General features: G+C 66.4%; 50 protein-coding genes and 2 pseudogenes (1 of these 52 running past the window's edge). 14 read left to right on the forward strand and 38 right to left on the reverse strand.

All coding sequences use genetic code 11. From position 1 onward, the window contains the following. Window positions 1-135: 135 nt before the first annotated feature. The gene (locus KBX50_RS26065) at window positions 136-699 is read left to right on the forward strand and encodes a hypothetical protein (RefSeq protein ID WP_247674454.1); all 564 of its coding nucleotides are present in this window, start codon (window positions 136-138) and stop codon (window positions 697-699) included. A gap of 86 nt (window positions 700-785) precedes the next feature. Here KBX50_RS26065 and KBX50_RS26070 read toward each other — a convergent pair whose 3' ends face one another. After that, window positions 786-1,553, reverse strand: a complete 768-nt coding sequence (locus KBX50_RS26070) for an SDR family NAD(P)-dependent oxidoreductase (protein WP_210940320.1) — start codon at window positions 1,551-1,553, stop codon at window positions 786-788. Window positions 1,554-1,684: 131 nt separating this feature from the next. Between KBX50_RS26070 and KBX50_RS26075 the strand changes: the two genes are divergently transcribed. Then, window positions 1,685-2,035: a helix-turn-helix domain-containing protein gene (locus KBX50_RS26075; protein WP_247674455.1), complete on the forward strand. Its 351-nt coding sequence runs from the start codon at window positions 1,685-1,687 to the stop codon at window positions 2,033-2,035. 63 nt (window positions 2,036-2,098) lie between these two features. On the opposite strand, the gene KBX50_RS26080 is transcribed toward KBX50_RS26075, so the two are convergent. The 4 genes from KBX50_RS26080 to KBX50_RS26095 form a co-directional block, all read right to left on the reverse strand. Beyond that, complete coding sequence (locus KBX50_RS26080; protein ID WP_210940322.1) at window positions 2,099-2,533, reverse strand: hypothetical protein; 435 nt, start codon at window positions 2,531-2,533, stop codon at window positions 2,099-2,101. Between the two features lie 227 nt (window positions 2,534-2,760). Continuing rightward, window positions 2,761-3,555, reverse strand: coding sequence for an MBL fold metallo-hydrolase (locus KBX50_RS26085; protein ID WP_247674456.1), 795 nt, complete (start codon window positions 3,553-3,555; stop codon window positions 2,761-2,763). 185 nt (window positions 3,556-3,740) lie between these two features. Beyond that, window positions 3,741-4,400 (reverse strand): hypothetical protein, encoded by a 660-nt coding sequence (locus KBX50_RS26090; RefSeq protein WP_210940324.1) that lies wholly within the window; start codon window positions 4,398-4,400, stop codon window positions 3,741-3,743. Continuing rightward, the gene (locus KBX50_RS26095; protein ID WP_210940325.1) at window positions 4,375-4,773 is read right to left on the reverse strand and encodes a PadR family transcriptional regulator; all 399 of its coding nucleotides are present in this window, start codon (window positions 4,771-4,773) and stop codon (window positions 4,375-4,377) included. Before KBX50_RS26095 ends, KBX50_RS26090 begins: the two co-directional genes overlap by 26 nt. Window positions 4,774-6,029: 1,256 nt before the next feature. On the opposite strand from KBX50_RS26095, the gene KBX50_RS26100 reads away from it, so the two are divergent. Then, window positions 6,030-6,881 (forward strand): phosphotransferase, encoded by an 852-nt coding sequence (locus KBX50_RS26100; RefSeq protein WP_210940326.1) that lies wholly within the window; start codon window positions 6,030-6,032, stop codon window positions 6,879-6,881. A gap of 93 nt (window positions 6,882-6,974) precedes the next feature. On the opposite strand, the gene KBX50_RS26105 is transcribed toward KBX50_RS26100, so the two are convergent. After that, window positions 6,975-7,229 (reverse strand): hypothetical protein, encoded by a 255-nt coding sequence (locus KBX50_RS26105; RefSeq protein ID WP_210940327.1) that lies wholly within the window; start codon window positions 7,227-7,229, stop codon window positions 6,975-6,977. Window positions 7,230-7,425: 196 nt separating this feature from the next. On the opposite strand from KBX50_RS26105, the gene KBX50_RS26110 reads away from it, so the two are divergent. Beyond that, window positions 7,426-8,310: an alpha/beta hydrolase gene (locus tag KBX50_RS26110; RefSeq protein ID WP_210940328.1), complete on the forward strand. Its 885-nt coding sequence runs from the start codon at window positions 7,426-7,428 to the stop codon at window positions 8,308-8,310. Between the two features lie 292 nt (window positions 8,311-8,602). Further along, entirely contained in the window at window positions 8,603-9,265 is a 663-nt protein-coding gene (locus KBX50_RS26115) for a uridine kinase (RefSeq protein WP_210940329.1), read from the forward strand. A 304-nt stretch (window positions 9,266-9,569) separates the two neighbouring features. On the opposite strand, the gene KBX50_RS26120 is transcribed toward KBX50_RS26115, so the two are convergent. From KBX50_RS26120 to KBX50_RS26145, 6 genes are all read right to left on the reverse strand, one after another. After that, complete coding sequence (locus tag KBX50_RS26120; protein WP_210940330.1) at window positions 9,570-10,394, reverse strand: MarR family transcriptional regulator; 825 nt, start codon at window positions 10,392-10,394, stop codon at window positions 9,570-9,572. Window positions 10,395-10,747: 353 nt separating this feature from the next. Further along, window positions 10,748-11,215 (reverse strand): S26 family signal peptidase, encoded by a 468-nt coding sequence (locus KBX50_RS26125; RefSeq protein WP_210940331.1) that lies wholly within the window; start codon window positions 11,213-11,215, stop codon window positions 10,748-10,750. Next, the gene (locus KBX50_RS26130; RefSeq protein WP_210940332.1) at window positions 11,212-12,954 is read right to left on the reverse strand and encodes an ABC transporter ATP-binding protein; all 1,743 of its coding nucleotides are present in this window, start codon (window positions 12,952-12,954) and stop codon (window positions 11,212-11,214) included. Before KBX50_RS26130 ends, KBX50_RS26125 begins: the two co-directional genes overlap by 4 nt. 119 nt (window positions 12,955-13,073) lie before the next feature. Further along, the gene (locus tag KBX50_RS26135) at window positions 13,074-13,634 is read right to left on the reverse strand and encodes a TlpA disulfide reductase family protein (RefSeq protein ID WP_210940333.1); all 561 of its coding nucleotides are present in this window, start codon (window positions 13,632-13,634) and stop codon (window positions 13,074-13,076) included. A gap of 2 nt (window positions 13,635-13,636) precedes the next feature. After that, window positions 13,637-14,191, reverse strand: a complete 555-nt coding sequence (locus KBX50_RS26140; RefSeq protein WP_210940334.1) for a MauE/DoxX family redox-associated membrane protein — start codon at window positions 14,189-14,191, stop codon at window positions 13,637-13,639. 699 nt (window positions 14,192-14,890) lie between these two features. Next, complete coding sequence (locus KBX50_RS26145) at window positions 14,891-15,238, reverse strand: VOC family protein (RefSeq protein ID WP_210940335.1); 348 nt, start codon at window positions 15,236-15,238, stop codon at window positions 14,891-14,893. A gap of 412 nt (window positions 15,239-15,650) precedes the next feature. On the opposite strand from KBX50_RS26145, the gene KBX50_RS26150 reads away from it, so the two are divergent. Then, window positions 15,651-16,229 carry a DinB family protein gene (locus KBX50_RS26150; RefSeq protein ID WP_210940336.1) on the forward strand — a complete coding sequence of 193 codons (579 nt, stop codon included), beginning with the start codon at window positions 15,651-15,653 and terminating at the stop codon, window positions 16,227-16,229. Window positions 16,230-16,468: 239 nt separating this feature from the next. Here the strand turns inward: KBX50_RS26150 and KBX50_RS26155 are convergent, their stop codons facing one another. From KBX50_RS26155 to KBX50_RS26165, 3 genes are all read right to left on the reverse strand, one after another. Then, window positions 16,469-17,515 (reverse strand): LacI family DNA-binding transcriptional regulator, encoded by a 1,047-nt coding sequence (locus KBX50_RS26155; RefSeq protein WP_210940337.1) that lies wholly within the window; start codon window positions 17,513-17,515, stop codon window positions 16,469-16,471. A 117-nt stretch (window positions 17,516-17,632) separates the two neighbouring features. Next, window positions 17,633-20,119, reverse strand: coding sequence for an alpha/beta hydrolase-fold protein (locus KBX50_RS26160; RefSeq protein WP_210940338.1), 2,487 nt, complete (start codon window positions 20,117-20,119; stop codon window positions 17,633-17,635). Window positions 20,120-21,439: 1,320 nt separating this feature from the next. After that, window positions 21,440-22,156 carry an SDR family oxidoreductase gene (locus KBX50_RS26165; RefSeq protein WP_307871074.1) on the reverse strand — a complete coding sequence of 239 codons (717 nt, stop codon included), beginning with the start codon at window positions 22,154-22,156 and terminating at the stop codon, window positions 21,440-21,442. Between the two features lie 124 nt (window positions 22,157-22,280). Here KBX50_RS26165 and KBX50_RS26170 point away from each other — a divergent pair, with 124 nt between their 5' ends. Further along, window positions 22,281-22,880 (forward strand): TetR/AcrR family transcriptional regulator, encoded by a 600-nt coding sequence (locus KBX50_RS26170; RefSeq protein ID WP_210940340.1) that lies wholly within the window; start codon window positions 22,281-22,283, stop codon window positions 22,878-22,880. Between the two features lie 547 nt (window positions 22,881-23,427). On the opposite strand, the gene KBX50_RS26175 is transcribed toward KBX50_RS26170, so the two are convergent. From KBX50_RS26175 to KBX50_RS26210, 8 genes are all read right to left on the reverse strand, one after another. Beyond that, window positions 23,428-23,892, reverse strand: coding sequence for a hypothetical protein (locus tag KBX50_RS26175; protein WP_210940341.1), 465 nt, complete (start codon window positions 23,890-23,892; stop codon window positions 23,428-23,430). Between the two features lie 876 nt (window positions 23,893-24,768). Beyond that, on the reverse strand, window positions 24,769-25,140 hold the full coding sequence (locus tag KBX50_RS26180) for a hypothetical protein (protein WP_210940342.1): 372 nt from the start codon (window positions 25,138-25,140) through the stop codon (window positions 24,769-24,771). 123 nt (window positions 25,141-25,263) lie between these two features. Beyond that, on the reverse strand, window positions 25,264-25,602 hold the full coding sequence (locus KBX50_RS26185) for a hypothetical protein (RefSeq protein WP_210940343.1): 339 nt from the start codon (window positions 25,600-25,602) through the stop codon (window positions 25,264-25,266). A gap of 1,325 nt (window positions 25,603-26,927) precedes the next feature. Continuing rightward, complete coding sequence (locus KBX50_RS26190; protein ID WP_210940344.1) at window positions 26,928-27,224, reverse strand: hypothetical protein; 297 nt, start codon at window positions 27,222-27,224, stop codon at window positions 26,928-26,930. Next, window positions 27,221-27,586: a hypothetical protein gene (locus tag KBX50_RS26195; RefSeq protein ID WP_210940345.1), complete on the reverse strand. Its 366-nt coding sequence runs from the start codon at window positions 27,584-27,586 to the stop codon at window positions 27,221-27,223. The genes KBX50_RS26190 and KBX50_RS26195 overlap by 4 nt, the downstream gene beginning before the upstream one ends. 149 nt (window positions 27,587-27,735) lie before the next feature. After that, window positions 27,736-28,947, reverse strand: a complete 1,212-nt coding sequence (locus tag KBX50_RS26200; protein ID WP_210940346.1) for a helix-turn-helix transcriptional regulator — start codon at window positions 28,945-28,947, stop codon at window positions 27,736-27,738. 275 nt (window positions 28,948-29,222) lie between these two features. Beyond that, on the reverse strand, window positions 29,223-29,786 hold the full coding sequence (locus tag KBX50_RS26205) for a GNAT family N-acetyltransferase (protein WP_307871075.1): 564 nt from the start codon (window positions 29,784-29,786) through the stop codon (window positions 29,223-29,225). Between the two features lie 109 nt (window positions 29,787-29,895). Further along, window positions 29,896-30,498, reverse strand: a complete 603-nt coding sequence (locus tag KBX50_RS26210) for a hypothetical protein (protein WP_210940348.1) — start codon at window positions 30,496-30,498, stop codon at window positions 29,896-29,898. Window positions 30,499-30,616: 118 nt separating this feature from the next. Between KBX50_RS26210 and KBX50_RS26215 the strand changes: the two are divergent. After that, window positions 30,617-31,212: pseudogene (locus KBX50_RS26215) on the forward strand (site-specific integrase); the annotation flags it as partial. Between the two features lie 241 nt (window positions 31,213-31,453). On the opposite strand, the gene KBX50_RS26220 reads toward KBX50_RS26215, so the two are convergent. Further along, the gene (locus KBX50_RS26220; RefSeq protein ID WP_210940349.1) at window positions 31,454-32,221 is read right to left on the reverse strand and encodes a hypothetical protein; all 768 of its coding nucleotides are present in this window, start codon (window positions 32,219-32,221) and stop codon (window positions 31,454-31,456) included. Window positions 32,222-32,257: 36 nt separating this feature from the next. Between KBX50_RS26220 and KBX50_RS26225 the strand changes: the two are divergent. Next, window positions 32,258-33,049: pseudogene (locus KBX50_RS26225) on the forward strand (tyrosine-type recombinase/integrase); the annotation flags it as partial. Window positions 33,050-33,085: 36 nt separating this feature from the next. Here KBX50_RS26225 and KBX50_RS26230 read toward each other — a convergent pair. Together KBX50_RS26230 and KBX50_RS26235 are read right to left on the reverse strand one after the other, a co-directional pair. Beyond that, complete coding sequence (locus tag KBX50_RS26230; RefSeq protein WP_170863369.1) at window positions 33,086-33,427, reverse strand: hypothetical protein; 342 nt, start codon at window positions 33,425-33,427, stop codon at window positions 33,086-33,088. Between the two features lie 414 nt (window positions 33,428-33,841). Continuing rightward, entirely contained in the window at window positions 33,842-34,294 is a 453-nt protein-coding gene (locus tag KBX50_RS26235) for an SMI1/KNR4 family protein (protein ID WP_210940350.1), read from the reverse strand. Between the two features lie 31 nt (window positions 34,295-34,325). Between KBX50_RS26235 and KBX50_RS26240 the strand changes: the two genes are divergently transcribed. Then, window positions 34,326-34,889, forward strand: coding sequence for a hypothetical protein (locus tag KBX50_RS26240; protein WP_247674459.1), 564 nt, complete (start codon window positions 34,326-34,328; stop codon window positions 34,887-34,889). Window positions 34,890-34,998: 109 nt separating this feature from the next. Here KBX50_RS26240 and KBX50_RS26245 read toward each other — a convergent pair whose 3' ends face one another. The 9 genes from KBX50_RS26245 to KBX50_RS26285 all read right to left on the reverse strand — a co-directional run bounded on the left by KBX50_RS26245 (window position 34,999) and on the right by KBX50_RS26285 (window position 42,876). Beyond that, window positions 34,999-35,322, reverse strand: coding sequence for a hypothetical protein (locus KBX50_RS26245; protein ID WP_210940351.1), 324 nt, complete (start codon window positions 35,320-35,322; stop codon window positions 34,999-35,001). A 116-nt stretch (window positions 35,323-35,438) separates the two neighbouring features. Further along, window positions 35,439-36,356: a DUF2199 domain-containing protein gene (locus tag KBX50_RS33000; RefSeq protein WP_307871076.1), complete on the reverse strand. Its 918-nt coding sequence runs from the start codon at window positions 36,354-36,356 to the stop codon at window positions 35,439-35,441. Between the two features lie 205 nt (window positions 36,357-36,561). Further along, entirely contained in the window at window positions 36,562-37,353 is a 792-nt protein-coding gene (locus tag KBX50_RS26255) for a hypothetical protein (RefSeq protein ID WP_210940352.1), read from the reverse strand. Window positions 37,354-37,636: 283 nt separating this feature from the next. Then, window positions 37,637-38,422, reverse strand: a complete 786-nt coding sequence (locus tag KBX50_RS26260) for an ATP-grasp domain-containing protein (RefSeq protein WP_307871077.1) — start codon at window positions 38,420-38,422, stop codon at window positions 37,637-37,639. A 218-nt stretch (window positions 38,423-38,640) separates the two neighbouring features. Continuing rightward, window positions 38,641-39,420 (reverse strand): MerR family transcriptional regulator, encoded by a 780-nt coding sequence (locus KBX50_RS26265; protein ID WP_210940353.1) that lies wholly within the window; start codon window positions 39,418-39,420, stop codon window positions 38,641-38,643. A 4-nt stretch (window positions 39,421-39,424) separates the two neighbouring features. Next, a complete protein-coding gene (locus KBX50_RS26270; RefSeq protein ID WP_210940354.1) occupies window positions 39,425-40,213 on the reverse strand; it encodes an alpha/beta fold hydrolase in 789 nt (262 codons plus the stop codon). A 664-nt stretch (window positions 40,214-40,877) separates the two neighbouring features. Next, complete coding sequence (locus KBX50_RS26275) at window positions 40,878-41,312, reverse strand: WYL domain-containing protein (protein WP_282101632.1); 435 nt, start codon at window positions 41,310-41,312, stop codon at window positions 40,878-40,880. Window positions 41,313-41,321: 9 nt separating this feature from the next. After that, on the reverse strand, window positions 41,322-42,320 hold the full coding sequence (locus KBX50_RS26280) for a hypothetical protein (protein WP_210940356.1): 999 nt from the start codon (window positions 42,318-42,320) through the stop codon (window positions 41,322-41,324). 91 nt (window positions 42,321-42,411) lie between these two features. Continuing rightward, entirely contained in the window at window positions 42,412-42,876 is a 465-nt protein-coding gene (locus tag KBX50_RS26285) for an SRPBCC family protein (protein ID WP_210940357.1), read from the reverse strand. Between the two features lie 175 nt (window positions 42,877-43,051). Here KBX50_RS26285 and KBX50_RS26290 point away from each other — a divergent pair, with 175 nt between their 5' ends. Together KBX50_RS26290 and KBX50_RS26295 are read left to right on the forward strand one after the other, a co-directional pair. Then, window positions 43,052-43,411, forward strand: a complete 360-nt coding sequence (locus KBX50_RS26290) for a hypothetical protein (protein ID WP_210940358.1) — start codon at window positions 43,052-43,054, stop codon at window positions 43,409-43,411. A gap of 175 nt (window positions 43,412-43,586) precedes the next feature. Further along, complete coding sequence (locus KBX50_RS26295; protein ID WP_210940359.1) at window positions 43,587-44,135, forward strand: SMI1/KNR4 family protein; 549 nt, start codon at window positions 43,587-43,589, stop codon at window positions 44,133-44,135. 3 nt (window positions 44,136-44,138) lie between these two features. Here KBX50_RS26295 and KBX50_RS26300 read toward each other — a convergent pair whose 3' ends face one another. Beyond that, the gene (locus KBX50_RS26300) at window positions 44,139-44,396 is read right to left on the reverse strand and encodes a hypothetical protein (protein ID WP_210940360.1); all 258 of its coding nucleotides are present in this window, start codon (window positions 44,394-44,396) and stop codon (window positions 44,139-44,141) included. A 66-nt stretch (window positions 44,397-44,462) separates the two neighbouring features. On the opposite strand from KBX50_RS26300, the gene KBX50_RS33430 reads away from it, so the two are divergent. Beyond that, window positions 44,463-44,813, forward strand: a complete 351-nt coding sequence (locus tag KBX50_RS33430) for a PadR family transcriptional regulator (RefSeq protein ID WP_307871078.1) — start codon at window positions 44,463-44,465, stop codon at window positions 44,811-44,813. 442 nt (window positions 44,814-45,255) lie between these two features. Here the strand turns inward: KBX50_RS33430 and KBX50_RS26310 are convergent, their stop codons facing one another. After that, window positions 45,256-56,616 (reverse strand): LamG-like jellyroll fold domain-containing protein, encoded by an 11,361-nt coding sequence (locus KBX50_RS26310; protein WP_210940362.1) that lies wholly within the window; start codon window positions 56,614-56,616, stop codon window positions 45,256-45,258. Between the two features lie 252 nt (window positions 56,617-56,868). Then, window positions 56,869-57,228, reverse strand: a complete 360-nt coding sequence (locus tag KBX50_RS26315; RefSeq protein ID WP_210940363.1) for a hypothetical protein — start codon at window positions 57,226-57,228, stop codon at window positions 56,869-56,871. A gap of 369 nt (window positions 57,229-57,597) precedes the next feature. Here KBX50_RS26315 and KBX50_RS26320 point away from each other — a divergent pair, with 369 nt between their 5' ends. Beyond that, window positions 57,598-57,671: the beginning of a questin oxidase family protein gene (locus KBX50_RS26320; RefSeq protein ID WP_210940364.1), read on the forward strand. It continues 967 nt past the right edge of the window; the window shows 74 of its 1,041 coding nt (coding positions 1-74); the start codon lies at window positions 57,598-57,600; the stop codon falls past the right edge of the window.

Here is a 57,671-nt window from a genome sequence, read left to right on the forward strand (position 1 = left end):
CCGACGTCCTGGCCGCCCAACGCCGCGAACGCGCCCGCATCCGCAGCGAACGACAACAACGCTGGGGCCAACCCGCCACCCGCGCAGCCTGACCCAACACCCCAAACGTTCGTGGTCACGGCACTAGCCCGTCCAATGACCGCTGACAGCTTCGCCGCCGCCACCACCTACTCCGGATCCGATATGACCGGCGAGCTCGAACAGGGCATAGCAGAGGTCGACACCGACGGCACGTGGCGGCTGACCGAACGAGGCCGCGAGGTGGCGCTGGCCGTACAGCGTGCCTTGGGAGATTGGGCCGAGGAGTTTTGGGATCGGAAGGCGATCGCGACGATGCCCGGCCTGGCTATCGTTCCTCGACTGGCGGATCTCGTCGGTCGCCTGTTGGCGGCAGGCCAAGCCACCGGCGGCCCGGCTTTTCGAGCGATGACCCCGGTGTATGAGCCATCTGACGCCACTCCGACCGTTCGCCTGACCTCTCGGCTGGGGGCGCTGCGTCATCACCGGGCTGACGCACACCGTGCGGCCTGGGCCGCTGCGGGACTCACCCTGGCACAGCTAAGGGCGCTGACACCTCAGGATCCGCAACGGCAAACCATCGAGGAAGCGACCAACCGGCTGGACGAGCCCATTTACCAGGCACTGTCAGCATCCGAAAGAGACGAGTTACTCGCTGGTCTGGGAGCACTGCCCGGGTAAGTGGCAGACGGCGGACGCGACTGGCTTCACCAGCTGGCAGCAAACAAGAACGCTCCATCAACTCAGGAGCTTTTCCGTGAGGTCCATCAACCGCTCGGCGTCATGGGGGTCGAGGGTCGGAAAACTGGGCGGAAGTCGCTTTTCCCGATCGAAGGGGTCACCGGCGCGGTTGGCGGTACGTCCAAGATCCGGTGAATCGGAGCTACTGCGTCTGCGACGGGTCGGGCCGCCACCGCGGCCGCGACCGCGAGCAGCCCTTGGGCCAGTAGGGGGAGCGCGCTACGGTCGCCGCTCTTGGTGAACCCGGGATGGTAGAGCACATATCGAGCGTGGCTGCCGGACCGTTGGCTGAAGCCCACGCCAAGCAGATCGTTGGCGCGACCGGCCTGCAACTGTGCGGCGATAGCCGAGTAGCCCAACGTCATCTGCGGGTCGGCCCAGTGCACCTTGCCTTTGGTGACCCCGACGCCAGCGACGTTCACGATCACCGGGGCGGTGGCCCGGTCCAGGGCCGGACGCAGGCCGAAGCTGAGCAGATATCGGCTGAGGTAGTACAGGGCGAACGTGCGCTCCAGGCCATCGACTGTCACGATGCGGCGGGGCGCCACAGCATTGGCGAACAGCGCCAGCGCGTCCACGACCTCGTACTCGGCAAGGATGTGGTCGATGACCTGGCGCGTCTCGGCCACGCTGGACAGGTCGACGGGAAGGAAGGCAATCGAACCCCCGGCCAGCGCCTCGCCGCGTTCGCGGCTGCGGCCGAGCACCAGGACGCGGTCACCGCGTTCGGCCCGCCCCAGCGCCAACGCACGTCCCATCCCGTTCGTGCCGCCACTGACAACCACGACGCCCATGCCGTCCCCCACTATTGTTGCTCACTGACGTGCTCATTCTCGGCAGCCGGTCGGTGGAGGCGAAAGAAGGCATCTTTATGTCCACAAGTAACATCGGTGTGAGTGCCTCACTACACGACCATCGGCTGCCGATGCCCGTTCCGGTCGGCGAGTACGAGCGCTGTCCCGTCACCGACGTGCTGCGGCGGGTGAGCGACAAGTGGACGCTGTTGCTGGTCACCCTGCTCGGCCGGCATCCGTACCGGTTCAACGAGTTGCATCGGGCCGTGGAAGGCATCAGCCCCCGCATGCTCACCCGGACGTTACGCACACTGGAAAGCGACGGCCTGGTCGAACGTGAAGTCTTTCCGACGTTGCCGCCGAGCGTCGAGTATCGACTGACACCACTCGGTGTCAGCCTTCTAGAACCGCTCTCCGCACTGGCCGGCTGGGCGGTCGACCACCATGCCGAGATCGCTGCCGCTCGTCAGCGACCCACCTGAGACATCACGCGACGTACTCATCTGCCGCCAGCCGCGCGGTCGTGCCGATGAGCGGGTAGGAGATCATGCGCGATGATCCGGTGCGGCATAGGAGGCGTCACTGTTCGGTGCTGAGCTGAACTTTCGTGTATCGCTACGTGCCAGTACTTCTTTGATCATCGGGCGGGTGTAGGCCTTCTCCGGATCCTCCGAAGGATCGCCGCCGTGGTAATACTCGCCTTCGTCGAACGCCTCGAACACGTCAAGAAACACCTGGGGTAGCGCTGTGTCGAAGGTGGCCGTGTGGTGAGCATGGAACCAGTTGACAATCTCGTCGCACGTCCCAAACGGCAATCGGCCCTGGTCATAGAGGGTGGCCAGTTCCATGGCCAGACCATCCAGGAAGGCGTCGTAGTCGAGCCGGGTCCACGCCGTCCATCGTTCGATCTCCTCTGTTCCCGTGATAATTTCCTCGCCGCGCGCGTCTCGGCTGACGAGCTCTGTCAGCACCTCGCTCATCCGCATACGGAATTCCACCACGTACGCGGCCGCCCGACGACTCTCTTGTCGATCATCCAGTAGTGCCGGTGAGCCGGCAGAGGTCATGCACGCTTCTGCCGCCATCCGCGCGTTGGCCACTGCCCGGCGCAGTGCACTCGATCATGCGACGAAAGTGCGTAGCGAACTATGCCGGAATGAAGGTATGTCCGGCGTGGACGCCTCTGAAGCTGAGAGAACGCCGAGGTCTAGGTCAGGTCCCGGACCAGGTCAGCAGTGGCGACGCCGATCTCACCGTCGTACCTGTGACCGGCTGCGGTTCGCGCAGCCGCCGGATCCGTGCCTGGCCACAGGTGGGTCAGTAGTAGGTGTCTGACGCCGGCATCGGCGGCCTGCCGACCTACCTGGCGCGCACTCGACAGGTAGCGCCGGGAGTCCTCCGGCACTTCATCGAGGTAGGTGGCCTCGGCCAGCAGCAGGTCGGCGTCGCGCGCCAGTTCCACCACGTCGGGGCTCGGGCCGGTGTCACCGGTGTACGCGAGAACCCGATCGCCCGCCGTCAGCCGTACGCCGGCATTTGGCACCCAGTGCGGCAGCAATCGGGTCTGGGCCCGGAACGGGCCGATGTCGAGGCGGCTGCCGACGGTGATCTCACGCAGAACGTAGGCGGCATCCAGCATCCCGGGGCGGTCCAGCGCTAACACCGCATCCAGCGCGCCAGGCAGCGCGTACACCGGTAGCGGCGCCGGTGGATCATCACGCAGCGCTCGCGCCCGCAGCAGCGGATTCAGGTCGGCGCAATGATCGGGATGTCCGTGGCTGATGAACACCGCGTCGACCTGGTCCGCGGTGATGTGTTCCAGCAGCCGCGGCACGGTCGCATAGCCGAGATCGACGAGCAGCCGGAACCCATCGTGCTCCACGAGGTAGCCGCTGCATGCCTGGCCCGCCTCTGGCCATGCGCCGCACCCGCCGAGAACCCTTAGCCGCACCCGAAAGACCCTATCGACCGGTTCGCCAACTGTTCCAATCGACTGGCGCATATCGCTGCCCGAACATCCTCAACTGCCGCGGGTCGCTCGCGACGCACCGTGACGGCATCTGACCGGCTGCCTCGCCGGTGCAGGTTCTGGCCGATAGCGCAGGTGCTTGGAAAATCGGGGCACGCTCCGGGGTTGAGCCGACGCGTGGCTGCCTCGCCCTTTGCTGATGCGTCACATCGGCTGGCTTAGCCCGCCGATGTGACCGACTTGCGGCGGGCCAGCGCCGTTGCGGCGAGGAAGGCGGCGAGGACGATCGCGGCTTCGGTTCCGATCGCCAGTGGGGTGAGCGGGAAGTCGAGCGCCCAGCCGAATGCGGCTGCGGCAGCGATCGCGGCGGCGATCGTGGGTGGCAGCAGCAGTGTCATTCGCGTAGCGGTGTGTCGGATGCGGGGTACGTCGCGCAGGGCGATGCGCACGGCGAGGACGGCGCCGGCGACGACGACCGCTGCGACGGCGCCGTAGAAGATCCCAGCGGCAAGCCACACCGGTACGCGCACATCGCGCGGCAGGTCGAATACCGCCACGAATGCCTGGTGTAGGCCGATGACCAGGATGTACCCCGAGATGAGGGAGAGCACTGCGCCCGCGCTGGCCACGCCGAGTACCTGGCCGTAGCGCGGTGGGATCCGCTGCACGCCGGCTTCCTCGGCGATCCTCAGGGCGAAGCCGGTGGGGTCGGTGCCGAGAAGTGTCGCAGGATCGATCCCGTCGGCAGTTGCGGCGTCGAGTTCGATTCGCAGGTCGGCAGCAAGTGTCGCCCGGTCGCGGCGGTGAATGCCGAGAGCGCGCCACTGGCGGTCTGCGGCGGCGAGGAGGTTGTCAACGGCCGGCGTCGACGTGCTCATGGTCATCTCCCGGATTCAGTGGACGGACGGCGAGGGTTTCGTTCACGACGCTTGCGAAATGCGTCCACTGCTCGCGCCAGACGTTCAGTCGGTCATGGCCGGTGTCCGTCAGTCGATAGACCTTGCGGGGCGGGCCGTTGGGGCTGGGTTGCATCGCGTTGGCCACGAGTCCCAAGCGGTGCAGTCGGGTGATCAACGGGTAGACGGTGCCGTAGCTCACCGTTCCGAATCCAGCGGTGTCGAGTCGGCGGACGAGTTGGTAGCCGTGCGCAGGCTCGGCGGCAAGTAGCGCAAGCAGGCACATGTCCAAGCAGCCGCGCAGGAGCTGGGCCTGCCGCTCGGCCGACTCGCCCGACTCGCCGTTCACTACCATGTGCCACATAATACGGCCGGTACTATGTGGCGTCTAATAGGTGTCCCGGAAGAGGGTGGCAGCGGCTCAGCTCCGCCACCCGGGCGCTCCACGACGTCGCGGCACCTCACCAACCACGTTTGCTCGCGGAGCCCTCGTCCCTCGGGTTCTGCGACAGGTCCGACCCGGAACGCTACCGAGGTCTGACCGCGCAGCACCAAGATCGAGCGCAATGATCTGCCGCGGTTAGGTCGGCACCGAGCGCGGCCGGAGAATCCCGCCGGTGGCGGCATGCGGGCGTACCGAGGGCTAGAGGGTGTCCCGTGTCGTTGAAGCAGATCAGGGTTGATGGTCGCTCTGAGTGCCATTGCACGATGGTGAGTGCGCAGTTGGCCTGGTTGAGGCCGATCCACCGCCAGGTCGGTTCGGCCGGTCGTGCGGCGAGTGCCGTCGCGCCTCCGCCAGCTCCGCGCCCTCCGGGCCGTCTTGGTCGGGGCGCAGCGTCGACCACAGACCGAAGGCGCTGAGTACGAGAAGGACTAGACCTCCGCTGGCTGGCAGCAGCAACCAGGGGTCCGGCTCCCATGCGGAGGTCGCGCTTGGCCCCGCCACCTTGGCACCGATCGCGCCGTTGGGCCGGTCGTAGAGCAAGGGGCGGATGTGTACCCGGTCGATGCGGACGCTACCGTCGTCTGCGGTGAACTGACCCGAACACGCCCAGCCGTCCCGCTTACTGCCAGACTCGAAGTGGCATTCACTGACCGTGACGTGTCCTGGCACCCCAGCGACGAACGCGTAGCTTCGCTCGGCCCCCATCACCATGAGGACCGCCCCGAAGACCAATACGAAGCCGCAGTAGGCGGCGGGTGGTAAACCCCGCACCGTGTGGCTTCTGACTCGGCTGCGGGCGAACCGATCCATGCCGGCAGGGTACTGACATCGACCAACACTGGACCCGCCTGTGTCGTATCGAGTTTCGCGATGGATGTCAATCAGGCTTGTCGGCATAAGGATCCTCGATTGCCGCGAACTACTCGCTACGGGCATTCTTGTCTCCCGGCAGTCGCCAGTCGTTGCCTGCCTGGGGTGTTGATGAGGCCGACGCTGAACGGGTTGGTTTCTACCCGGTCGCTGGCCAGCAGTTCGTCTCCGCCGTCGATGAGATCCTGCGTCAACAGCTGAGGAGTACGGCCTTGTTCGCGAGTAGGAAACGACCCCGCTGGGCCGAACTGCCGGCGTCGGTTCGAGGGTGTATCGAAGGTCTGCTGGGTGGCGCTGTGGCCTCCACCGAGAGTTGTGCCGGCGGCTTCTCGCCCGGCTTCGCCTCCCGGCTCACCCTGCGCGGTGGCCACCGGGCCTTCGTCAAGGCGGTGGACGCGCATCTGTGGCCGACCGAGGCGTCGCATTACCGCGCCGAGGCCGAAGTTGCGAGGCGGCTACCGCAGAGCCTGCCCGTGCCCCGACTACTGAATACACACGACGACGGTCGATGGGTGATGCTCGTCTTCGAGCACGTGGACGGCGTCACGCCGGGGCGCCTCTGGACGGCACGGCAGATCCAGCGCGTTGTCGCGCAGGCAGTCGCCTTCGCTCAGGCGACCACACCGTCACCGATCGCGCTACCGCGCGACCACCCGCGACTCGGCGGCTGGGCTGACCTCGCCCTCGATCCGTCCAGCATCGCCCGGCTGCACACCGTCTCGACCTGGGCATCGCACCACCTCGATCGACTGACCGCGATCGAGCAGCAAGGGCTGCACGCGGCACAGGGCGACTCACTCGTGCACTGCGACCTGTACCCACACAACATCCTGCTCAGCGGCGACCGCGTGATGTTCGTCGACTGGCCGCACGCCCGACTCGGTGCCCCCGTCATCGACCTCATCGCGCTGCTGACCGGCATGGCAGCCGACGGCATCGATCCCCAACCGCACCTTGACGCAGCATTGCCGGCTCTGAGGTGCCCGCCATATTCCTTCGACGCGATCCTCGCCGCGCATACCGGCTTCCTGATGGCGGGCGCACTGACACCGATGCCCACCGGGCTGCAAGCCATCGCCGAGGAGAAGCTCCGCCTCGCAACCGCCGCAACCCAATGGCTACAACACCGCCACAGCCACACGCGATAGCAACACGTGAAACACCGCCAGTTCGTGACGGCGTCGGCGCGTTCACATGCCACCGATTGGCGCGCGGTGCTCGTCGATCGAAGGCGTCAGATCTCAGGCGCGGTCGAAGGTGAGGTCGAAGTCTGTCCGCCAGGACGTGCCGGCGTCCTCGGACGCCTCCCAGCGGCCGAGGATCCGGTCCTTGTCGACGTTGGCGATGAACCGCTGGTGGAAGTCCGGGTCTTCACGGGTCACCGTCCAGTGCTCGCCGTCGAAAGTCATGGCGAACTCTCGGCAGACGCCGCGGTCGTCCTGGTAGAGCGCGACGAACCGATCGTTCGCGTCGCTGCGTCCGAGGACGAGACTCATCTCGGAGCGCGTCTGCTGGCCAGCGCCGAACTCCGACCGCACGACCAGTGCGGAAGCGAAACACCACCGCGCCGAACCGTTCAAGACCGGCGACCAGCACGCTCCGCCGACGGCGGCGCAGCTCCTGACCGTTGGTCGCATGCATAACACCCGTGCTGGAAAGGACGTCGTTGCCGGTGCCTGTTTGACTCGCCGGATGGAGTTGTTCATCGATGCTGGCGACGTGTCCCTACCAGCCACGCTGGCCGTACCGCCGGACAGGCCAGCGCGTGGCGCGGTCGTCGTCCTGCACGGCTCTGGTATGCCGCGGCGCTCGTACTTCCTGTACGAACACGTGGCGCGCGCGTTTCCTGCGGCCGGCGTGGCGGTGCTGCGCTTCGACCGTCGCCCGCGTGAGCAGGGCGACGTGCCGTACGCCGTTCAGGCCGACGACGCCGTGGCGGCTATCGCGGAGGTGCGCCATCGCGTCGGCGACGTCCCGGTGGGACTGTGGGGCTGGAGCCAGGGCGCCTGGCCCGCGTCCGCAGTCGCGGCCCGTCGGCCCGAGCTGGTCTCCTTCCTCATCCTGGTCGCCAGCAGCGGTGTCAGCCCGGCAGCCCAGATGCGGTACGGAACGGCGCAGCAGTTGCTCCTACACGGCTACGGAAGCGCGGACCTGGCCGACCTGAGCCGCCTGCGAGAAGCACTCGAGAATGTCGTACGCGGGCACATCGACCGGGACACCGCTCAGGCGGTCATCGACCGGTACGCCGACCGGCCGTGGTTTCCACTCGTGTACGTGCCGCGCGACCTGCACGGCTATCCCGGCGCATGGGACGATATGGACTACGATCCGGAGCCGGTCATCGCCCAGGTGCGCTGCCCGACCTTGCTGTTCTACGGCGAGGCCGACGAATGGACTCCCGCCGAGGACAGCATCGCCGTATGGCGGCGCGCCGCCGCTACCAGCGACCTGACCATCCACTGCCTTGCCGGCTGCACTCACCTGCCGACCGTCGGCGGGGTCGACGCCCTCGAATCCATCAGCTCCGACTACAGCAGCACGATGCTCGCCTGGATCCAGGAACGAATCAACCGCTGAGCAACGTACGCAACCACCTGACTGCTCCGCAGACTGTGACAAATCAAGCATGGTCAGCCTACTGGGGGTCGTCGGTTTCCCACGGGTAGCCGAACTGGGCCGGCGCTGTCGCGCAGGTCGTCGCCGCTCCGAGCTTCATCCAAGTGCGTCAAGATCGGCGAGTACATCTGCCGGCGGTCGGGCGTCACGGTAGGCGACCGAGGACGCGAGAACCCGGCGCACGGTCATGCCGAGAGGCCGTGGGTCGTTGCCCCGGGCGGCTGTTCGGTTCGCTGGTTGGGAGACTTGCCGGATGATTGCCTCTGCGCAGCGGCGTGACGTCATTGGGCAGGTCGCACAGCGCATTCCCGCACCCGACGGCCCTGGATGTCTCCGCGTTGCTGTCGACGGCCCGGACGGATCCGGCAAGAGCACGTTCGCCGACGAACTAGCCGCAGCCGTGCGCGCTCTCGGCCGCCGCGTCGTGCGGATATCACTCGACGACTTCCACAACGTCCGAGCGGTCCGGTACCGACAGGGACGCGAGTCTCCGGAAGGTTTCTGGCAGGACTCGTACAACTACCTGCGATTCCAGACCGACGTCCTGGAGCCATTCGGCCCGGCCGGCTCCCGGCGATACCGGCCAGCCGCGCATGACCTCGCGACCGACATCACCCTCGACCCGGAGCCCCTTACCGCCCTTCCTGGAACGGTGCTCGTCGTCGACGGGCTGTTTCTGCATCGGGACGAGATCGTCACGGCCTGGGACTTGTCGGTGTTCCTGAATGTCCCCTTCGATGAAACGGCCAGGCGTATGGCCGATCGTGACGGCACGAACCCCGATCCAGAGCACCCGAGCATGCGGCGCTACGTGGAGGCCCAACGCATCTACGTCAGAGCATGCTCCCCGCAACAGCGAGCCGACATCGTCATTGACAACCGCGATTTCGATGCTCCGCGGATCATCGGCAAATGACGTACCCATCGGGCCGCTGCCCGGTCGGTCGGGCTGGCCTGGGAGGCCCCTCAGGCAGGCGGGATGTCGGTCAGATGTGTGTCAGGCGCTTGACGTGGTCGGCCTCTTCGGCGGTCACCTCGCCGGGTCCGCTGGACCGAAGCCGCCAATGGGTGACCGCCCCGTGCGGTGTAGGCAGCCACCCCACCCGTCCCGCATCCCGGGTGCGCGCTCATGGCCGCGGTGCGTTCGCTGCGGGACAGCCCACGCGAGTGCCTGCGCGCAGCAACCGTCTGATCTCGTGGCCGTCGCCTGACGCGCCCGCTCAGTCGTCGAGTCCCTGTGCCGCGGCGGCGATCGGCTCGAGCGCCACGATCAGCTCGTCGAGCTCGTCGGCGGCGAGCACGTCATACGCCGGGGCCGCCAGTTCGTCGGTGAGGGCCTCGATCCGCGTCTTGGTCTCCCGGCCGGCGTCGGTGAACCCGCCGGCGGCGTTCACGAGGCCGCGGCGGCGCAACCCGTCGACGACACCGGCCAGCTGCGCCTTGGGCAGGTGGTGGATCCGACCGAACTCCTCCGTCCTCATGCCGAGCGAAAGGGCGAGCAGAACATGGGCCTCGGTGCCGCCGATGCCGTGGGCGAGGAGTGCGGCGTTGTGGCCGTCCCCGCGATGCTCCCGCAGCAGCGTCGCCGCGTGCCAGAGCCTGGCCACCGGCTCCTCGGGCACGACGAGCGCCCGCAGCCCGGCGTACAGCGCGCGGCCCTCGGTCGGCGCGCTGACCGCTGCCCGGGTGGCCAGGCCGGCGGCCCGCACCAGACCGGGAGATTCAGCGAGCTGGCCGATCCTCTGCCGCAGCGCTGCAGCGCTGCCCCGCTCGCGCACGGCGATCGCCTCCTGCGGGGTGGTCTTCCCCCAGACCCACGGGATGTGGCGCGCCACCTCGCCGGCGGCGAAGTTGTAGAAGACCGCGTGCACCACCTCGGCCGGCGCCAAGCCCAGCGGCGCGGCCCGGCCCGCGAAGTACCCGTCCCAGTAGTTGCGCATACCCAAGGCCAGGAACGCCTCGTTCGGCACCTCGGAGAAGGTGACGGTGGCGATCGGCTCGACGAGCTCGAACATGCGGCGGATCTTGGCCAGTGGGTGCTGCATCGACCAGCATCTCCTTTGATCGCGACCGCGCCCTCGTGGGCGGCCTCTCACACTAGCTACGAACCACGCGGCCCGAATACGACAACTCCAACCGACATCAATCCAGCCAGGATCATCCGCACTCCACCTGCCGATGCTGGAGGGGGCCGATCGTCCAGCTCTGCGGCGACACCCGTCGTGTCGACGGCGGCATCATCGAGCAGGTACGCGGGGCCGCTAGGGACGACCCCCGCGTCCGCGTCCTTCGGCCCGTTGAGCGGAACGGCGATCAACGACTTCGATACATCCATCGACATGGGTCACTGGTGCCGGTCGGCGACATCGACGGTCACCGCTCAGACGGCCTGGCAGGCTCAGCTGTGCTGGTTGGGCCGCATAGCGCGGACCACGACGCCGATCAGCGTGTCCGCGGCGTAGTAGCCGGCATTTCTCGAGTCGTAGCTGGCGTCGGCGTTGTCACCGAGGACGATCAGATAGCCGGGCGGTACGACCTGGTCGGGTACGGGTACCCCGGCGGGTACGGGATCGCCTGGTACGGCCACGGCGCGTTTGACGATGAGCTCGCCTGGTGGATCGCGTCGCGTGCTGGCCGACCGGGTGGGAGGCGCTGGCAGGTCGCCGTCGGCGAGGACGACGACATCGCCAGAGCGGACCCTGGCCAGTGGCACCCGCCGCACCAGCATCCGGTCACCGCTGGTGTACGTGGGCAGCATGCTTCGCCCGGCCACGGTGGTGACGAGGAAGGTGTGCCGCAGCCAGCACGCCACACAACCGGTTACGACGCCGACGACCAGGGCGCTGGCCACCGCCTGAGCAATCATCGGATCTCCTCGACCGCTGTTGCGCCGTAGCCGCTGGCCTGGGTCTGGAACAGTTGCGCGTACCGGCCGCCGAGGGCTATCAGTTCGTCGTGGCTGCCCTGCTCGGCAACCAGGCCACCATCGAGCACGACTATCACGTCAGCATCCCGAACCGTGCCCAGCCGGTGCGAGATGAGCAGGCTGGTGCGGCCGGCACGATGCATCTGAAGGCGCTGGTGGATCTCGTGTTCGGCCTTCGCGTCCAGGCCCGCGCTCGGTTCGTCGAGGATTAGCAGGTCCCGGGTGTCACGCATGAACGTCCGGCCCAGGGCCAGCCGCTGCCACTGGCCGCCGGACAGCACTACACCGGTGTCCGGGTCGTCCTTCTCCTCCTCCAGGTAGAAGAGGCGGCTGAGCAGCGTGTCGTAGCCCCGCGGCAGCGCGGCCAGATTGGTGTGGATGCCAGCTGCGCCGGCCGCATCCTCAATCCGGCGCCGGTCGGCTATCGCATCGACGTCACCGACCCCGATATTCTCGGCGGCGCTCAGGTCGTACGACACGAAGTCCTGGAACAACACGCCCATCCGGCGCCGCAACTGCGCTGGATCCAGGTCGCGGATGTCGACACCGTCCCAGCGGATCACGCCGCGGCTCGGGTCGTAGAACCGGCACAACAGTTTGACCAGGGTGCTCTTGCCCGCGCCGTTGAGCCCGACCAGTGCGACCGACTGGCCCTGGGAGATGGTCAGGTTGACGCCCCGCAGGATCCATGGATGGTCGTCGTGGTAACGGAACCACACGTCCCGTACCTCAATGCCGTGCCGCAGCGGCAGGAGCTGTGCCGGTCGGCGGGCGGGTGGCAGGTCGTCACCGAGGCGGCGTACGGCGGAGTGGTGGCCGACCATCAGCAGCGCTTCGTGCCCGCTGGCAATGCCGTTGACCAGGCCCATGAGCGACCCCTGGATACCGGCGACAGCCACCACGAACGCCGTCACGTCGCCCAGCGTCAGCCGTCCGGTGGTGGCGCTGTGTATCGCCCACACCAGGCCGAGCCCGGAGACCACCGCACTCAGCAGCGCCAGCAGTGACTGGCTACGTAGCACCTTCCGGTCGAGGCGCCGTTCCCCGTCCTGCACCTCGCGCAGTCCGCGCAGCAGCCGACCCTTGAAGAAGTCACCAAGGCCGAACAGGCGGACCTCCTGGGCGGCTCCGACGTCGGTAATCAGCTGGCCGTAGAAGGCCTGCCGCCGCATCGCCGCCGACAGGCCCAGGTACATCCCGACCCGCTGCCTGGCCAGCGAGATCTCCGCCAGCAGCGCCGGCACCGCCGCGATCACTACAACCGCGGTCATCACCGGGCTGAGGAAGTACAGCGTGCCGAGCAGACTGAGCAGCGTGATCACGTCCCGGCCGAGGCCGAGCAGGCCGGACGTGAGCGGGCTGAGTGCCGGACCGGTCGCCTCGGTCGCCATCCGCAGCCGGTCGAGAAACCGAGGGTTCTCGAACCTGGACAACCCCTGGAAGGAGTTCACCGCGGTGTACAGCTGGTCCTGCATCAGGCGGTCCATCCGCCGTTGCTGCTCACCCTGCAGGTAGCTGGCCAGGTGTGGCAGTACCGCGGCCATCAGACCGGCGCCGGCCAGGCCCACTCCGGCGCCGACGGCAGCCTCGACCCGACCGGCCGCCAGGCCATCCACCACAAGCTTGGTCAGCCACACGGTGGTCGCTGGCAGCAGACCACTGGCAACGGTCGTCACCATCTGCGTCACGGTCAACCACGGACCCGCCTGCCACGCGGTCCGCCACACCCTGGCCAGTTCGTGGAGCGGGCGCTGCGGGCTGGCCGGCTCCGTCACCGGCATCTCGGAAGCTGGCATCGTCAGGACGTGGCCGCCACGTGCCCCACCACGCCGCGCACCGTGGCGTCCGCACCCGCGATGACGCCGTCGGCATCGACCCGCAGAAACGTCGGGAAGCCTCGTACCCCGAACGCCTGGGACACCGCGAAAGCGTCCGGTTCGACGACCACGGTCGCCATGTCGGTCAACGACGTGGCCAGCTCAACGGCTTCCGGACCGGAGTCGGTGATGACCGCGACCGCCGTGCTGGCCTCGCCGCCCTGCTCAGCCAACCACTTGGCGAACAGGGGCGCCTGTTCGTGGCACGGCGCGCATCCGGCGGAGAAGAATCCCACCAACTGCGCTCGGCCGACCAGGCTGTCCCGGGTGACCGGTGTGCCATCGATCGCGGTCGCCGCAAATGCCGGCACAGGCGTGCCCACCAGCTCTTCGGGTGCGGGCATTGCGGGCGGTAGGGCGCCCGAGAGTCGGTTCAGCTCATTGGTCTGCTCCCGCAGCCGGCGCAGTACCCCGAACGTCAACAGCAGGTTCACCATGCACAACGCCCCAAGCAGGGCGACTGCGGCGACGACGAAGGGCATCGTCACTTCCTCCGAAGGTTTCCGGGATGATAGGTGGGACGGAACAGCGCCACCAGGTCATCGAGCCGCAATACGAAAGGCAACACCGCCGCGGCCACGGCAAGCGCCACGGCGACGCCGGCGGGATGTCGGCCGACACCAGTCGCTGCGGTCGTCGCCACCAGGCCACCCAGGCACGCGACAGCCAGCAGCATGTTACGCGCCACGTGCGGCACGCCTAGTGGAGTCTCCGATGCGCCGAAACACCGGCACGGTGCCCGCCGCCCGCCCCGCATTGACCGCACGATGGCGACCGAGAACGCCACCAGGAGCGCTGCCGCCAGCGTCAACCCGGTCGGCGCCGTCGCTGGAATCACCACCAGCACCGTCACCACAGCCTCGGCCATCACCGTACCGGCCGCGGCCACGCCCACGGCCACACCGTGGCGCGGCCGGCCCAACAAGTCACCGGTCGAAGCGACAAAGCTCGAATACGCCGCCGGACCGCGAAGCTTGCTGACCAGTGAGCACAGGAAGACGCCGAAGAGCAGAGCGCGGCAGGCCACCGCCAGATACATCACCAGCCGCCTCCCGCCATGCTCTGCTCCTTACTCCGGATGGCGCCGGTGCTAACAGCCCTCAGTGGAGAAGATGGTCCATGCGTTGCAGCTCATGGGTCGACTCGGCCCGTAGTAGCAGCACCGCCGGGTCCAGCGGTACCGCACATTGTTGAGGGTCATGCACCGGTACTCGCTCCAGCAGTCGATGGCCTGAACGTCGGCACGAGGCACAACAACCTCAAGCATCCGGTCAGCTACCGCTTGCACTCGCCGGGTGATGCTACCCATGTTTCCTCCCATTCATCTGCAATGGTGACCTTGTCAGCTGACCTGTGATCTTCGGAGTCGCGGCGGTGTGCCCAAGGACATCGGGCGGGGTTCAGCGCCATGTCACAGCGAGGCCAACGGGATCTCTCCCATGGGCCGATCTGACGGTAGGACGATACGGTGGGGTCCATACAAGCTCCGCACAATTGGCGTACAGGCCAAGGCACCGCCCCGGTCAGTTGATCATCCTGTCGGCCTACGATGGGCGCGCGAGCTCACCGAACATGCTCACATCGCGGACAGCCTGACCGGCGACATGCCGCGAATGCTCGGCGGCCACAAGACGCTCGTGGCGAGTTACTTGCCGTCCCCTTGTCCGCCCACTTCGGACGTATCAGCCCAGACTCGAGGGGGCCTGTTGGGACGGTACGCCGTTGGCCCTCTTGCCGGTCAGCGGTGGCTGACGACGTTGACCACATTGCCGTCCGGGTCGCGGACGAAGAAGCGCCGGACGCCCCACTGCTCGTCGGTGATCGGGTGCACGATCTCTGCGCCCGTCGCGCGTACCGCCTCGTAGACAGCATCGACGTCAGCGACCTCCACGCTGAGGTCCGGGTTCACGGAGGCCCCTGCATCTTTGGTGATGAGGATGACCTGCGCGGTGGGGTCCGACGGTGAGACCAAGTTGACCACCCAGCCCAGGTTCATCTCCTTACGGAAGCCCAGAAGCTGGTAGAAGCCGCTGCTCGCGACCGGATCGGCGGTGCTGATGTCGGGCACGGCACGGCGAATTGTCATGCCGGATTCTGGCACGCGAGGTACTTGCTCGTGTGGGTGTTGGCTCCGCTGACGAGGTGCCAGTGCGGACGCTGCTGAGCACTCGGACCGTGACGTGCCGCGGAATCCTGATCTGCCGCCGTCCGGGCCTCACGGTGCGTGCCGGCGTGCAGCTCCAGTCCGGCCGACTGAGGGCGACGGTTGACCGGTTGGCAGTAATCAAGCCGGAGAGTGTCGGATGGGGACGGCGGGATTCTCCACAAGATTCGGGGCAGCCCAGTCTTGCCGTAGGCGGTCGACGGAAGAGCCGACTCTCATCGGTCGGACGTGACAATAGCGATGACCAGCGTTCACGCGGCTGCCACCGCGCCGCGGCTCGAAACGCGGGCGTACCGGGCCTCGCGGCGGGCGGGGCGGTGACATCCTGGACGGCATGACAGACCTCGGCGCCAAGGCAGATCTTCATCGGTACCTGCGGGAGGCGCGCGAGGCGTTGCTCGGCAAGCTCGACGAGCTGTCGGAATACGACGTGCGGCGCCCGCTCGTGCCGACCGGGACGAACCTCCTCGGGCTGGTCAAGCACGTGGCCTCGGTGACCGCCGGGTTTTTCGGCGAGGTGTTCGGCCGCCCCTTTCCCGAACCCATCCCTGGCCTGAACGAGGACGCCGAACCCAACGTTGACATGTGGGCCACAGCCGACGAGTCCCGCGACGACATCATCGGCCTGTGGCACCGAGCCTGGGCACACGCCGACGTCACGATCGAGACGCTCCCGATCGACGCGCCCGGCTCGGTGCGGTGGTGGCAACACACGCCGGTGACGCTTCACCACATCCTCGTGCACATGCTCGCCGAGGTGAACCGGCACGCCGGGCACGCCGATATCGTGCGCGAGCTGACTGACGGCCGGGTCGGCTGGCGGCGGCCGAGCGACAACGTGGTCCAGGGCGACGACGCGTGGTGGGCGGACTACCGCGAGAGGCTGGAATCCACCGCACGAGAGTTTGCCTGAGGACGCGCCATCGCGCAGCGAGATCTAAAGCGGACCGAGTAGTGGGAGACGGCCGACGCACCGGCTTTGAACACGCGACCGATACGCGGACCTGCACCGCGGAAATGCGTTCCCCAGCCCACCGCGCATCTGGCCGAGGTGGTTCGCATTGTCCGGTTCACGGCCCAGATGTGCCAGTCACAGCGGTACGCCGACGGGCGCCACCGTGCAATTTTGGGCAACCGGTGTGGCAGGACGCCTCAGCGCAGCGTCGACTGCCTCTGGATCAGTTCGAAGTCGACGACTATCCTCCGGGGCGCCGGCTGTTCCTCTCGCGGCACACCCTCGAGCTGGAGCTGGATCCGCTCTTCCAACAGGGCGACTGCCTGGTGTGCGATCACGTCGCGTCCGGGGTCGATGGTGCTCAGCGGGGGTCGGGAGTAGTTCGCTTCGTCGATGTTGTCGAAGCCGATCAGCAGGACGTCCTCGGGAACCCGTAGGCCGCGGTCCTGAAAGGCGGCGAGCGCACCCAGCGCAAGTGTGTCGGCGAACGCCACAACCGCGTCGGGCTTGACGCCGCTGTCAAGGATGCGAGCGATCGTCGTGGCGCCGGTGGAGTGGAAATAGTCGGGTACACCGATGATTGCGCGTGGGTCGACGTCGAACCCTCGTGACTGGAGGGCGTCCCGGAAGCCCTGGAACCGCAGCGTTCCACTGCTCGGCGATGGGTCGTCCTTGACGCCCAGGGGAACTACCGTGGTCGCACCCTGGCCCAGGACGTGCTCGGTCGCCGCCCGTGCTCCGTCGACGTTGCTCATCGTGACGTGGTCGAGGCCGCCATCGAACACCCGCTCGCCCAGGAGCACGAGGGGGAAGTCGACGTCGAACAGCGGGAGGTCTTGCTGGCCCAGCGCGAGCGGGGAGTACAGCACGCCGTCGAAGCGTGACCGGTAGCTGCCGTCCAGTACCCGCAACTCGCGGTCGCGCTCGGCGTTGGTCTGCTCGATGAAGACGGTCAGGCCTCGCCTGGATGCCTCTCGCATAACGGCGTCCGCAAGTTCGGCGAAGTACACAACGCGCAGCGACGGCAGCACCAAAGCGATCGCCCCGGTCCGGCCTCGGCTCAGGTTCCGCGCCGACACATTCACGTGGTAGCCCAGCTCACGGATCGCGTCGTCCACCCGCTCGCGGGTTTCCGGACGGACGTACTGATAGCCGTTGAGGATGTTGGACACCGTCTTGATCGACACCCCGGCGAGTCGGGCGACGTCGCGCATCGTCGCCGACCTGTTGGTCTTGCGTGCCACAGCCCCTCCCGCCGCCCGTCGATTCGTCGGCCAGCGTATAAGACTGCACCATTCACCACCCCTGGACGCAGCGGCCGGCCCGCCCGATCCGGGGCGCGCCGGCCGCGTGACGCGAGGTCAGTTGATGGTCAGGGCGATGGTGTGAACGGAGCCGCGGACCGGGTCGATCTGCAACTCGTAGGCACCCGGGGCGAGCCCGCTGGTGTCCCAGTGGAAGATGTACTGGTTTCTTGCGGCGCTGTAGCGCGCGGTGTTGTCCGCCCACTTCTGGACAGGTGTGGCCGGAACGCGGTTGCCGGCCACACCGTCGGTCTTCTTCACGAGGTAGAGGCGCGGCCGTGCGTCGGTGACCGTCTCGCCGTCTGCGTCGGTCAAAGAGAACTTGACCGGTACGGGGCGTCCGGCTTTGACGATGTCGGAGCCGTCGCCGGCCAGCGGTGGCCGCACCCCGCCGAACCGGTACTCGGGCGCGAAGATCCGCGGCACGAAGTCGATCAGATTCGCCATCCAGATGTCGAAGCCATGCGGTCCGACCCAGGTGCCGGCGTACTCGTACTCGATGCCCTGGGAGGTCAGCCACTGCATCGTGTTCTGGGTGAACGTGTACGTGAAGTCGACGTCACCGGAGTACAGCCGTGCCAGCTTGGTGCCTTCGTTGATCGCCTGGACGTCGACGCCACTGGGGTATGAGAACAGGAACCCCGAGAAGACACCGACGTAGGCGAACTCGCCCGGGTGGCCGAGCCAGGTGCCGAGGGTGTTCATGCCTCCCCACGACAGACCGGCGAGCGCCTGCTCATCCGGATCAGTCGAGATGTTGTACTTGTCCGCCGCGGTTGGCATCACGTGCTGGCTGAGGTCGGTCCAGAAGTCGACGCCGTTCTGGTCGGGCATGACCACCACCATCGGCACCATTGTCCCGTTGAGGTGGTGGTTGTCGAGGATCTGCTTGGCACGCCCGGTTTCGAGCCAGCTGCCGTAGTTCTGGCCCCCGCCGTGGTACAGGTACAGCACCGGGTAGGCAGCTTCGCGGTCAGGATCGTAGCCTGGCGGCGTCCAGACGTACGCGTAGCGCTCTGCGCCCTGGCCTCCGTCGTAGGTCATCAGCGTGACCTCGCCGCCCCGGCCTTCGGGGACGTCGGCCAGCATCGCGTCGGACTTGCCCGGCACGAAAAGCTGCGACTCCATCACGTGGGTGTTGACGGTGTCGGCGGGGTCCTTCATGTCGACGCCGTCGACCACGTACCGGTAGTAGTAGTAGCCGTCGAGCGGTCCAATCGTCACGCGCCAGCGGCCGTCGGGCTGCTTCTCCATCGGGATCCGGAACCACTGGCCATTCGGAGCCCAGTTGCCCCAGATCGTGACGTCCTTGGCGCCAGCCCACTGGGTGCCGGTCTCGAACGTGACGATGCCGTGCGGGTCGATGTGCGGGGTCGTGATCGACCCGGCCGCAGGGGCCTCGTACGGCCGGGTCAGCGCGCGGTGTCCCTTGCTGGCGCCGTGGCGGACGACCTTCTGTCCGAAGAGCCGAGCGGCGAAGTCTCGCAGGTTTTCCCGCCACGCGTCCCAGGTGGCGCCGTCGTCGGGGTTGACGCCGTCGAACTCGAACTTCACTCCGGACCTCTTCAGGCCCACCAGCAGGTCGTAGTTGTCGTTGTAGGACGGATCGAGCGTGTTGCCGACGTACACCCGGAGCAGTTTGGTGCCCTTGTTGATCGCCTTGGCCTCCGCCCTGGTGATCGGGCCGTCGACAGAGCCGGAGAAGGAGCCGACGTAGGCGAATGCGCCGGGATCGCTGCGGAGGATGCTGATCGCCTGCTCGGCACCCGTGCCGACACCGGCCAGCGCCTGCTTCTTGGGCCGAGACGAGATGTTGTAGCCGGCCCGTGCTGCGGGGACGATGGCGTTGAGCAGCTCGGCGCGGGGGTCGGCGGAATTGGCGTCAGCCATCACGACCACCATCGGCTTGGCGTCCCTGCCTGCGACCAGGTTGTCGAGGATCTGCTTCGCCCGGCCAAGTTCCAGCCACTCACGAGCTGTCTGACCCTCGCTGCTCAGCAGGTACAGGACCGGGTACGCCTCGGCCCGGGCGGAGTCGTAGCCGGGCGGCGTCCACACCAAGGCGGTACGGTCCTCCGCCGCCGTCGCGCTCGGGTAGGACAGTTCCTCCATGGTCCCGCCCGCAGCGATGTCGTCCATCCACGCGACCGACTCACCCGGTACGAAGAAGGTGTTCCAGTTTGGCTTCGACGTCACCGCCACCGGGCTGCCAGGCTGGCGGAAGGACACCTTCGACCTGTCCTGCATGGTCGCGGTGTACTGGTAGTGGTACAGCCCGGGCTCGAGCGGACCGACGTTCGCGGCGTAGTCCGAGCCGCTCGGGTCGAGCGCGAGCGCCGACCAGGTGCCGCTCGGGCCGATGTTCGCCTCCAGTTCGAGCGTTGCCGGCGTTCCGCCGACGATGCTGCTGGCCTGCGACTGCGGCACCTTGAAGTAGTGATAGACGTCGTCGTTCGAGTGCCACGTGTCGGTCGCGGTAGCCGCCGGGGCGGCCGCGATGACTGATACCACCACCAGAGCCGCGGCTGCGACAAGGCTGGTCATCCGGGGGACGCTGCTGTGTGACATCGCGTTGCTGCTCCTCTCAGAGCGTCAAGGCCTGCCGCATCGACACGCCCTCACCATCGAGATCGGCCACCGAGACCTTCCCGACGACGACCACATCCACAGCAGCCAATACATTTCCTACACCGGTGTAGAGGGAATGGCAAGAGACCTCATCATGCCCCCATGACCTCTGTGGTGGACGCTGCACTCGACACCGCCCGGACTTCTCCGACGGCAAAGAGGTGACCCATGCATCGGTGAAACGCCTGCGTGAATACGGACCACACCAAGCACGCTGAACTGCGGGAGCGGCGCTCCAGCAGGTCAGCCGCTCATCCATTGAGGAACGTAGACGCCGGTTCGGCGCCATAGACGTCCGTTGGCGGCCCCACCTGCAATCCCCACCGGACCGGCCAGATCTGGGAGCACCACGACGATCATCGGCCGATCGACCGCGCGACGCACCGCTCCCTCACCAAGAAGGACAGCAACGCGTGCAGAAGGGCGTCGTCACGGGCGCGACCCGGCTGCGGCGGCGCTGTCGAATGTCGTCCTCGACGTGGTCGGCCAGATCCCGCTCCAGCGCGCGGGCGCCGAGGTACTCGCCGAAGGTTGCGTGCAGAAACTCGTACGCATGCAGCGCCCGGCCAGTAGCAGGAGCGGCTGCGAAGCGAGTTCGTGGTGGTGTGTCACCGCCGCGAGCGACAGTGGCCGCAGACCATCGGCCCCGAAGGAACGGCCGCCGACCCCACCCGCCGCGCTCGCACTCCCCAGACACCGGCTGTCAGGTCGTACGAACCCCACCCGGACCGGTCAGGACCTGACGGCCATGCGGGCGTCGGCAGTCGGACGGGACAGATGAGTGCCACGGCGTCCCCAGCCACGCCCGCGAACCCCGCGGAGCTGCACTGTCAGGTCCGGTCAGGTCGCAACGTCTGGACGGCAGCGATCTCATGCTCGGGAAGTAACGCAGCACCAGCCTGAGCGCCCTGAGTCCTGATACGCCAAACCCAGCCTCGACCTTTGAGTGGCTGTAGCGCTCCCGACGGCGGTAGGTGGTGACGTCCTCGGACCCAGCGGACGAACCTGACGATGCCGGCTTCCCCAGGTGTCGGCTTCATCGGCAACCTCTATTCGGGCCAGTCCAAAGCCACCGGCACCTGCGCAGAACCCGGCGCAGGTGCCGGTGGTCTCGTCGCCCCCCAGCATCGGCCGCATCGGACGGGTGCAGCAAAGCTCCGCACGACCTACCTCGACCGAGAGCCATCGTCGTGATCAGCCGGGTCGATACCTCTCGGCCACAGGTTGAAGCCCGAGCTAGGCGCCGTATCCGCCGTCGATCCGGAGTACTGCGCCGGTGACGTAGGATGCCTGCGGGCTGGCCAGGAAGACGACGCCCGCGGCGATCTCCTCCCCCCTGCCGTAGCGCCCCATCGACGTCGTCGGAAGGAACACGGCTGCGGCCGGGCCGTCAGCCGGGTTGGCGTCGGTGTCGACGAATCCGGACTGGATGACGTTTACGGTGACTCCTCGGCCCGCCAGATCGCGGGCCACGCCTCGGCTGAAGCCTTCGAGGGCCGACTTCGTCGCCGTGTAATACGCCATCCCGGGGAAACCGGCCCGCATTCCCACACCAGAGCTGATGCTGATGATCCGACCGTCATCCGGCAGCAGCGGCAACGCCTCCCGGATCGCGGCCGCAGGGCTCCTGTAGTTGGCGGTGAGCTGGCGCTCGATGGCGGCCTCGTCGGGATCAACCTCGTCGATGCGGCCGCCACCACCGATGCCCACGTTGTTGACCAGTATGTCGAGCTTTCCGAACTGCTCGACCACCTGGTGGATTAGGCCGGTCGCCTGCGTCACGTCCGTCTGGTCGGCCCGGAACGCCGCCGCGCGCACTCCCTTCGCCTCCAGGTCGGCGACCACGGCCTGGGCACGGTCCTCCGCGGTTACGTAGCTGATCGCGACGTCGGCTCCTTCGTCGGCCAGCGCCAGCGCGATCGCGGTCCCGATCCCCCGCGATCCGCCGGTCACGATCGCCACCTTGTTGTTCAGCTTTCCCACTGCTGCCCACTTCCCGAGCACGACGAGTTATTGACTGACCGGTCCACCATAAGTAATGTGGACCGGGCGGTCAAGAACCCGTATCCTGGATCGCATGGCACGTCCGCGAGGGTTCGACGAGAAGCAGGTACTCAACGCCGTCCGTGATCAGTTCTGGGACACCGGCTACGCCGCGACCTCGCTAGAGGACCTGATGCGGGTCAGCGGGCTGGGCAAAGGCAGCCTGTACGCAGCGTTCGGCGACAAGCGCCGGCTTTTCCTCCGGGTGCTGCGCAGCTACACCGACAACAACCACGACCACCTGCGCAAAGCCCTCGCCGAGGCTCCGCGGGCCCTGGTCGTACTACGCGCGATCCTCGAGCCGCCGGTCGACGACCAGACCGTCGGCGGCAAACGGCGTGGCTGCCTGATGGCCAACAGCACCTTGGAACTCGGCAACGCCGATCCCGAAATCCTCGATCACGCCCACCGCACATACGAGACATCCACCGCGCTGATCGGCGACTGCGTCGCCCGAGCCCAACGCGAGGGCGACCTACCCGCCGAGGCCGATCCGATCGCACTGGCGCGCGCCCTCCTGGCTGCGCAACAAGGCCTGCTGTTCATGAGTCGGACCGGCATGGACACGGCCACACTTACCACCACAGCACGATTACTCGCCAATAAACTCCTGCCGGACCACCACGACGGCTGAAGCGGCCGGGGGTCGAGGGTCCGCACCAAGATCGGTATTTCCGGCTCTTCGATCAGTAGATTCCGGCGACCGGCCAGCGGTCATCGAACGTGATGGCGAAGGCAGGGAGCCACAACGCTGAGCGGCTGCTCGTGATCTCGTGGGACCAGGGGATATTCCTAGCTCACCGCACGTCTGACCGACGCGGTTCGTGCACTGCCAACAATCGATTCACGTTTGCCCTGGTCAGGGCCTATTGGTGGACCATACCTGGCAGAATCCGAACCACATTCCCCCAGGTCAGGGGCCGATCGTGACGGTTACAGCGATACGTAGACACACGGTCTAGGGGATCAACCCCACACCGAGTGTCACCCCCCGTGCCGCCGCTGGGGCATGCCGAGAACGCGACCACCGTGCGGGTCGAGGCAGACAAGACCCTGACCACCGATGGACCGTTCGTCGGGATGAAGGAGGCCGTCGGCGTTCTGTTCATTCTCGAGGCCGACAGCAACGCCGAGCCTTCAACTCATCTCACTGACATCGATATGGCAGCGCCTCCCAGCAATCACTCATTCCGCTTGGACAGGTTCTCCATCGTGTCGAAATCTTTGCTGGACAGCGTCGACCAGAACCGCAGATGCGCCCCGAGAACCAGGATAATGAGCACGTGCACGGCGGGGTTGGCTCCGCCTTTCTGAACCCAGCCTTCCCAGCCAATTGCAATACCCTTGGGCGATGCGCCACCCAAGGGCACGACAACTGGCGCGATCGCGAAGGACCAGATGACAAGCGAGATGACCGCCACAACAAAGCCCGCCCCAGTCGAGACTCTTATCCGGGCGGAACGCTTCCAAACTCCAATAGTTACGACGTAAAAGACCAGCCCGCTCAACGACGCGGTTGCGAGCATCTGGAAAACCGGAATGCTTGGGGAGGTAACTGCGACCAACTCGTTGTTCAGATCAAAGACCGCACCTGCACGGGCGCCGATAATCTGGACGTCAAGTATGCCGACCAGCAGAACATACACGACTCCCAACGCTACGCCACCAATCGCCCAAACGACAGTCCTCATTGACGAGCCTTCCCAATTTGTAAACAGCTTCAAGCAGTGGACCACCGTCCGCAGCTATCAGGGGGTGTTTGAGAAGGCCCTCTCAACCACCCCCTGAGCCGCAGACCTAGCAGTCATTTCCCTTAACGTTGCGACAAGCCTCCCGCACGGCGCCCTCAGCCTTCGGCCACGTGCCCTACAAGGAACACCGTATTGTGGGTGCTGCCATCATTCATCGGTCCCGTCCGCAAGTGGTCTGAACGTGAAAGTGTCCCCGTTGTCACGCATTAGATTAGTGGTCTTCAAAGGCGATGCGGCTGGTAATTCCTGCGACAACAGACTGGCTCCGGTACCATCGTCTACCGATGAAACCTTGGTCAGCATCGGCCTGAGCACTGTCGCATCCACGTCCGCTGGAAGCAGGTACGCACGCGCGGTACGGGTAGGATCGTTCCGACTCTCACCGGCTTCAAGCGCAAGACCCTTCCTATAGAAGTCCGTGATGGATCCACACGCGGCAGCCGTCACCTCGGAACCCCCGGGGACATGAAGTATCAGGCAGACTCTCGACGACCCCGAACGTCCGACCCAGTACTCCGCAACGCCATCTGAACCAAGATGTCGAAGAGTTTCCGGTCGCACAACACCGAGCGCATCTAGATCAACGTTCTTTGGGATGCGATCACCCGCCGTCTGAGAAGCGCCCAGCGCTGGCAAGATTTCCTCAACCTCGACTTTGTTGCTTGCTGCCGCAGGAAGAGCAGCAGACATGACGACTAGCGCCCCCGTAACCACCATAACCGCTAGGGCCTTACGATTCATTGAAGCTCCCAAATCGCGATCTTGTTTCGGTCAGGATGTCGCATAACAAGTCAGGTCCAAAGTGCCACTAATGTCGGGGTCCGCCCAAGGCCACTGCCAAACACACTTCTGTTTTGAGTTGGAGGCATTGCTGTGACTGAGATAGACGTCTCCCCCGGTGCTGTCCGCATACCCGATAGTCGTATAACCAGGGTAGTCATAATATGTCTCGATGATAACGGTTGCATTGCCGCCGTCCGCACTGAATGGTTCGGTAAACGCTCGGCCTCCACTAATTGCCGGACGAACCCCTGAGTAGCGATACTGCCACTCGACACTTGGAGTCTCGTTGGCATAGTAGTGACTGGCTGCTTGTGCCGCCGGAGCGGCAATGACCAGCAATGCCGCGGTCGCAAAGACCACGCTGCCAAGTCTCCGTAAGCTTCTCAATTTCTCACCATCAACTCTCCATAGCGCGCATACACGTCCACACTTCACCGAGTGATTCATGGAGCCGGATGGGCGATAACCGAATCGCCCCGAGGATCACCACAACACCCAACAGTTAATCTCGGTCGAACCCCCGACACCGGAAGCCTCCCAGTAGCACTTGCTTTGGAGCGTGGAGTACGACTGATGGGTCAGCGTGACGACGTACGGGTTAGGGCCGGACGCATAACCGACTTCGTCATAACCCGGGTAATCGTAATAGCTGATGATCGTACTCGTTCCCACGCCCACCGTCGCAGCAACCTTCCCACCCGCGATGGTCGAACGAAGCCCGGAATACCGAGGCCGACCTTCGGCCGTGTCAATATCGTCGGCGTATTTGAAACTCGCCGCATTTGCAGCGGGAATAGCGATCCCCGAGAACACAGAGAACATGGCGAGGAATATCCCAGCCCGCACGAAAGCCTGGGCACGGCGGGCCCTACGACTGCCATCAATCACCGCGTCTGCCTTAATGCCACTCACTTGTCTACTCACATCCACCTTTCCTGCGATAGTGCTGCTGCCCGGAGCCGCAGCTAAACTAGGTCTCCAGCCACTTAGTCGTTCGCAACTACTTCACGTGATTGCCCGTCCGGTCTCGAAGCCATGGCGTCCCAATACCTCAAGCGTTGGCGGTTTGCTAATCCCAGTGGACCTGATCCACCTATACCAACGTCCAGCGCACCGATCATGCATCGGGAATTAGCGCGGCGGGCTTCGCCAAGAACACCGGTCCTCCCAGGAGGCCTGGGAGTTGATTAGCCGTTTGCGACGGCCTCCAGATATCGCAAACGATCATTCTGGCCGGCAAGCCGTGATTTGCAACGTAGCACGCTCGCCCAACCCTCACAAGCTGCTCAATACTTCCTGGACTGGCAGATACACAGGTCTCGCATAGTCGATTAAAGGATCCTTGACCTGCGGCTTCGTGCGGTGTCGGGTCCGCTGAAGACGGGTGCGAGCCATCGGTGATTACGGTAAGCCGATCCCTACCAAAGTTGATCACGTAGGTGCAGAACTGAACCGTCAGGTCCCCAGGTTACCGGCGGCCCCGCCTGCAGACGCGCTCCGGCTCTACAGCCATTGGCCGGGTGAGGATCGGAGTGGAAATTGGACCCCTGTCTACCGTCAATCAGTCCTCGTTGTTGCGACCGATCGCTGCGGGCGGCAGCCTCCGTCACACGGCAAGCCTCGGCTGGGTTGAGGACGACGCCACCCTGGCGATGGGCTACCTCAAAGCCGCCGACGTGCTTACCACGCACTGGAAGGCACACCGCCCGAACGACAGCCTTGCCCTCCCGATCTCGAGCACTTACCAGCACGGAGTCGAATCGCTCTCAAGACGGTCATCAGCTGCGCCGCCCGCTGCCTGAGGGCCGTCGGCGACCTGGACACCGAAGTCCAGCAGACCCAACCTTGAGGCGATCCTGGCGGCAACGCACTCGATCGGTGGGCTCGCCGAGCGGCTGACGGGCTACTTCGCCCGGCTCGACGTCGAAGACAGCCAGCGGATTCCCGACGACGTCAAGGAGGTCCTGGACGCCCTACATGCCTTCGACCCGGCGGTGAGATCGTTGAATTCGGCTGGCGGGACTGGAAGGTAGCGGTCGCGTGGCTATCGAGTAGCGATTAACGCTCGCGGGCGATACTGGGACCGAGCCAGCAACCTCTTCGGTGTGAACTCACGGCAGGCCGGTCGGATCGGGCTCGATCCGAGGTCATCCGGCCTGGTGACGCCCGTACCGGTCGGGTCCGGTCGGCACGGTTGCTGTACTTCGCTGCTGTACTTCCGCCGGCTGCCGGGTCCAGCCGATGAAACGACGGTGCAGTGCGCCGGCCGGTGCCCAGGGCATGTCCTCGGCCGCCTTGACGAGATAGGCACCGAGGTAGAGGGCCAGCGACACCGGCGCGTCGGCGTACTCCGCGCGCAGCTCCCGCCGTCGGGTCGGGCACGGCCAGGGAAGGTCGCAGCCGCCGCAGCTCCAGATCGGCAGCACCGGGCCGTGAGTGGTCACCGCACACCACCCAGAAACCGGGCCACGCTCGCGCGGGCCTGCCGACTCGTCGCCCAGTCCACCTGCCAGCAGGGGTACGGGGCGAGCCGCGACCACCACGCCCGGCAGCCGACGCACATGCCGTCGAGCCCACGCACGTGCACCGCAAGGATCGTCCGCTCCGGCCCGCCGATCACTGCTCGCCCTCCTGCGGCCAGTGCCCACGATTGATCGGAATGCGGTGCTGAGCACGGCACGGCAGGTCGGCTCCGCACCGGCAGACACGCCGCCAGAGCTGCCAGGACCAGACCGGCCGATGTCGTCGGGCAAACGTCAACGCGGTGGCCGACAGGTACTCGTCGTACGAGACGCGTCGCACGCACTCTCCCTCGTCGCTCACGAGGGCTGCCTCTTCGCCCTCTGATTGAGGGGGACGCGGCGACCGGGCGTGACTCGCACCGCCCGCCGCATCCCGTGAGCGAGAAGCTACGGTCGGTTGCGCGGTGGAATGGGTAAGGTTCCTACCTCTGGATCACGAGACGAGTCCGACTCGGACGGCGAGGTCACGGGCGTCATCCCGGGTGGCACGCGGGCCGTCGAGCAGGTCCAAGGTGATCTGGCGGGCGTACCCGTTGTAGCGGATCGTCTCCGGGGCCGACTCGTACGCCTGCCGCAGCGTGGCCACTGTCGCTTCCGTGTCGTCCTTGCCGTAGTGCGCCCGCGCGACCTCGATCAGATGGCGTGCCCGACGCGGCCTCGACGGGATCGCCGCCGCATCGTGGCGGCGGGCCTGCCGCACCGCCTCGCCGGACTTCTGCAACTCCACCGCCACGGTCACCGCGTGAGCGCCCATGATGACCCGGGAAAACGACGTCTGCCGCTGGTAGAAGCCCTGCGGCAGACGCTGCGCCACCCGATCCGCGCGATCCCAGTACCGCCAGGCCCGCCCTTCCTCACCCGCACGAGCGGCCGTGTACGCGGCCTCGAAGTTCAGCGCACCCCACAACGCCAGCAGATTGACGCTCCCGTCGGCGGCCTGCGACTCCAGAGCCGACAGCACGTCCAGCGTCACCGCCATCGCGGTGTCCCAATCCCCGGCGTCCCGATGCACCTGGCACAGGAACCACCCCGCACCGGCCACCGCCTCCGGATCACCGCACTCCTGCGCCGCCACCATCGCCCGATCCGCCACCCGCCACAACAACTCGGCAGCCGGCTGGTACGCGATGAACATCTGCGCCAACCCGAACGTCTCCGCCAACAGCGCCTGCGCCTGCCGCCGCTCATCACCCTCGTACACCAACACGGCACGCTGCACATCCCGCAGCAACCCCGGCAACAACCCGCCCAGCACCGTCCGGTGATCCGACGCCCGATGACGCGCCCGCCACGCCACCGCAAGCCGCTCCCTCAGCCTGGACAACGACTCCGCCGGGGCGTCACCGGCGAACGCGACACGGTTCACCGCATCCCGCACCGACGCCAACGCCGGATGCTCCGGCCCATTGACCACCGCAGACCGGTCACCCAACTCCACAGCCAAGGCAGACACGTCGACCTTCAGAGCACGCGCGATCCGATCCAACATGGGAAGACGCGGCGGCAGGATCCGGTCCGTCTCCACCGCCTTCACCCACTCGGCGCTACGACCCACCAACCCACCAAGCACCGCCCGAGTCTTCCCGGACCGCTCCCGATAGACCTTCAACCGCTGCCCGAACGTCAACTCCGGTAAGGAATCCACCCGGAACCTCCTCGCGTAGCGCCGGAAGCACCACCGACCCATCGGGCCGCAATCACGCCCAACGCTACCGATCCGCAGACTGGCTCATAACCCTCACACGCCGGTGAGCCCTGCATCCTGGCAGGCACCCCGACCTCTCGCTTGTAAGTTCTGGGTGCTCCGCCCGGCAACGTCCATCCACGTACGCGACCTCGGGCAACTGTCGACGCTCAGCCGTCGACCAACGTCCTTGTCTCTGCTCGTTGCTGTCAGCTACCCGCGCCACGGAGTGCACGTCAGCCAGGGAGCGCCGCCGATCGTGACAGCCACTCCCGGGCCAACATCGCGAACACGAACCGGTCGGCCCACTCACCGCGAAACAAGTAGCTCTCGACATGCCGCGCCTCACACCGCATCCCCAGTCTGGTCATCAGCCGGGCCGACGCCTCGTTGCCGGCGTGGCACCGACCGTAGACGCGGTGCAGGCCGAACTCCTCAAAACCCCATCCCAGCAGCGCCCCCACCGCCTCGGTGGCCAGCCCTTGACCTGAGAACTCCGGATTGAAGACGTACCCAATCTCAGCAGTCTGGTCGGCCCGGCTCCGCCAGACCAGCTCAACAGTGCCAGTCACTCGTCCGTTCGCCTCGGCAGCCAAGGTCAGGACGTCACCCTCGACACGCAGCCCGTCCTCATGGGTCATCGCCGCGACCGACTTCTGCGACTGCTCACGGCTGCGCGGCTCGCTGCCGAGCATCCAGCGGCACACGTCGGGCCGGCGCTGGTACGCATACACGTCCTCCAGGTCGGCCATAGTGACCGGCCGGAGGGTAAGCCGGCGCGCACGAATTGGGGTGAACACGGCCGCAGCGTACGGGGTCCGGCCCGCAGCAACTGAATAGCTGGTCAGACGTTGAAGCGGACTCAAGAGCCCCGGCGCACCCTGTTCGTGATCGCCGCGGTAGTGCGGCCTACTGGTACGTCAGCGGCAGATACCGCTCCCGGCCGCTCTGCTCAGTCGTCTGCGTGAACCCGGCCGCCTCCAGGATCGCAGCGAACTTAGCCCGTCTGCGTCGACGAATGGAGACCAAAAGTAGGGTGACAGACATCAGCGCCGTCCAAGCGACGGCGGCGACAGCTGCGGCGCCGGCGGGGGACGTCTCTCGTAGCCCGAGCCCCACACCGAGGATCGCGCACAGCACGGTTAGGACGACATAGAGGAGCCACGTTCGCTGCTTGTCGTCGTTCCAGCCCTCGAGATCGTAGCTGATACGGGCCTTGAACAGATCCAGCACGTCGGCAGACACGGGGGGCAGCGCGCCCCCGGTGGAAGCATCCGGGTACTGCACTCGGTTCCGCGCGGCCCTTTCGCGGGCCTGCGGACGGGGATCGGGTACGAAGAACAGCTGCGGTCCGCTGCGGTGTCGCTGCCGTGTGTCCGTGTACGCGTAACCAAATTGCTCGGCAACAGCGGCCATATGGGCGAGTGAGCGCAACGTGGCCACCCGCTCCACCTCCACCGGCTGCCCGCCGGCCATCTTCCGCAACATTTTCCGCACGTGCCGCTGTCCCACCAGCGATCCCCCATCACATCGTTGATCAGACTTGCACAGCCTCTCGCCCGGGAAAGGCCGGAGGTCCATCCACCAGTGCCACGGTCCCGGTTGGGCTAAGCCACCGTAGCGGGTTCGAGAGGTGCGAAAGTTCCTGGAGTCCGCACGTGCCGACGAGGATCCCCTCTAGGCCGCGTACGCCCTAGTCCTCGTCACCGGCCTGCGTAAAGGTGAAGCGCTCGGTCTTACCTGGGCCGACGTCGACCTCGACGCCGGGGAACTGACCATTGGCCGGCAACTGCAACGCCTACGCGGAAAGCTCCTGCACCGCGACACCAAGACCCAGGCGTCCGACGCCACCCTGCCCCTGCCCGACATCTGCTTAGCCGCTCTCAAGCTCAGATAGCAACAACGCGACGAGGTACGAGCAGCCGGCGGCAAGGCGTGGCACGAAACGGACCTCGTATCCACCACCCGCTACGGCACGCCCATCGAGCCGCGCAACTTCCAACGCTCCTGGCAGACCCGCTGCGACAAGGCGGCAGTCACACCGATCACCGTCCACGACGCCCGCCGCACCTGCGCCACCCTCCTGGCCGACCTCGACGTCCACCCGCGAGTCGCCATGCAGATCCTCACGCCCGCTTCTCGATAACGATGGAGATCTACACCCAGGTCTCATCCAAGGCGACCAGGGATGCACTCAAGCGCCTCGGCGAATCTTTGACGCAATGACCGGCTGCTGTACTTCGCTGCCGTACGGACAGCAGAAAGGCCACCTCCCGAACGCCGGGAAGTGGCCTGAGCTGCGTGGGCAATACTGGGATCGAACCAGTGACCTCTTCGGTGTGAACGCGGGCACGGGGCACCGTTGGATGTCATCCGATGCCGTCTTGCACTGCATAGCAAGGCTTCACTGCTGTCTTGTGCCGTCTCCTGCCGCCCGCTGCTGGTCGTTTCGATGCCTCCGCGCCGCCTATCCCGCTTGGAAGCCGGCCGGCACCTGCGGGTCGCCCACCGTCGCCCTGGCAGCGCTCAGCACGGCCCGGAGCGGGGTGTGTGGAAACCCGTCGCCCGTGCCGGAATCCGGCCCTAGCCGCGTGCTGTAAAAGGGTTCGCCGTCGCGGTCGGCGTCGTCCTGGTGGGCCCAGAGGTTGCCGGCCTCGTCCCGCTGCCAGATGACGTTCTCACCACGGAAGTCGGCGCGATCGAGCCAGTCAGCGCCGCACGGCCAGTAGCCCTCCCACTGCGGAGGACGTAATGCGGCGTAGGCCTCGTCGACGGCGGCGACGGCCTGGTCCACGTCGTCATCGTCAAAGACGGCAGCGAACCGGCACAGCAGGGCCAACGGAGCCCCGGGGTGCTGCAGCTGCGGATTCCGCGCGGCAATCGCCCGGCAGATCAGGTCGAGTTCGGGCCAGCGCAACGCATGCGGGTGCCAGTGTGCGAGGTCGTCCCATCCGAGCTCGGCTGGCTCGGCCAAGTCAGGGGTGGTGATGCCCAGGCTGTAGGAGTCGGCGGAGGCGTCGATGCTCAGTACGACGTGGTGGCCATCGCCGACCTCGAAGGCCACGTCGAGTGACGAGTCGGCGGAGTCCTCATCCGCATCGTCGTCATCGTCGTCGAGCAGGCCTTGGAGGTCACCAAGCCGATCCGCCCCGGGCCCCTCCTCGTGGGCAAAGGTGTACCGCGCCCAGAACACCGGATCGTGCAGTGACTCTTGCAACACTGATGGAATCGCCACCAAGAGCACTATAGAGACCGCACCAGCGGCATCCCGAAGCGGCGCTGCTGCGCGGTCGGCCGGTGCTGCCAGGCGGTCCTGTCGACGCGCACGGTCAGCGACATCCGGGCCGCACTGCGGGCCGCCCTCACCTACGCCCAGGCCGAAGACCTCATCACCCGCAACCCGGCCGTGCCGGTCACCCTGGCCACCGTCCGTCGTCGACGGGGCAGGAGCTGGTCCAGCGACGAAGCCCGCCGGTTCCTCGAATCGGCCCGCGCCGACGCCGAACCGCTCTACGTCGCGTACGCCCTGGTCCTCGTCACCGGCCAGCGCAAAGGTGAAGCCCTCGGTCTCACCTGGGCCGACGTCGACCTCGACGCCGGAGAGCTGACCATCGGCCGCCAGCTCCAACGCGTACGCGGCAAGCTCCTGCACCGCGACACCAAGACCCCGGCGTCCGACGCCACCCTGCCGCTGCCCGGCATCTGCTTGGCGGCTCTCAAGCTCAGACAGCAACAACGCGACGAGGCACGAGCAGTCGCCGGCAAGGCATGGCACGAGACCGGACGCGTATTCACCACCCGCTACGGCACGCCCATCGAACCGCGCAACTTCCAACGCTCCTGGCAGACCCGCTGCGACAAGGCGGCAGTCACGCCGATCACCGTCCACGACGCCCGGCGGACCTGCGCCACCCTCCTGGCCGACCTCGACGTCCACCCGCGAGTCGCCATGCAGATCCTCCGGCACGCCCGCTTCTCGATAACGATGGAGATCTACACCCAGGTCTCATCCAAGGCGACGAGAGATGCGCTCAAACGCCTCGGCGACTCCCTCGACCGGTGATCTACCGCCGCCGGCCGCCGCGAACCTGCACTGGGCTCAGCTCTCGTCGGCCTCAGCGGCCGGCAGGTCGAGATAGGCCAGCAACCGCAGTACCCCGGCAAGGTGTTGCAGGTCGTGCCAGAGCACCGGCCCATCACCCGCCGGACGGCGCATCAGCGCACGCAGCTCCGCCAAGTCGTCACTGCTCTGCCCGACGTCGATTCCCGATGCCGGGTCCTCCACCATCCCGAAGGCGGATCGCAGGTCAACGTTCCAGTAGTGGTCGACACCGAGGCGTGACACATCAATCTCCGCACCGAACCGCTTCTGCGCGGCGTCCAGTAACAGCACGCACACCTGCCGGAGTTCCTCGACCCTGAGCATGTGCATCTCTGTCATGTGCACCGCATTCCCGGAGGTAGTGACCGCCGCTGCTGTACTTCGCTGCTGTACGGGCAGCAGAAAGGCCACCTCCCGGAGCTGGGAAGTGGCCTGAGCTGCGTGGGCGATACTGGGATCGAACCAGTGACCTCTTCGGTGTGAAGCGGGACGCTGCGCCCACTCTGACCTGCAGAAACGAGAACCCGCAGGCCGTGGTGGCTGCAGTTGAATGCCGTTCGACGCCGCTGGGCGCGGTTCAGGGCCGTTCAGCGCACCCGGCTGCTCCCACATTGCTCCCCGATCCCCGGTAGGCGGCTCGCGTCCTGGCGCGTCGCTTCGGCGCGTCTCCGAAACAACAACGCCGAGGCAGCGTCACCGGCGCGCTGAGGCAACACACGCACGGTCGGGGGCCAAAAGCGGACCGCCTGGCCGTTACAACCCGAGTCCACGGCGCGCGACGAATTCCAAGACGTCGGCCGCCTCAAGCTCCGGGTCGCCTCCATCGTGGAAGTGGAACCAGACCTCCTCGCGGCAGTGACCATCATCAACCGGGAACCCCCAGTGGTCACCGGTGCCCACCGGTGCTATCGCGATGAATGCCCGGTCAGGGAACTCACGGTCGTTGACCGACTTGACGTCGTCGTCGCCGAAGGCGGCGCCGACGATCGGGAACAGTTCGAGACGGCCGACCAAGCCACCGCCGTAGCGCATCATGAAGGCCTTGTACTTCTCCGGCAACGTCACGCCGAGCTGATTCTCCAGGTCGGCGACCTCGGCGGCGGTGGCGGTGCGTCCGTCGATGAGCGCGAAGCCGTGCTCGGCTAACGAGGCCACCGATTTCCGACGCAGCGGCTCGACCAACGCGTCGAACTCCACAACGTTCATACCGATCAGTCTGCACACCCACCCGTACAACATGTGTGCGCGGGTCGCCAGCTGCGGACACGAGCCGCTGACCTTCAACCCAGGTGGAGGCATCTGCTCCTCAGGTTCGCCGGCTGCGCCGCGAATATCGGATGATCTGTGCATGAAGATCGTCCATCTGCTGCAGGCGGGAGTAACCAAGCCGCACGTGGATCGAGCGGCCGGTGCCACTTGGCTGGCCATGGTGTATGACAGCGCCAGGGCAGTGCACGGTGTGGTCACGACGTCTGTCGAGGAGCCGACGGTCGGCCGAAACCACTACCGGGTCGGTGTGCGACTGCGTGATGCCAAGCCGTTGAGCATTCTCTTCAACGCCGCGGTCCTCCTGGTCGCCGCAGCCGAACAGCAAGACCCAAACATGATCAACCCGGTGTTCGTTGACGTCCCCGGCCGGAACATCTACCGCCGCACAGGGCTGCGGGTCGCCACCAGGGCAGAGCTGAACCAGCCGCTCCACGAGCGGCACCTACATCTCCTGACCGAAGAAGAACGCCGGGATTTCGCCTACCACCAGCCGAGCCGACTCGGAGACCTGCTGTTCAACTGGTTCGACTGAGCTACCCCTCCGCGCGCACCGTGCGACAGATCAAGATGCCGGGCTCCGCGCTGCCTTTGTCGTTCCCCCTCGGAATAGGGCTCAGGTGCGGGCGGGTGTAGCCAGCGCTTCAGGCGACCGGGAGGTCGATCCGTCGTCCGGTTCCGTCCGGAGCCCCGTCATCGGTGACTATGGCGAACGCGCCAGTCGGCACGCTGTCGAGAGTCGCTACCCGTGACGCGGCGGTCAGCAAGGTGGCCTCGGTCGCTCCGGCGATGAAGAAGACATACACGTCGCCGAGCTCCTCGCCGTCGTCGTACACCTCGACCGCGCCTTCGTCTTCCAAGTCGACCAGGAAGTCCTCGACCTGATCGATCCAGGGGAACGCATAGACGCCCGGGTCAAGACCCGGAGTTGGTACCAACGGAACGTGGATCTCGACGATGCTGGCCATGCCGACATGATCTCCCAGGCGGAGGCGAAAGCGAAGCGGATGGAAGCAGGGCTGCCAACGTGCGCGGTCTGCAGCAAATCCGTGCGCTGCCCTTTCCCGGGTGACTCTGCCGCGGATTACACAGGGGACTGACCCGCGTCTTGTTCGGTATTGTCGTACCGCGCCGATCGCCAGACCTGTTGAGCCCACGCTTGGTCGGAGGCGTCGTCGTGCATGCACGTGACACAGAGGATGCCTTCGGAGGTCGCGGCATAACCGTAGAGTTCATGCTGCGGCTTACCGTCGACGACCACTGTGAGCCAGAATGCCCGTCGCACCACCTCGCCGTCTTGCTCCGACAACTCGCCGTCGCACCGTTCGGGCAAGTCCCCGCTGAATTCGGCGATCGCAGCGTCGGCTGTCATGGCTTTCGAGGTATCGAACGCCTCGATGTGAACGGTCCGGCCGCGTCCGGCGAACATCATGATGCCGTCGGCCGTTCGCGAGCCCAGACCGGCGGTGCGTTCCACGGACCAGCTCGCGGTGATCTGCTGGCGGACCGAGAGCGGCAGCGGGTGCCAGATCCGACTGAGCACATCGTCGCGGTCCCACGCCTCGGTCAGCACCCGCGACAACAGACTGTCCCGTTCCGCGACCAGATACGGCAAGGTTCCGGCATCGCGGACCTCCGCCCCGGCAACCTCACCGAGCAGCCCGGGCCATGGTTCGATCGCGTTCGCAACCTCACCCCGGAGCGTGAGATCGGCGTACTCGGGTGTGGTCCAGACCGCGTTGGCGTGGCGCAGCTGCTCGTCGTCGAGCTTCAGCCAGACCGAATACGTCACGCTTGCGACCCCGGTCAGGTGCACCGGCATGAGACAGCGCAGGAAGCCCCCTACGCCCTCGATCCGCTGGAAATCGGAGTTTCCCCAGGCCGACGCCCGCTGCTCGGCAGGCAACGCCAGGATCGCGTCCGGCAACGACGACCGGATGTCAAGGTCAACACCATCCAGAGGCTCACCGCAGCACGAGCAACCAGGCACATGATCGAACACACCGGGACTGTACGAGAAGCTCACCCCAGCGTCGAACGCCAGCAGGCACCACGACGCGTCCGCCCGACGAGCCCACGGCACGGCCGCCGAAGAGAGGCGACACATGTTGGGCCGCCCGTCGCGCCCGGTGCGCCGCAGTCGTGCGCGTTGAGGGCGGGCTTGAAGGAGCCGCAACCACGGAAGCGTTGTGCAGCCCCCTGTCGGGTCAACTCGCTCCTGTTGAAGACGGCCACTGGGGCAAATCGTTCAGTGGGCTGCCAGCAAGTCGCCACGAGCGGCGTGGGCTGAGGTAGCTCAGCTGTCCGGGGCACGAAAGATGCTGGGAGAGGGCCTGAACGGTGCAAAGGGCTAGCTGTGTGATGACGGCAATCGCATTCTGACCGGTGTATCTGGTGACGCCCCATTTGCCTCGATTATGCGTAGCGACACCGATCTCGGGTGCTTGCCTGAAGTGCTTCCGGTCCTGGTGAGCGGTGGCGTGGCGCAGTCTAACCAGCGAGTCCAGCCACTTCGCGGCGTCCGGCCCGCGTCTGGTGCGCTCTTCCAGATGAGCTTGATCATTGAAGGCGACCCACCAGTCGGCGTCTATTCCGATCTCGCGTGCCCGCGCAGCGAAGGAGAACCACCATGACGGCATCGGGTCAAGGCCAAAGTATGCCCAGTAGAGCTTCCTGACATTGGCCGAGGACGGCGCCTGCAGCTTGGCGGCCGGGAACCACTGTCCCAGCTCGGCGGGAACGGGCCTTGCCGCAGTCCTCATTAGGTACTCGTGACCCGCGCATACGAGCTGCTCGTTGAAGTCCTCCCAGGCTGCAACGGCTATGACAGCAATAGCTCGGTACATGGCGCGTGACTCAACGTTGAGGTTGCCACCAGCGGAACCTCGCTGCTTCGCTTTGCGGTAGTTAACGCGCCCGGCCTCGGCGTCGAGCAGTAGCGCATCGTCAAGAGCTTTGATGAAACGCTCGAAGGCATCCTGGAAAACGTAGCGGGCCATCGGTCTCCGATCAGGCTGAACTGAACAACCAAGCCGTGGAGCGCTTGTGCTGGGCTGGGGCCGACGGAACTGGCCTAACCACATCCTTCCGCAGATGCTGTCGCACTTGTAGCACCCTACTGCGGCCTAATTGTATGGCCGAGGGGGACATCCTCACTTTGGCAGTTCCGCTCATCCCGCTCCCTGCAGCATGGGCCGGGCCACCGACGGTAGGCCATTACAGTCGGTAGCGATCGGATCGCGGCAGATCAGGATGCCCCGCTATGGGATGCACATACGACAGTCAGAAGGTGCCGGCGAGCAGTGCGGTGATCAGCGTGCTGGGCTCGGTGGTGGTTGGGCGGTCGCTGACCTGGCCGTCGCCGATCTCGATGATCCGCCAGACTCCGTCGGCGCGTAGGGCGAGGTCGACTGTGATGAACGGCAGGCCGAGTGCGGCGATGACCGGTGTGACCGCGTTCAGGTCCAGGTTGTGGGGTGGGACGTCGTTCGGGGTGTGCGCGCTGACCAGGGCGCAAACGCCGTTGACCCACCAGGTACGCGCCTCGACGGAAGTGAACCGCTCATAGCGGCGGAGGACGAACCCGCCGACGAAGTCGTCCTCACGCAGGTGCCGCAGACGGCTCGCCACCTTCCACGCCGTCTCACCATCGGCGAGGTCGGGGATGAACGCCGCCTCGTGCCAGTAGTGCTTCATCGACTTGGTGTAGTCACGTAGGACGGCCGGGCCGGTGCCCAACTCGACGCGCACCCGATCGAAATCGGCGCGCAGGTCACTCCTGGTCCACACCGACGTAGGGGTGTGTGCCGCCAGCGCGGCGTACCAGCCGGGCAGCTCGTGGGCCCGCCGGTACTGCTCAGGCGAGGTTCGCAGCGTCACGCCGCGCCGGGCCAGCGCCTCAGCGAAGGCCACGTACTGCTCGCTGCGCAGCATCCAGCCCCGGTAGACCGCCTCACCGCCGGCGGGCACCAACGCCACCGCCTCATCCACACGCCCCGGCCTGGTCAACGCATCGTGATCGACCACCGCCACGTCGAGCCCGGCATCACCAGCGGCGACCGCCTCCACCCTGAAATGCTCGTCGGGACCCCGCGGTCGCAGTAGATCGGCAGGAACCAGCAGCATCACACCCCGCATCGTGCCCAACCCGGCCAGCAACCTCCACGCCATATTCCAAACGCATCGCGATAAGCGGGTGCCAGAGCGGGCGTGCATTCCGGGGCGATGACCCGATCCAGGCAGGTGACGGGGTCGGAACCGTGGTACAGCCGCCGTGGGTGACCGCCTCACCGTCGAGGAATCGCGATGCCGGCAGCGCGCAGCCGCGCTTCGATGAGTGCGGTCAACCGAGCTGTGGTCGGCGCCTCGTCAGCCCGGTGTTCGTTGACCACGTTGTAGCGGGTGGCGGCGTCGGGGCTGGAGAAGAAACCGTCCATGTGTGTCTGCATCACCGCCCGTTCAGTCAGCAGGTTGTCGGCCATCTCAGCTGCGAGCTCGTCGAGGCGCGGGTCGTCGGGCTCCCAGGACAACGCGTCCCAGGTTCGCTTCCACAGCCTCACATACTCGGGATCGTCGAGCCGGCGCTCGAGCTGGGTCACGAAACCGTCGAAGAACGCTGGGGCCAGCGCGCGAGCCAGGACTAGGGCCTCCCGTTGCAAGGCCACGACGTCGGGACCGAAACCCAGCGCGGTCATCCGGTCCAAAAGGGTGCAGGCGCGGTCGGGAAGCAGCGCCCGGTCGCTGTCAGCGAGTCGACGCAGTGTGTCGCGGCGGGCGATAAGCTCCGTGATCCGGTCGGTGAGCCGTCGCTCGACGTCAACCACGGCGGCGGCGAAGCGCTTCGGATCAGCGTCGAGCAGTTCACCGATCTCGGCGAGCGGCACGCCCGCCTCGGCCAAAGTACGGACCTGGACCAACCGGAGCAGGTCGGTGGAGGTGTAGCGGCGGTAACCTGAGGAGTCGCGGCGGGGCTCGTCGAGCAGGCCGAGACGGTGGTAATGCCGCACCGTCTTGACCGTGACACCGGCGAACGCGGCCGCCTTCCCGATCGTGAGCCCTCCGCCCATGGGCTCAGTCCGTCGTGCGGGTGCCGGTAGGCGCGAGTTCACGCACCGCCCTGGCGACGGCAGGAAAGTCCTTGCGCAGGATCGTGCTGTGGTTGCTCGCGACCTTCGCGCTGATCGCGAGATTCGGGTTGCGGGAGAGAATCGGATCGAGTGCGGCGCGTCCCTGTTCCATCTCGTCGCCCTCGTTGCCAAGGCTGGCTCCGGTCGCCAGGACGAACCGCAGTGGGCAAACGATGCGTTCCAGGACCGGCACGCTGGCGGCGGCGATCTCGTTGAGTTCGATGTTGACCTCGGCGTGCTGGTCCGCGCTCATCCGAGCGCCCATGCCGAACCGACTGGTGATCGGCAACAGCAACCGCACCCGGCGAAACTCCTTGCGGATGCGTTCCCGGCCGGCGACGCCGGTGAGGCCAACCGGGAAGGCGTCCACGGTAACGACGCCGAGAACACGATCCGGGTTCCGGTCGGCCCAGTGCCACGACAGGATTCCGCCGTAGGACCACCCCACCAGCAACGGCCGGTCGACTCCCCGGGATGCAAGGACGGCGTCCAGATCTCGCAGGCAAGCCTCGAAGGAGTAGTCGGCGGAACGCTTCGACCGGCCGCGGGCGCGCTCGTCGTAGGTGATGTGGCGGTATTCACCGCCGAGCTCGGCGATGACCCGCCGCCAATGCGACTGGTCGGCGTAGGCGCCGTTCAGGTACACGATGGGCGTGCCCGAGCCGCCGGTGTCGGTGACCGCGAGGGCTGTGTCGTCAACGGGAAGCATGCCCGTCCAGGGCGAACTGGCCATGCGTTGAGCCTATGGATTGACCTTAGGTCAAGGTCAACCGTTGTACGAGGGAGCCGATGCCACATCGACTTTGGCCACTGAATCGTCGATGAACGTGAGGTGCCGCGACTTACCTCGGTAGTTGCGTCGACGGTTCCCAAGCCTGCGTCGTCGACCGATAGCGGTCGGAAGGACCCCAACCTGGCGAGACGCTAAAACTACATAACCGACCAAGTGCGTGAATCAGACGTCCTCTGAGGTGTGCCGAATGCAGTTCCTACAGCGCGCGGCCCCGATGCTGTCGGAGCCGCCGTTCGTAGCGCTGTCTCCGGTGGGGTCGGCAGCCGCCGACCGGATAGCGCAGGTGTCGACCGTGGCGAGGCGGCAGGTCACGGCGCTGGACGGACCTGCCGCTGCGTCATGGGTGTTCCCGGTTGCGGCGACGGAGCCGGGCCAGCCCGGGATCCGGACGTTCGAGCGGGCCATGACGGTTACCTAGATCGATACCCACAATCTGCCGACCGTCGTACTCTGCCTGCATGAGGGGCCTCCTTCGTCGTGAGACGTGGGCACCCCGAGCATTCCCGCCCGGGAACCACGAGGAGCGAGGCCCTTTCAGCCTTGGCCGGGGTCCGGATCAGGTCGCTGAGGTCTGTGTGGGGAGAGCGTCGGGCTAGGGCGTGAGTCAATCGGGCGGCGGTGACGGTGGGCGGTCACGCCGCCCGGCTCGTGGTGGTCGTTTCGCAGTCGGGTCTGGTTCTGCCGTAGTGGCCCTTTGGAACAGCGCGGCTGTTGCGCGGACATAGGCGACCAGTTCCGCCGGACTGCTGATCTGGAACGGCAGTCCGATCGATGCCAGGCGCAGGGTGTGCCATTCGAGTGTGTCGGGCGACGCGAGCCACCGGGAGGTCCCGTCGGGATTGTCGGTCAGGGTGCCCGGCGGCGGCATGCCGAGGCGGTCGATGACGTGGGCGGCCGGTGCGCGTATCACCACGTCGGCCGGGAATGTCGGGGCCATCTGCATGGTCTGATCGGCCAGGAACGCGGCCACATCCCGGCCGGGTACCTCTCTTGCGGCCGCTCGGGCACCGGTCGCGACGAGCCTGGTCATCTGGTCCATCCGCAAGATTCATGCCTCGAATGGGTCCCAGTGGGCCGTGTAGCGCAGCAGCGAGCGGGCCAGGTCGGGGTTTGCCGCTGCCCACCGGGTGTCGAAGAGGAACCATTGGTCGAACCCGAAGAAGTCATCGATGTATCGGGCGACTTGTGCGATGTGGGGGTCGAGCCGGATCAGCGATTCGGTAGACCGTTGCGCGGCTCCCGGCTCGGGTCCGTCTCCACGGCTCGGGTCGGGTGTGGGCGTGTGGTCGAGGCCGGCGGGCGAGGGTGCGTATCCGGGTAGCCGGGCGTAGCGTCGCAGGGCCGCGCCGACGTCGTTGTCTTCCGGGGCGACGAGGGCCTTCAGTAGCTGGGCGTCGTGGGGCCAGGTGTGGGCGTCGAGGTCGTCGGCGTCGCGCAGATGACCGGCGAGGTCCGGCAGGGCCAGGCCGGGGAACACGGTGGCACCCGGCAGGTCCAGATTCCGGTACGTATCGGGTGATTGCCAGCAGAGACGCACCGAGTAGACGGACCCGGGGCCGGGCGGAACCAGCCGGACGGTACGGACGGGCACCGCAGGGCTGAAGACCGCACCGCAGGCCGCCGCGTTGGTGGGCAGGGGCCAGGTGTCGTGCAGCAGGAACGCAAGCCGGTCAGGCGACGCGTCAACGGCGGCATCGTCGAGGAAGTAGTAGGCCAAATCCACCTCATCGTCATCGGTACGCACGCGCAGGGCGTGCTCACCGAGCCGGATGAAGGTGCCCTCGTCGTCGCCCTCCACCCACAGGTGCTCGATCAACAGCCCACGCAGGTCGTCCACGGACTCCGGACGAGGCAGGTTCCGCTTCCGGGCCTCCTCGAAGATCGACTCTAAGCCGTAGACGTCACCGCCCAACTCGCCGTCGATCCAGGCGTGCGGGTCGTCGTGCTCCCAGCCGCGGCGGAACCAGTCCAGCACCGTCGCGTCCGGCACGGTGACCACCCGCTTGCTGAACGGCGACTCCTCCCGCCACCGGCACACGAAGAACATGCCGGACACCCTAAGCGGAAGGTCCGACACGGCCCTGCGGCGACGTCTACCCCGACTCGAAGGTGATCGCATGTCCCGGGTTCGGTGGGAGTTACGGCTCGTGGGCTTGTGCCAGATACGTGATGTGGGCTGCCCGTTGTATCAACAGCCGGCGTAGGTACGGCGCGACGAGCGCCCGGGCCACCGCTGCGCCCAGCGGTCCCAGGGGCGCGGTGATGGTCATGCGGTCGGTCATCTGTGTGCGTAGTCCGTCGAGGTCCTGGAAGTGGTGCTCGTGGCGCAGAGCACGGAAGGGGCCCTGGGTCTGATCGTCCACAAAGTGGTACGGCCGTTCGTAGGCGCTGATTCGGCTGGTCATGCGCCAGGGCAGTTTGAAATGACGGGCGTGGAAGGTGACTTCGTCGCCGAGGGCAAGCTGGGGTAGTCCGGTGCTGGTCGTGGCCGTCTCGCGGCTGGCGGGCAGGGACGCGGTGTGGACGTCCACATCGAGGGTCAGATCGAACACCACACTCGGGGCGGCGTTGATGACGGACACGACCTCGATGAGCGCCGGCACATGGCGAGCCTAACCCTGGGCGATACCCCAGGCCGCCCGGCCATGTACGCCACAGCGGTCGGGCACCAACCTGGTCTCCGCGGCGAGCCTGGTCTCCGCGGCGAGCGCTCCGTGGAAGAGTGTGGCCTTGGTGGGTGGGCTCGCTGTCGGCGAGCCGCAGCGAGACGATGTATGGATGGCCAGGCCGAACGAACAGACGCAGGGTGAGGTTGGCTGGTTCTGCGTTCGCTGCGTCTTCCGCGTGGGTGGCGACTCGGCGAGCCAGGTGTACGAGGAACGGTTGACGTTGTGGCGCGCCGCAGGTTTCGATGAGGCGATCGCGTTGGCCGAGGACGAGGCCCTCGGGTATGCGGCGGAGCAGCTCGACATGGACTTCGTGGGGCTTGTCCAGGCGTATCGGCTGTTTGATGATCCTGGGCATGGGGCGGAGGTCTTCTCGCTGGTGCGGGCCAGCGATCTGGATCCGCCGACCTACCTGACGAGGTTCTTCGACACCGGCGAGGAGAAACAGGGCGACACTGATCCCGGCACCTGACCGAGCGCCGCCCTGTTTCCAGCAAGCTTGCGCCGATCTCGCGCCCGATTTGCGGCCAGAAGCCGATGACCCAGGCACGAATGCCCTGAACATGACAACTGGCAGATCAGGTGACACCGGTGATCACGTCGATGACCCGGCCGAGTACGTGCCGGACCAACTCCCAGGGAGGGCCATGTTCGACGGGCCTGTTCAGCGGTCCTTTCCGGATATTGACCCGGACACCTTCTGGGACGACAACGAGTACGCGCTCAGCACCTACGTCGATGTGCCGCCGTCGCCCGCGTTGATCGACTCGGTCGAGGCGGAACTGGGTTACCGGCTGCCAGCGTCGTACGTAACGCTGATGCGGTCGCATAACGGCGGGATACCCCACCACACGTGCTGCCCGGCACCGAGCCCGACCACGTGGGCCGACACTCACGTCGCCGTGGACGGCATCATGGGAATCGGACGGACGAAGCCCTACTCACTGGCAGGCGAAGCCGGCAGCCGCTTCTGGGTCCAGGAGTGGGGCTACCCGCCGATCGGCGTCTACTTCGCCACTTGCCCCTCCGCCGGACACGACATGATCGCCTTCGACTACCAGAACAACGATCACGGTGAACCGCGAGTCGTCCACGTCGACCAGGAGCGCGACTACCGAATCACCGTACTGGCACCGAACTTCGCATCCTTCATACGGGCGCTACGGCCCGGCAGTGCGTACGAAGACGAGGTTTGAGCCTCACCGTCCGACGCACATCGAAGCCGCATCATGACGCTGACGGGAGCTATCGCTCACCGACACGACCGACGCCAACTGGTGCTCGGTGTCGGCGTGCAGCCCGTACCGATCCCGGCCGTTCTTCGCGTGCGCCGGTGCCCGGCGGAACGCCGCGAGCGGGACACCACGGATGATCCGGTTCCAGCGGGCCAGTAGGTTCGAGGTGAGGTTGGCTCCGGCGGCGGCTTCGAGCCGCACGTCGTCGTACGCGGTCAACATCCGGCTCAGCCGTTGCGGGCCAGGCCCGACGGAGCCGTCACGAATCGTCGACAGCGAGGTCTTCGGGTGCGGGACGACATCCCGCCAGCCAACGTCCGCCGACTCGACGCCGCTGAATTCGGAACGGTCAGCTACGGCACCGTCTACCCGTTGATCACCCGACTGCACCGCTTGGGACTCGTGGCCAACGCGATGCAACCCAGCCCCAACGGCCCGCCCCGCAAGGTCTATCGGCTCACGGACACCGGCCATGACCGACTGAACGTCTGGCGCGAGCAGTGGACCCAGTTCGCCAGCGTCGTGAACGAAACCCTCGCCGTCCGTCCACTGAATCCGGACTTTCGCTCTCCGCACCATTCAGCGAGAGCACACGAGCCGAAGTGCGGTCTCCTCGTTCTCTCGGACAGGAACAACTAGCTCATCGTCGATCTTATCGATGGCCGCAATGAGGCGGCCAAGCGTCGGCGCGTTCATTGTTTCGGCGAATATCACTACCCTGGAAAGAGACCCTGAATTTGGTCCACACTGGAGCCTGGTTCTATGACCGCGTCAAAGCTATATGTGTCATCGCACAGAATGATTGTTCGCTCGGACGGAACGAGCCTTCTATACCATGCTACGAACTCCGCCACCGGCCGCTCCTGGCCGTCTAGATATATGCATTGCCCCGACTCATGCGCCGAGCCCTCTATCCGGCTGCCACCCCGGCCATGACTCCATACAACGCCTCGTGCAGGGTCATCTCCCGACAAGACGTCGACCTCAATCATTTGCCAGTCCGCCCGCAGCGCCTGGACTAGATCATCCTTGCTCAGGGTCCAGTCATCGTCCTGGACTAGCGCTAGATACGTCATGCCGCCTACCTCACAGCCACTTCACCTGGGATGCCAAACCTGCTCATCAAGCCCTCGAAGTAGGGTACCGCACCTGATTCGTTTGTAATCACACGCAGCCGCTCGAAGGGGGTCGTGGGGTCGTTGATCACGTCCGCATATCTGCTAAATTCGCTTTCAGTCTTCGCATTGATAAAGCCACGAATCTTGTCTGGTATCGCAGAGCCTGGAACGAATGGGCTACGGCCAGGATTGCCAACGTACTTGGCGTCGAGGAGCGTACTGATCCCCTCAATTCCATCAGCCCAGACCTGCGACCCTCCGCCAACGCAGAGCTGCTCGCAAGGACCAGTATTCGCAACCTGGTAATGGTGGCTCGCACCGCTACCAACCGCGGACCGAGTATTTGCAACGCCTGGCCGAAGCGGACCCTCACCACAGTTGTGTACGAGGACCGGGGTGTTGCCGGCGATCACATAGTACGTGTGCAGATCGGCGACGGTGAGGTCGCGCATGTTCTCGGCGCCGACGTAGTTGCGTACCTCGGCGACGGTGGCACTCGACGTACCGATCGGTAGCAGCGCTGCACCGACGGCCAGCGCGCCGGCCAGCACCCACTTTGGCGCTGTTTTTTCCCAGAATGGATGGTTTTGCGTCGTCTTGAGGGTTGCCGTACTTGTCGTTCCCGTCGAGGTGTCCCGGGTGGTCACCTTGACGTCGGCTAGTTCCTTGTCCCGGTTGAGGTGCAGGGCGATGACCGGTTTGGCTTCCGTGCGGCCGGTCTTCGGGTCGGTCGCGGTGACCTTGTCGCCGATGTTGACGTCGCGGATCTGTCGCGTACTGCCGTCTGCCATCAGCACTCGGGTGACAGGGTCGAAGCTGTGGCAGGCCGTTGCCTTGGCGCGGCCGCCGGCCATCGCGCCGATGCCTGCGGCGAGCGCCACCTGGGACAGGTTGACACGGCCGGTGGTGGCGAGTTGGGTCAGGGCGTCGACGGTGCCACCACCGATTCCGCCGGTAAGGGCCCGGCCGCCGAGTGAACCCGCGAAGCTGCCCAGCTTGCTGGCCGCGGCGGAGGCGAGCCGGCCGCCGAGGATGCCGCCGATTCCGCCGACCGCGCCGCCTAGTGCGCCTAGGGCAGATGACTTGAGCAGGTCCAGCCCTCGCTCGCCTTGCATCGCGCCGGTGACGAAGGCACCCGCCGCGCCAGCGAGCGCGCCACAGGCAATCGCGCCGACGCCCGTCCAGCCGATCAGCGCCCCACAGCCGAGGCCGACGGCCGCACCGACGACGAAGCCGGCTATCTGCGCCTTGTGTTCCTGTACCCACTTCTCGGTCGCCTTGTACGCGTCGGCCACCGCGTTGACGGTTTTTGCGACGAGCTTGTTGCTCATCACCTTGGTGACCATGTTCTTGCCGGCCTGTTTGATGTTGCTGGCCAGCTGTTTGGCCTTGCGTTTGGCCTCGGCTGCCTTCTCCGCAGCCCACTTCCGGCCCTGGTCGATCTTCTTCTCGGTCCAGTTCCGGGCGCTGTCGTAGGTCTTCTTGGTCCAGGTACGGGCGGCGCTGTAGGTGTCCTTAACCCACTTCTTCGCTGCGTTCCATTGCTGGGAGGCCCAGTTCTTGGTGGAGTTCCAGGCCGAGGAAACCGCGCTGGTGGTGGACCTCCAGGCCGAAGAAATCGTGCTCGTCGTCGAGTTCCACGCCTTGCTGACACTGGACGTCACCGATTTGAGGGCGTTGCCCCAGTTCGGCCAGTGGCCGGTCGGGTCCGTGACGGTGAGTGGGTTGGCGTCGGCGTAGACGAAGCGATTCGCGGTGATCGAGGTCGGCGTTGCCGAGAGCGCGACCGAGTCCCGGGTGTCGAACTGGCCGGTTTCCGGGTTGTACCAGCGGGCCCACATGTTGACCCGACCCGTCGCAGCGTCCGTCCACTCGGACTGGTAGCCGAGATTGCCCAGCATCCCGGTACCGGACAGCCGGTTGCCGAGCGGGTCGTAGGCGGTCGAGCTGCTCAATGTGTCACCGGTTCCGGTGAACTGGGCGACCACGTCGGTGTGCTGGTCGGTCCAGACGTACCGGTTCTCCCCCGCGGCTTGGATGCCGATTACGCCGTCGGTTGAGTCGCGGACGTAGAGGGCTGTCCCATCTGCGGCGAGGGTGTTGCCGACGCCGGTGTACTGGAAGCCGTCACGCACGAGCCGGCCCAGGCCGTCGTAGTCGTAGGTCTGTTCGCTGCCGCCAGGGGTGCTCTGCGACCGGACCTGCCCGAATGCATCGGTAATGGTGCTCGCCACGCCCGCCGCCGTGGTGGTCGTCGCCAGCGTGCCGCGGGGGGTGTACTGATAGGTGGTGCCGTTGCTCGCGCTGGTGAGCTGGATGCGCTGGTCGTAGGTGAAGGTCACCGAGCCCGCCTGAACCCGGTTGCCCGACTTGTCGTAGGCGTAGACCACTGGAGTTGAGCCGTTGTCCCAGCTGGTTAGGCGGTTCGCCAGGTCGTAGGTGTAGGTGTTGGTGGTGGCGCCAGCGAAGCCGGTGGTCGTCTTGGACGTCGCGTTGTCGTTCGCGTCGTAGCCGTAGCGGATGGACGCGATGGTGGTTCCGGTCGGCGTCGTCAGGACGTCGTCGGTCAATCGGTGGAGGTCGTCGTAGGAGAACGTGCGCTCGTTGCCGCCCGCGCCGTACCCGATCGTCTCGACCTGGGAGACGGCGTTGTAGGTGTAGGTGAGCGCGACGCCGGCCGTGGGGTTGGCGACGGTCGCCGGTCGACCCGCGGTGTCGTATTCGAAGGTGGTGACGCCGGCGGCGTCGGTACGCGTTGTCATCCTCCGGTCTCCGGACCAGGTGAATGACGAGTTGCCGGACGGCCCGTCGGTGGAGAGCAGTAGACCCCGGTCGTCGTAGGTGAATGTGTTCGTGCCGGTCGTTCCGCTGGCTGAGGTGAGCCGGCCGGCGTCGTCGTAATCGAACTCTCGGTCCGGGCTGGCCACATCGGCGCCCGCACCGACCTGCTGGGTCAAGCGGCCCACGTCGTCGTAACTGTTGGTGATGTCGACGTCACCGGGGGCGTGTTGCGTTGCGGCTCGGCCGGTGATGTCGTAGCTGACGGTGAAGGTGCGGTCCGCTTCGGTGGGAGTCGTAGCCGTGGCGGGTTCGATACGCGACTCTGGCAGGTTCCACGAGTTGTACGTGGTGATGAACCGGTTACCCCTGCCGTCCGTGGTTCGGGTCTGGTTTCCGGCCGCGTCGTAGCCGAACGCCGTAGTGATGGCGTCGCTCGGCGAGATGGGTTCCACCTGTGCGATCAGCCGGCCCGCTTCGTCGTACGTGAACTGCTTGTCGACCTCGCGGGCGTCGGTGAACAGCGTCAGCCGCCCGCCCCGGTCGTAGTGCCTCTTATCGGCACGCAGGAATGTGTCGTCGGCCGCGTACGACTTGGTGTCTACCACCTGGCTCGCCATGTCGTAGCTGGTGGTGACATAGGTGCCGTCCGGTGCCGTTGTCCGGGTTGGACGGCCGAGGCCGTCGAAGGTGTACCGGGTCACCTTCCCGGCCCCGTCCGTGCTGGTGACCGCCTGACCTGCGGCGTTGTAGGTGGCTGCGGTGATCACGCCGGCCGGCGAGGTCTGCGAGGCGAGCCATCCACCTGGTCCGTAGGCGTACCTGGTGGTGTGCGCCGATGACGTCTGCCGCACCACCTCTGTGGAGGTAAGGGGACGTCCCAGGTAGTCGTAGGTGGCCTCGGTGCGGGCCCCGGTCGGGTCCGTGACCGACAACCGGTCGCCGGCGAGGCTGTACGTGTACCGGGTCACGCCACCGTCGGGAGCCGTCGCGGAGGTGAGCTGGCCCAACTGGTCGTAGTCGTAGCTGGTGCTCTTGTCTCGCGCGTCGGTCTGCGAGGCCAACTGGCCGAGGGCGTCGTAGCCACGGCGGGTGATCGGTTCGATCGGGGTGCTCGACCCGGGCGGGGTGTAGGCGGGCAGCCGGGTCGCCACTACCCGGCCCGCGGCGTCGTACTCCTGCACGGTGACGTTGCCGTTCGGGTCCTTCGTCTCGACGACCGCGCCGAAGGTGTCGTAGCCGACGTAGGAAATGGGCCGGGTGGTGGTTGGCACCCCTCCCCCGTTCTCCGTGGCGACTGCCGGGCCGATCGTCACGACTGGCCTTCCGGCCTCATCATGCTGCAGATCGGTGGTCGCGCCGCTGGGGTCCGTCACGGCCCGGACCAAACCGCCGTTGTCCACGTCGTAACTGGTCCGTTGGACGGACACGTCCGATTCCGGGCCGGTGCCTGCGGTCACCTTCGCGATGTCGCTGGCAGAGAGGGGGCGCTGGTAGATCTGAACGTCGTCGATCTTGCCAGCCCAGTGGTCGACCGGATCGGTGTGCCTGGTGCCGGCGCCGATCCGGAACGGCTTCCGGGAGGTGAACGTCTGGGCCCCGGTACGGGTGTCCTCGAGGACGCCGTTGACGTAGAGCCGGGACGTTCCGGTCGCCGCGTCGTAGGTGCCGGCGAGGTGAGTCCAGGTCCCCACGGACGGGACAGTCGTGGCCGTCGCGTCGGCCGTCGTAACCTCGGCGACGTCGGTGGCGCGCAGCGCGAACTTCCACCGGCCGGCGTCGAGCCGGAGGTCGAAGGCGTCCACTGCCGAGCCGCCGCCGGAGAGAATCGTGTGGCGACCTGAGACATCGCTCGGCGAAACCCAGGCGGTCACGGTGAAGCTGCGTGCCTCGTCGACCATCGGTGAACGCACGGCCAGGCTGCTCGCTCCGGCGAGATCGGCAGCGCCCCCGCGGTCGGCGGCCCAGGTGACCGGACCGAATGCCGACAGTGGGCTGTTACCTGCGGAGTCCGCGGTACGACTCGCGTCCGTCGTGCCGTCGAACGTCCAGCGGCCCACCGGTGATTCGCCCAGGTAGACGATTTCGGAGAGGGTGCGGCCCAGCGGGTCGTGGGTGGTCTGGTATCTCGCCCAGCCGGCGTCGTCCGTCCAGTGGTACCGCCCGGCGACCTGGTCGTCCGGCGAGTATTCGTAGTCGGTGTACCGCTTGAGGCCGTTCGGGTCGAGAAGGCTACGGGTCACCCGGTTCGCCGCGTCGACCGTGTTGACGACCGTGGTGGCTCCGTCGTTGGTGGTCATGGTGACCGGGTTGCCGGCCCCGTCGTACTCCGTGCGCTCCACCACGAAGGTGTCGCCGGTGCTCGGGTCCTTCCGGCTGATGGAGGCGGTCAGGCCATTGTCTGTGTAGGTGTAGAGGGTCTGCCAGCCCATGGCGTCGGTTTCAGACGCCAACCGCCCCGCCGGGTCGTACTGCTTGGATGAGAGCACGAGGTCTCGGGCGGGTGACGGGTTGTCCGGGTCGCCGACCCAACCCACCAGGGTCGTGCTCAACTGCTGACCGTTGGCGTCGTAGGCGGTGACGATTTCACCGCCGTCCGGTCCGATTTCCCTGACCGGCCGACCGTACTGGTCGTACTCCATCCGGGTGGTCTTGTCGCCTGTATCGGTTGCGGTTTCCTGCTGGCCGTATGCGTTGTAGGTGGCCGACTCGGTGCGGGACGCGTCGCCGCCGGTGGTGTCGCTGACTGTCTCGGAGAGGATGTTGCCGTCGTCGTCGTACGTCGTTGTGGTCACTGCGGTGTGCACCGCGCCGCTGACCCGGTTGGTGACGGGCGGATCGGTACGCGCGGTAAGACGGCTGAGCCCGTCGTAGCTGTAGGTGGTGACCAACCCGGCGGGGAAGGATTCCGTGATCTCCTTCTTGCTGGTGGCTCGGCCGATGCCGTCGTAGGTGTAGACGGTCGCTTTCCCTGCGGCGTCAACCTGGCGGGCGACATCGCCGTTCGGGTAGTAGACGACTTGCTGGCGGGCACCCCCTGGGGTGGTGGCGGTCGCGGGCAGGCCGGCGGGTGCGACACCGCCTCCCTCGGCGGCGATCGTGCCGTCGGTGTACGTCGTCGTGGTGACTCGGCCGAGCGGGTCGGTCACCGTCGTCCGGTGACCCTGCAGGTCGTAGCCAAAGGTGGTGAGGAAGCGGTTGTCCGTCACCGAGGACGATCGGCCGTCGCGGACCGTCAATAGCGCGTCATTACGGGGATCCGGCCGGCCTGCGCCCAACTTCTCGTGCGTGCCGGTCGCCCAACTGCCGGTTCCGTTACCGCGCAGGACGTAGAGGTCCCGGTCGGTGCTACCCCGGCGGATCACGTCCGCCTTGCCGTCGCCGGTGTAGTCACCGGACGAAACCACGGCGTCGAAGCCACCCCATCCGGCGCTGACCAGCACGGACGTACCGTTGACCCAACCGCCGGTGCCGTTGCCTCGAACGATGTACAGGTTCTTATCGCTGGACCTGCGGTAGAGCACGTCCGGCTTGCTGTCGCCGTCGAAGTCGCCGGGTGAGAAGAGCATCTCGGCGAGGCTCCAACCGCTGCCCACCTGGATCGGCGTTCCGGTGAGCCAGCCGCCGGCACCGTTGCCCTTGACCAGGAACAGGTTGTTGTCGGTGGACCTGCGAAACAGGATGTCGGCCTTGCCGTCGCCGTCGAAGTCCCCCGGGGAGAACACCATCTGCGCCGTCGCGCCGAAGTTCGAGGTGATCACCTGCGAGTGGATGGACTTCCACCAGCCCTTGCCATCGCCGCGCAGCAGGTGGAAGTTCGCCTCTCCGGGCCGGTGGAAGATGACGTCCGGATTCCCGTCCCCGTCGAAATCGCCGGGTGACAGTACTTGGTCGACGTTGCTCCACCGCGATCCGATCTTCACCGGCACGCTCGTCAACCAGCCGCCCTCGCCGTTGCCCCGCATCAGGTAGAGATTCGAGTCGGTGTCGTTGCGGTAGATCACGTCCCGCTTGCCGTCACCGTCGAAGTCACCTGGGGAGAAGATCAGCGAGGTGTTGTTCCACATCGCTGGCGTCGTCGAGTTGACGAAGTAGCTGTAGTAGACCGTCGAGCACCGATTGGCGGAGCGGTCCTGGCAGGTGGTGGAGGACACGACGTTGCCCCGAGGGTCGTGCTCGGTCGTGCTGACATTGCCATTCGGATCGGCGACGGTCCGGAGGAAGCCGTTGACGTCGTAGCCGTAGCGGGTCGCACGGCCGAGCGCGTCGGTTTCCTCGATCTTGCGGTCGGCCAGGTCGTGGACGTAGCGGAGTTGCTCGTTCCCTGGGTCCGTCACGGGATACGTCTTGACTAGTGTTCCGGAGGACTTCGACCGGGAGGCGAACTGGGTGAGGGCGTCCGCTGCGGTCAGCTGGGACCGGTAGTAGGAGACCTCGGCGATTTCGCCCTTGAAGTAGCCGCGGGTGTTGGTGGGTGCCGCAGCCCATCCCGAGGCCTGCCCAGCCCCGACGTACGCCTTCGTCGCCCCGTACGTCGTCAGGTCACCGGTGAGGGTGCCGACCATTGCGCCATCGAGGTAAAGCGCCTGGCTGTTACCGCCGCCGCTGATCATGGCGTGGTGCCACTTGCCGTCGTTGACCAGAGCCGTCGAGGCGATCGGCGAGCCACCGGTGTTCCAGAACTTCCCGCGTAGCTTGCCGTCGGTTCCGACGTACAGGTTGGGTGTCCAGCCACCGCTCTGCGAATCGGGCCCATCGACGGCGTTGACCTGGGAGCCGAAGAGCACACCACCGGCGGTATGCCCGACGGGCGTCTTGAACCAGAGGGCGATCGACTGCGGCCCGGCCCCAGGGACGTTCTCGGCCGGGAGTTCCACGAACGAGGACGTGCCGTTGAAGGTCGCGACGGCGGTATTGTCGTCCGGCCTCGCCGGATCGTCGAACGGGCCGCCGGGGGTGCCCAGCGTCACCGAGTTGTAGCGGGCGACGCCACCGTTCACCTCGTTCACGGCCTGCGTGGTACCGCTCTCGGCGAACCGCCAGTAGTCGGACGGGTTGGCGCCGAGCACGGCGCCCGCGTGCACCCGGTAGGACCCTGCCACGCTGCCGGCACCGAGCTTCCAGACCCCGCCGTTCTCGTCGGTGGCCTGCGTGACCCGACCGTTGGTTGGGTCGTAGGCCACGGTGGCCTCGACGTTTCCGGAGGGGCGGACGATTGACTCGACCGGCCGGGCGGTCCAATTCGCCTGCTCCAGGTCGTTGACCTCGAAGCGGGTCAGCGCACGGTCGAAGAGGGCGACCTCGGCGATGCTGCCTGGGAAGTATCCCTTGCTATTGGTCGGTCGTGCCGGCCAACCGTTCGTCTCACCCGCCCCCACGTAGACGAACTTGGCCGGATTCGGTTGCGGCACGAGGTATTTGCTGATCGTGCCCTGCGGCCACCCATCCAGGTAGAGCGTCTGGCTACTCTTCTCGCCGACGAGGACGGCGTTATGCCATCGCCCGTCGTTGACGGCAATCTCGGAGGTGATCGGCTCGACCGCTCCGGTCCAGAACTCGCCCCGCAGCTTTCCGTCCGTGCCGACATAGAGGGCGGGGGTGTAGTTGCTGGTTGGCGCCGAGCTGAGGGCCGCCGTCTGGTAGGCGAAGAGCGTGCCGCCGGCGGTCGACCCGCTGGCCATCTTGAACCACAGGCTGACCGACTTGTAACCCGCCGGATCCACGTCCTTGACCGGCAGGCTGACATGGGACGAGGTTCCGTTGAAGCCGGCGGCGGTCGCGGTCGAGCCGGGCAGCGCGCCGGGCTGAGCCAGCGTGACTCCGCTGTACGTGCCGTTCTCGGCGCCGGCAGCGGCCAGCACGCCATTGACGGCGGCGGTGCCGGAGGCTTCGCCCAGGCGCCAGTAGGCCCGTGGACGCGCGTCGAGCAGGGCGCTGGGATAGCGGTTGTTCGTCGCGTAGGTGTACGTCGTGCACTTCGTCGTGGACGTGGGTGGACACACCTTGCTCAGTGGCCCGTTGGCCTCGTACGAGTAGCTCCAGGTGAGGGCCGAACCGGAATCACCGGGAATCACCGGATCGGTGGTGACCGAGGTGACCTTGGGAAAGCCAGCCGTCGTCGTCCACTGCAGGTGCAGCCTCCGACCGTTGGAGGCGGTGATGGTGGTGGCACGGCCGACCAGGGAGTCGAAGGTGTAGTGGAAGGTCAGTGTCCGGCCGCTGCTGTCGGTGATCGCGCTGATGTCGTAGCGGCCGGGGACGGTGACGCCGGCCCGGAAGGTGTAGGTGGTGCCGTCCTTGTCGACAAGCTCGTATCCGCCGTTCGGCAGTTCGGTCAAGGTGGCGAACCGCCCTGGTGGGGCAGCGAACGAACCGTCAGCGTTGCGACCGAAGGAGATCTGCTGGCCGTTGGGGTAGGTGACGAGCACATGAGGCGGTGTTCCCGTGATTGAGGACCAAGGGTCGACGACGTGCATGTCGAGCACGCTGGACCAGCCCTCGCCGAACGCCGTCGTCCGATCCGCAGCGAGGCTGTTGTAAGAGCGGACGATCGACAGCGGTGGCCCTGGAGCAGGGATCGTCGCGTCGGTGACGGAGAACGAGTAGTTCCCGGCGACCGGATCGAACCGTTGCTCACCGTTGTCGGACAGTGCTGCGGTCACGAGTGGTTGTCGTACCGCAGTGCTGAACGAATGCAGCTGTTGTGATGTGCTCGCGAGGTTGCCGTCGTTGACGATGACGGTCCAGGTGTAACTGTCGCCCCATTTGAGCTTGCCGGCTGGCACAGCCCAGCTGATGTAGGGCTGCCAGCCCGACTCGGCGATCTTGGTAGCCGTGCGGTCGTACACGAGGAAGTTCGTCTTTAGGGCGGAAGGGAAGGCGTCCGGGTCGGTGACGTCCGCCAGCAGCTCAGGGGTGAGTGTGCCAACTTCCTGGCCGTGGGGCGGATACTGGGAGTTCACCTGGGGCGCGACGTTGTCGGTGTAGGTGAGTTCGAGGTAGGGCGTGAAGACCGGGTTAGGTCCGTCGCGTGAGGTGAACCGCTTGAACTGCGGGCTGTTGGTCTGGTGGGTGTTCAGCGCCAGGCCGTAGTTGGTGCCGCCGTTGGCCCAGCTCTGGAACGTCGACACCGGCAGGCTTACGGTGATCCAGTCGCCCACCGAACGGTCGGCGCCCGTGTTGCCGCACGCCTTCGCCGAGTGGGGAGATGCTCGCGCCAGAATGGTGCCCAACCCAGGACCGGCGTACGGGATGCCGCCATAACGGGCAGTCGAGGCAGACCAACTGGTGGTGAGCGTGTGCACCCAGAATTCCTGGGCAGTGCAGTTGTACTGCCAGGTCAGATAGAGCTTCAGCTTGACCGAGCTGAGGTTCTTGTAGCTGAACGTCGACCCGAAGTTGGAGAACGCCAACATCGAGATGGACCGGTTCGTCCCGCCGTTCCAGGTGCCGACCGCGAGGTTGTCCGCGCCCGAATGGTTGATGTCGTTGCCGTACTGCACGTAGGTGTCGCTAGTGGTGTCGTACCCGTTGGTGACTGATGGATCCACCGTGACCGGGAAGACCCGGGCGGGGTCGCGGAGCCAGCCGGCGTCGGCCGTCATCCGCAGCGCGGACTCGCCGTCAACCTCGATGAGCTCGTACGACACTGCCCGCGAGTTGGTGAACTCGCCGGACCCGGGCTCCATGTGCGAGTCATGCATCCAACCCGCCGGGATCTGCCCGAGGACCTTCCCCGACTCATCCCGCAGGGACACCGAACCGTCGTCCTCCATGGCTGGCGTGACCCCGTCGAGTTCGAGAGGAAACACCCAGGAGTTGGCCGCGTCGGGCGAATGGAGGATCAACTCTTCCTTGAACCCCCGAGCGTTGACCGTCAGCCGCAGGTCCGTCTCCGGCAGCACCTGCCGGTACAGGGCGGACGAGTCGGACAGGACGGCGGCCACCGATGCGGCACCCTCCAGCCCATACGAGAGGGAACGTCCCTTTCCCAGTCGCAGCGTGGCGAGACGTGCCTGGTCGGCAGTGGGTGCGAAGTCGACACCGAGCGGGCTGGCCCGCTGCAGAAGACGGCCCCCGGACTTGATCAGCGTCCGGTCGATCGGCTGCCAGGCCCCGTCGGCACCTCGGTAGTTGATCGGCAGCTCATGGACCTTGCGGGTGACCGAGCCGTCCGGGTTCTCGTACAAGTCAGCGGTGGCTTCGGCCTCGCCGGCCACCCGTCGGCTTCTGCTCTCGTCGAATCCAGTCCGCCCCTGAATCGGTGGCGTGGTGGCTCGGCTGACCTGCGGCTCCCGGTACTCCGCCTCCGGCGCGGCATCGGGGCTCCGCCCCGGACGCTGGCCGTTTCCGCCGTTGGCGGTGGTCTGGGCGGTGGAGGCGTAGTGGTCGCGGTCGGCAGCGCCGCCGGCCGCGCGTTGTTGCGGGCCGTCCGGCGCGGGGGCAGACCAGGCGACACGCGCCGGCAACCACGACCACAGCCAGGACAGCGGTAAGTCGCCGTCACGCGGCACCGCACCCGGCGGGACCGCGACCAGGAGAGCCATGACGAGCGCCATAAGCGTGGCCAGCCGTCGGCGGTGCAACCGCTCGCGACGCCTGGCGCTCCGGCGTCGATGCAGGTTCGCAAACACGCTACGTGGCACCACGAGCCTCCCCCGTTTGATATTGCCGCGGTGGAAGGCATCCTCGCGTGCCGATCTATCGATGTGCCATGCCCGAAGGGTCGGGGAAAGCTGACTGGATAGCGGCACACGCGGGCGCTGGTGCTCTGCTATGCGCCCGTAGCGGTGAGCCCTCTAGCCGGCTGAGTCCCGGATCGCTTGCTGCACTCCGTTACGAATGGCATCGGATGAGCCGGTGACCCACACGAGGTTCTGAGGAGTGCCGTCCCCCCGGTTACCCACGGCCAGGAAACGCTGGGTGGGAAACCGAGCCGCAGCAGCCACAGCGGCGGCGGACGGCGCCTCGCCCACGAGGATCACCAGGTCGCACTGCGACTGTGTCAAGCCGGCGACGAAGGCGGCGGCGTTGTCGGCGGTCTGCGGCCCGACCACCGATAGATGCTGAACCTTTGTCAGGGTCGCGACTGATGTTTCCTGCATGCCGGCCCAGACAGGAGCGGCGGCCACACCGGAAATGCCCTGGTCGTCTGTCAACAGACAGCTCGTGAAGGCACGGTACTGGCGAGACCGTGGCTCCGGTTCCGAGTCCCGGGCCAGCCACACCACGGCCCCGCCGAGGACGGTTAACCCGGCCAATGCCCCAATCCACAGGTGCCACTGGCGACGACTCATTTCAGCCCTCCACATTCGGCGACCCGGCCGGCGCGACCATTTCAGAGGTCACAATGCGCCGCGCCGGGCATCGTAGGACAGAACCTCGACCAACATCTACGTAAAGCCCTGAGCCTCCGTGCCGTCGAGTTGGACTACTGAACCGGCGCCAGGCGCGGCCCGCATGCCCGGTCGGCGGCAGAGCCGGGTCGTGATTGACCTCAACCGCGCTTTAGCTTCTACCGTCAGCGCATGAGTGAACTCGACGAGGCTTACCAGCGGGTCCGGCTTTCCGGTCCGGAACGGGACGGGTGGCTGTCCAACCA

This window comes from Micromonospora sp. C51 (genome assembly GCF_018070435.1).
Taxonomy (GTDB): Bacteria; Actinomycetota; Actinomycetes; order Mycobacteriales; family Micromonosporaceae; genus Micromonospora; species Micromonospora sediminimaris.

Coding starts and splice junctions, on each gene's coding strand:
- KBX50_RS26065 (WP_247674454.1), top strand. CDS start 136: ATGACCGCTGACAGCTTCGCCGCCGCCACCACCTACTCCGGATCCGAT.
- KBX50_RS26070 (WP_210940320.1), bottom strand. CDS start 1,553: ATGGGCGTCGTGGTTGTCAGTGGCGGCACGAACGGGATGGGACGTGCG.
- KBX50_RS26075 (WP_247674455.1), top strand. CDS start 1,685: ATGCCCGTTCCGGTCGGCGAGTACGAGCGCTGTCCCGTCACCGACGTG.
- KBX50_RS26080 (WP_210940322.1), bottom strand. CDS start 2,533: ATGAGCGAGGTGCTGACAGAGCTCGTCAGCCGAGACGCGCGCGGCGAG.
- KBX50_RS26085 (WP_247674456.1), bottom strand. CDS start 3,555: ATGCGCCAGTCGATTGGAACAGTTGGCGAACCGGTCGATAGGGTCTTT.
- KBX50_RS26090 (WP_210940324.1), bottom strand. CDS start 4,400: ATGAGCACGTCGACGCCGGCCGTTGACAACCTCCTCGCCGCCGCAGAC.
- KBX50_RS26095 (WP_210940325.1), bottom strand. CDS start 4,773: ATGGTAGTGAACGGCGAGTCGGGCGAGTCGGCCGAGCGGCAGGCCCAG.
- KBX50_RS26105 (WP_210940327.1), bottom strand. CDS start 7,229: ATGAGTCTCGTCCTCGGACGCAGCGACGCGAACGATCGGTTCGTCGCG.
- KBX50_RS26110 (WP_210940328.1), top strand. CDS start 7,426: ATGGAGTTGTTCATCGATGCTGGCGACGTGTCCCTACCAGCCACGCTG.
- KBX50_RS26115 (WP_210940329.1), top strand. CDS start 8,603: ATGATTGCCTCTGCGCAGCGGCGTGACGTCATTGGGCAGGTCGCACAG.
- KBX50_RS26120 (WP_210940330.1), bottom strand. CDS start 10,394: ATGCAGCACCCACTGGCCAAGATCCGCCGCATGTTCGAGCTCGTCGAG.
- KBX50_RS26125 (WP_210940331.1), bottom strand. CDS start 11,215: ATGATTGCTCAGGCGGTGGCCAGCGCCCTGGTCGTCGGCGTCGTAACC.
- KBX50_RS26130 (WP_210940332.1), bottom strand. CDS start 12,954: ATGGTGACGACCGTTGCCAGTGGTCTGCTGCCAGCGACCACCGTGTGG.
- KBX50_RS26135 (WP_210940333.1), bottom strand. CDS start 13,634: ATGCCCTTCGTCGTCGCCGCAGTCGCCCTGCTTGGGGCGTTGTGCATG.
- KBX50_RS26140 (WP_210940334.1), bottom strand. CDS start 14,191: ATGTATCTGGCGGTGGCCTGCCGCGCTCTGCTCTTCGGCGTCTTCCTG.
- KBX50_RS26145 (WP_210940335.1), bottom strand. CDS start 15,238: ATGACAATTCGCCGTGCCGTGCCCGACATCAGCACCGCCGATCCGGTC.
- KBX50_RS26150 (WP_210940336.1), top strand. CDS start 15,651: ATGACAGACCTCGGCGCCAAGGCAGATCTTCATCGGTACCTGCGGGAG.
- KBX50_RS26160 (WP_210940338.1), bottom strand. CDS start 20,119: ATGACCAGCCTTGTCGCAGCCGCGGCTCTGGTGGTGGTATCAGTCATC.
- KBX50_RS26170 (WP_210940340.1), top strand. CDS start 22,281: ATGGCACGTCCGCGAGGGTTCGACGAGAAGCAGGTACTCAACGCCGTC.
- KBX50_RS26185 (WP_210940343.1), bottom strand. CDS start 25,602: ATGTTCTCTGTGTTCTCGGGGATCGCTATTCCCGCTGCAAATGCGGCG.
- KBX50_RS26230 (WP_170863369.1), bottom strand. CDS start 33,427: ATGACAGAGATGCACATGCTCAGGGTCGAGGAACTCCGGCAGGTGTGC.
- KBX50_RS26235 (WP_210940350.1), bottom strand. CDS start 34,294: ATGAACGTTGTGGAGTTCGACGCGTTGGTCGAGCCGCTGCGTCGGAAA.
- KBX50_RS26240 (WP_247674459.1), top strand. CDS start 34,326: ATGTGTGCGCGGGTCGCCAGCTGCGGACACGAGCCGCTGACCTTCAAC.
- KBX50_RS26245 (WP_210940351.1), bottom strand. CDS start 35,322: ATGGCCAGCATCGTCGAGATCCACGTTCCGTTGGTACCAACTCCGGGT.
- KBX50_RS26255 (WP_210940352.1), bottom strand. CDS start 37,353: ATGGCCCGCTACGTTTTCCAGGATGCCTTCGAGCGTTTCATCAAAGCT.
- KBX50_RS26265 (WP_210940353.1), bottom strand. CDS start 39,420: ATGGGCGGAGGGCTCACGATCGGGAAGGCGGCCGCGTTCGCCGGTGTC.
- KBX50_RS26270 (WP_210940354.1), bottom strand. CDS start 40,213: ATGGCCAGTTCGCCCTGGACGGGCATGCTTCCCGTTGACGACACAGCC.
- KBX50_RS26275 (WP_282101632.1), bottom strand. CDS start 41,312: ATGGACCAGATGACCAGGCTCGTCGCGACCGGTGCCCGAGCGGCCGCA.
- KBX50_RS26280 (WP_210940356.1), bottom strand. CDS start 42,320: ATGTTCTTCGTGTGCCGGTGGCGGGAGGAGTCGCCGTTCAGCAAGCGG.
- KBX50_RS26290 (WP_210940358.1), top strand. CDS start 43,052: ATGGCCAGGCCGAACGAACAGACGCAGGGTGAGGTTGGCTGGTTCTGC.
- KBX50_RS26295 (WP_210940359.1), top strand. CDS start 43,587: ATGTTCGACGGGCCTGTTCAGCGGTCCTTTCCGGATATTGACCCGGAC.
- KBX50_RS26300 (WP_210940360.1), bottom strand. CDS start 44,396: ATGTTGACCGCGTACGACGACGTGCGGCTCGAAGCCGCCGCCGGAGCC.
- KBX50_RS26310 (WP_210940362.1), bottom strand. CDS start 56,616: ATGGCTCTCCTGGTCGCGGTCCCGCCGGGTGCGGTGCCGCGTGACGGC.